At 58.8% G+C, this 57,671-nt stretch carries 54 protein-coding genes and 1 tRNA gene (1 of these 55 running past the window's edge); 15 read left to right on the forward strand and 40 right to left on the reverse strand.

The window, feature by feature from the left end; all coding sequences use genetic code 11:
* Both CORAM0001_RS03995 and CORAM0001_RS04000 read right to left on the reverse strand, forming a co-directional pair.
* Nucleotides 1-549, reverse strand: a 549-nt coding sequence (locus CORAM0001_RS03995) for a putative bifunctional lysylphosphatidylglycerol flippase/synthetase (protein WP_208854629.1), incomplete at its 3' end; no start/stop codon positions are given.
* A gap of 94 nt (nt 550-643) precedes the next feature.
* Nucleotides 644-2,029: an alpha/beta hydrolase gene (locus CORAM0001_RS04000; protein ID WP_005510337.1), complete on the reverse strand. Its 1,386-nt coding sequence runs from the start codon at nt 2,027-2,029 to the stop codon at nt 644-646.
* A gap of 192 nt (nt 2,030-2,221) precedes the next feature.
* Here CORAM0001_RS04000 and CORAM0001_RS04005 point away from each other — a divergent pair, with 192 nt between their 5' ends.
* Nucleotides 2,222-3,436, forward strand: a complete 1,215-nt coding sequence (locus tag CORAM0001_RS04005) for an aminotransferase class I/II-fold pyridoxal phosphate-dependent enzyme (RefSeq protein WP_005510297.1) — start codon at nt 2,222-2,224, stop codon at nt 3,434-3,436.
* On the opposite strand, the gene coaE is transcribed toward CORAM0001_RS04005, so the two are convergent.
* From coaE to polA, 5 genes are all read right to left on the reverse strand, one after another.
* Nucleotides 3,366-4,010 (reverse strand): dephospho-CoA kinase, encoded by a 645-nt coding sequence (coaE, locus tag CORAM0001_RS04010; RefSeq protein ID WP_050773589.1) that lies wholly within the window; start codon nt 4,008-4,010, stop codon nt 3,366-3,368. The genes CORAM0001_RS04005 and coaE overlap by 71 nt on opposite strands.
* 33 nt (nt 4,011-4,043) lie before the next feature.
* A complete protein-coding gene (locus CORAM0001_RS04015; protein ID WP_425265857.1) occupies nt 4,044-5,135 on the reverse strand; it encodes a glutathione S-transferase family protein in 1,092 nt (363 codons plus the stop codon).
* Nucleotides 5,136-5,237: 102 nt separating this feature from the next.
* Nucleotides 5,238-5,438, reverse strand: a complete 201-nt coding sequence (locus CORAM0001_RS04020; RefSeq protein WP_005510377.1) for a hypothetical protein — start codon at nt 5,436-5,438, stop codon at nt 5,238-5,240.
* Nucleotides 5,439-5,509: 71 nt separating this feature from the next.
* Nucleotides 5,510-6,973, reverse strand: a complete 1,464-nt coding sequence (gene rpsA, locus CORAM0001_RS04025) for a 30S ribosomal protein S1 (protein WP_005510285.1) — start codon at nt 6,971-6,973, stop codon at nt 5,510-5,512.
* 283 nt (nt 6,974-7,256) lie between these two features.
* Nucleotides 7,257-9,887, reverse strand: coding sequence for a DNA polymerase I (gene polA / locus CORAM0001_RS04030; protein WP_050773590.1), 2,631 nt, complete (start codon nt 9,885-9,887; stop codon nt 7,257-7,259).
* 459 nt (nt 9,888-10,346) lie between these two features.
* Between polA and CORAM0001_RS04035 the strand changes: the two genes are divergently transcribed.
* From CORAM0001_RS04035 to CORAM0001_RS04045, 3 genes are all read left to right on the forward strand, one after another.
* A complete protein-coding gene (locus CORAM0001_RS04035) occupies nt 10,347-10,937 on the forward strand; it encodes a TetR/AcrR family transcriptional regulator (RefSeq protein WP_005510346.1) in 591 nt (196 codons plus the stop codon).
* Between the two features lie 196 nt (nt 10,938-11,133).
* Nucleotides 11,134-12,111, forward strand: coding sequence for a DUF368 domain-containing protein (locus tag CORAM0001_RS04040; RefSeq protein WP_005510371.1), 978 nt, complete (start codon nt 11,134-11,136; stop codon nt 12,109-12,111).
* A gap of 50 nt (nt 12,112-12,161) precedes the next feature.
* Nucleotides 12,162-12,235, forward strand: a tRNA-Leu gene (locus CORAM0001_RS04045).
* Between the two features lie 734 nt (nt 12,236-12,969).
* On the opposite strand, the gene CORAM0001_RS04050 is transcribed toward CORAM0001_RS04045, so the two are convergent.
* From CORAM0001_RS04050 to CORAM0001_RS04060, 4 genes are all read right to left on the reverse strand, one after another.
* Nucleotides 12,970-13,299, reverse strand: coding sequence for a hypothetical protein (locus CORAM0001_RS04050; protein WP_005510359.1), 330 nt, complete (start codon nt 13,297-13,299; stop codon nt 12,970-12,972).
* A gap of 1 nt (nt 13,300) precedes the next feature.
* Entirely contained in the window at nt 13,301-13,951 is a 651-nt protein-coding gene (locus tag CORAM0001_RS11270; RefSeq protein ID WP_005510325.1) for a hypothetical protein, read from the reverse strand.
* A gap of 366 nt (nt 13,952-14,317) precedes the next feature.
* Nucleotides 14,318-14,548 (reverse strand): hypothetical protein, encoded by a 231-nt coding sequence (locus CORAM0001_RS04055; RefSeq protein WP_141752720.1) that lies wholly within the window; start codon nt 14,546-14,548, stop codon nt 14,318-14,320.
* Between the two features lie 170 nt (nt 14,549-14,718).
* On the reverse strand, nt 14,719-15,492 hold the full coding sequence (locus CORAM0001_RS04060) for an Ltp family lipoprotein (RefSeq protein ID WP_005510407.1): 774 nt from the start codon (nt 15,490-15,492) through the stop codon (nt 14,719-14,721).
* Nucleotides 15,493-15,859: 367 nt separating this feature from the next.
* Between CORAM0001_RS04060 and CORAM0001_RS04065 the strand changes: the two genes are divergently transcribed.
* The 4 genes from CORAM0001_RS04065 to ehuA all read left to right on the forward strand — a co-directional run bounded on the left by CORAM0001_RS04065 (nt 15,860) and on the right by ehuA (nt 19,954).
* Nucleotides 15,860-17,179: an NAD(P)-dependent malic enzyme gene (locus CORAM0001_RS04065; protein ID WP_005510268.1), complete on the forward strand. Its 1,320-nt coding sequence runs from the start codon at nt 15,860-15,862 to the stop codon at nt 17,177-17,179.
* 126 nt (nt 17,180-17,305) lie between these two features.
* Nucleotides 17,306-18,199, forward strand: a complete 894-nt coding sequence (locus CORAM0001_RS04070; RefSeq protein WP_016422930.1) for an ABC transporter substrate-binding protein — start codon at nt 17,306-17,308, stop codon at nt 18,197-18,199.
* Between the two features lie 63 nt (nt 18,200-18,262).
* Entirely contained in the window at nt 18,263-19,180 is a 918-nt protein-coding gene (locus tag CORAM0001_RS04075; RefSeq protein WP_425265858.1) for an amino acid ABC transporter permease, read from the forward strand.
* Complete coding sequence (gene ehuA, locus CORAM0001_RS04080) at nt 19,181-19,954, forward strand: ectoine/hydroxyectoine ABC transporter ATP-binding protein EhuA (RefSeq protein ID WP_005510281.1); 774 nt, start codon at nt 19,181-19,183, stop codon at nt 19,952-19,954.
* Between the two features lie 49 nt (nt 19,955-20,003).
* Here the strand turns inward: ehuA and CORAM0001_RS04085 are convergent, their stop codons facing one another.
* From CORAM0001_RS04085 to CORAM0001_RS04095, 3 genes are all read right to left on the reverse strand, one after another.
* The gene (locus tag CORAM0001_RS04085) at nt 20,004-20,765 is read right to left on the reverse strand and encodes a sulfite exporter TauE/SafE family protein (protein WP_040361150.1); all 762 of its coding nucleotides are present in this window, start codon (nt 20,763-20,765) and stop codon (nt 20,004-20,006) included.
* 87 nt (nt 20,766-20,852) lie between these two features.
* The gene (gdhA, locus tag CORAM0001_RS04090; RefSeq protein ID WP_005510409.1) at nt 20,853-22,196 is read right to left on the reverse strand and encodes an NADP-specific glutamate dehydrogenase; all 1,344 of its coding nucleotides are present in this window, start codon (nt 22,194-22,196) and stop codon (nt 20,853-20,855) included.
* Nucleotides 22,197-22,451: 255 nt separating this feature from the next.
* Complete coding sequence (locus CORAM0001_RS04095) at nt 22,452-22,835, reverse strand: hypothetical protein (RefSeq protein WP_005510400.1); 384 nt, start codon at nt 22,833-22,835, stop codon at nt 22,452-22,454.
* A gap of 112 nt (nt 22,836-22,947) precedes the next feature.
* Between CORAM0001_RS04095 and CORAM0001_RS04100 the strand changes: the two genes are divergently transcribed.
* Together CORAM0001_RS04100 and CORAM0001_RS04105 are read left to right on the forward strand one after the other, a co-directional pair.
* Entirely contained in the window at nt 22,948-24,297 is a 1,350-nt protein-coding gene (locus tag CORAM0001_RS04100) for a DUF4921 family protein (RefSeq protein WP_005510376.1), read from the forward strand.
* Nucleotides 24,298-24,342: 45 nt separating this feature from the next.
* A complete protein-coding gene (locus CORAM0001_RS04105; protein WP_005510422.1) occupies nt 24,343-25,620 on the forward strand; it encodes an amidohydrolase in 1,278 nt (425 codons plus the stop codon).
* Between the two features lie 131 nt (nt 25,621-25,751).
* Here CORAM0001_RS04105 and pyk read toward each other — a convergent pair whose 3' ends face one another.
* From pyk to hisH, 12 genes are all read right to left on the reverse strand, one after another.
* Entirely contained in the window at nt 25,752-27,167 is a 1,416-nt protein-coding gene (pyk, locus tag CORAM0001_RS04110) for a pyruvate kinase (RefSeq protein ID WP_005510390.1), read from the reverse strand.
* 33 nt (nt 27,168-27,200) lie between these two features.
* Nucleotides 27,201-28,124, reverse strand: coding sequence for a prolipoprotein diacylglyceryl transferase (lgt, locus tag CORAM0001_RS04115; RefSeq protein ID WP_050773591.1), 924 nt, complete (start codon nt 28,122-28,124; stop codon nt 27,201-27,203).
* Between the two features lie 7 nt (nt 28,125-28,131).
* Nucleotides 28,132-28,911, reverse strand: coding sequence for a tryptophan synthase subunit alpha (trpA, locus tag CORAM0001_RS04120; protein ID WP_005510360.1), 780 nt, complete (start codon nt 28,909-28,911; stop codon nt 28,132-28,134).
* On the reverse strand, nt 28,912-30,201 hold the full coding sequence (gene trpB / locus CORAM0001_RS04125; protein ID WP_005510336.1) for a tryptophan synthase subunit beta: 1,290 nt from the start codon (nt 30,199-30,201) through the stop codon (nt 28,912-28,914). It lies immediately after the preceding gene.
* Nucleotides 30,202-30,349: 148 nt separating this feature from the next.
* Nucleotides 30,350-31,156 (reverse strand): indole-3-glycerol phosphate synthase TrpC, encoded by an 807-nt coding sequence (gene trpC, locus CORAM0001_RS04130; RefSeq protein WP_005510365.1) that lies wholly within the window; start codon nt 31,154-31,156, stop codon nt 30,350-30,352.
* Between the two features lie 4 nt (nt 31,157-31,160).
* The gene (locus CORAM0001_RS04135) at nt 31,161-31,811 is read right to left on the reverse strand and encodes a TIGR02234 family membrane protein (protein ID WP_005510417.1); all 651 of its coding nucleotides are present in this window, start codon (nt 31,809-31,811) and stop codon (nt 31,161-31,163) included.
* A gap of 7 nt (nt 31,812-31,818) precedes the next feature.
* Nucleotides 31,819-33,363, reverse strand: a complete 1,545-nt coding sequence (locus CORAM0001_RS04140; protein WP_005510423.1) for an anthranilate synthase component I — start codon at nt 33,361-33,363, stop codon at nt 31,819-31,821.
* A gap of 111 nt (nt 33,364-33,474) precedes the next feature.
* Nucleotides 33,475-33,873 carry a phosphoribosyl-AMP cyclohydrolase gene (gene hisI, locus CORAM0001_RS04145; protein WP_005510296.1) on the reverse strand — a complete coding sequence of 133 codons (399 nt, stop codon included), beginning with the start codon at nt 33,871-33,873 and terminating at the stop codon, nt 33,475-33,477.
* Complete coding sequence (gene hisF, locus CORAM0001_RS04150; RefSeq protein ID WP_005510401.1) at nt 33,870-34,646, reverse strand: imidazole glycerol phosphate synthase subunit HisF; 777 nt, start codon at nt 34,644-34,646, stop codon at nt 33,870-33,872. The genes hisI and hisF overlap by 4 nt, the downstream gene beginning before the upstream one ends.
* An 83-nt stretch (nt 34,647-34,729) precedes the next feature.
* Nucleotides 34,730-35,542, reverse strand: coding sequence for an inositol monophosphatase family protein (locus CORAM0001_RS04155; protein ID WP_005510274.1), 813 nt, complete (start codon nt 35,540-35,542; stop codon nt 34,730-34,732).
* Nucleotides 35,543-35,644: 102 nt separating this feature from the next.
* The gene (priA, locus tag CORAM0001_RS04160) at nt 35,645-36,379 is read right to left on the reverse strand and encodes a bifunctional 1-(5-phosphoribosyl)-5-((5-phosphoribosylamino)methylideneamino)imidazole-4-carboxamide isomerase/phosphoribosylanthranilate isomerase PriA (protein ID WP_005510322.1); all 735 of its coding nucleotides are present in this window, start codon (nt 36,377-36,379) and stop codon (nt 35,645-35,647) included.
* A gap of 148 nt (nt 36,380-36,527) precedes the next feature.
* Nucleotides 36,528-37,226 (reverse strand): imidazole glycerol phosphate synthase subunit HisH, encoded by a 699-nt coding sequence (gene hisH, locus CORAM0001_RS04165; RefSeq protein WP_005510338.1) that lies wholly within the window; start codon nt 37,224-37,226, stop codon nt 36,528-36,530.
* Nucleotides 37,227-37,414: 188 nt separating this feature from the next.
* On the opposite strand from hisH, the gene CORAM0001_RS04170 reads away from it, so the two are divergent.
* Nucleotides 37,415-38,038: an arsenate-mycothiol transferase ArsC gene (locus CORAM0001_RS04170; protein WP_005510421.1), complete on the forward strand. Its 624-nt coding sequence runs from the start codon at nt 37,415-37,417 to the stop codon at nt 38,036-38,038.
* A 2-nt stretch (nt 38,039-38,040) separates the two neighbouring features.
* On the opposite strand, the gene CORAM0001_RS04175 is transcribed toward CORAM0001_RS04170, so the two are convergent.
* From CORAM0001_RS04175 to hisD, 4 genes are all read right to left on the reverse strand, one after another.
* Nucleotides 38,041-39,462, reverse strand: coding sequence for an MFS transporter (locus tag CORAM0001_RS04175; protein WP_005510348.1), 1,422 nt, complete (start codon nt 39,460-39,462; stop codon nt 38,041-38,043).
* Nucleotides 39,463-39,746: 284 nt separating this feature from the next.
* A complete protein-coding gene (gene hisB / locus CORAM0001_RS04185; protein ID WP_005510321.1) occupies nt 39,747-40,385 on the reverse strand; it encodes an imidazoleglycerol-phosphate dehydratase HisB in 639 nt (212 codons plus the stop codon).
* Between the two features lie 45 nt (nt 40,386-40,430).
* The gene (locus tag CORAM0001_RS04190) at nt 40,431-41,573 is read right to left on the reverse strand and encodes a histidinol-phosphate transaminase (protein ID WP_005510335.1); all 1,143 of its coding nucleotides are present in this window, start codon (nt 41,571-41,573) and stop codon (nt 40,431-40,433) included.
* A complete protein-coding gene (gene hisD, locus CORAM0001_RS04195) occupies nt 41,573-42,922 on the reverse strand; it encodes a histidinol dehydrogenase (protein WP_005510362.1) in 1,350 nt (449 codons plus the stop codon). The genes CORAM0001_RS04190 and hisD overlap by 1 nt, the downstream gene beginning before the upstream one ends.
* A 296-nt stretch (nt 42,923-43,218) precedes the next feature.
* Here hisD and CORAM0001_RS04200 point away from each other — a divergent pair, with 296 nt between their 5' ends.
* The 3 genes from CORAM0001_RS04200 to CORAM0001_RS04210 are packed head-to-tail and all read left to right on the forward strand — an operon-like array spanning nt 43,219 to nt 47,419.
* Nucleotides 43,219-44,925: a hypothetical protein gene (locus CORAM0001_RS04200; RefSeq protein WP_005510319.1), complete on the forward strand. Its 1,707-nt coding sequence runs from the start codon at nt 43,219-43,221 to the stop codon at nt 44,923-44,925.
* A gap of 41 nt (nt 44,926-44,966) precedes the next feature.
* Nucleotides 44,967-46,793: a hypothetical protein gene (locus CORAM0001_RS04205; RefSeq protein ID WP_244261989.1), complete on the forward strand. Its 1,827-nt coding sequence runs from the start codon at nt 44,967-44,969 to the stop codon at nt 46,791-46,793.
* A gap of 50 nt (nt 46,794-46,843) precedes the next feature.
* Entirely contained in the window at nt 46,844-47,419 is a 576-nt protein-coding gene (locus CORAM0001_RS04210; protein ID WP_005510380.1) for a hypothetical protein, read from the forward strand.
* 37 nt (nt 47,420-47,456) lie between these two features.
* Here the strand turns inward: CORAM0001_RS04210 and nadC are convergent, their stop codons facing one another.
* The 6 genes from nadC to bioB all read right to left on the reverse strand — a co-directional run bounded on the left by nadC (nt 47,457) and on the right by bioB (nt 53,233).
* Nucleotides 47,457-48,338 (reverse strand): carboxylating nicotinate-nucleotide diphosphorylase, encoded by an 882-nt coding sequence (nadC, locus tag CORAM0001_RS04215; protein ID WP_005510295.1) that lies wholly within the window; start codon nt 48,336-48,338, stop codon nt 47,457-47,459.
* Nucleotides 48,339-48,344: 6 nt separating this feature from the next.
* Nucleotides 48,345-49,946 (reverse strand): L-aspartate oxidase, encoded by a 1,602-nt coding sequence (nadB, locus tag CORAM0001_RS04220; protein WP_005510398.1) that lies wholly within the window; start codon nt 49,944-49,946, stop codon nt 48,345-48,347.
* Entirely contained in the window at nt 49,915-50,991 is a 1,077-nt protein-coding gene (gene nadA / locus CORAM0001_RS04225) for a quinolinate synthase NadA (RefSeq protein ID WP_005510420.1), read from the reverse strand. Before nadA ends, nadB begins: the two co-directional genes overlap by 32 nt.
* A gap of 291 nt (nt 50,992-51,282) precedes the next feature.
* The gene (locus CORAM0001_RS04230; protein ID WP_005510394.1) at nt 51,283-51,861 is read right to left on the reverse strand and encodes a hypothetical protein; all 579 of its coding nucleotides are present in this window, start codon (nt 51,859-51,861) and stop codon (nt 51,283-51,285) included.
* 75 nt (nt 51,862-51,936) lie between these two features.
* Complete coding sequence (gene bsaP / locus CORAM0001_RS04235) at nt 51,937-52,239, reverse strand: biotin synthase auxiliary protein BsaP (RefSeq protein WP_005510391.1); 303 nt, start codon at nt 52,237-52,239, stop codon at nt 51,937-51,939.
* Complete coding sequence (gene bioB, locus CORAM0001_RS04240) at nt 52,226-53,233, reverse strand: biotin synthase BioB (protein WP_005510275.1); 1,008 nt, start codon at nt 53,231-53,233, stop codon at nt 52,226-52,228. Before bioB ends, bsaP begins: the two co-directional genes overlap by 14 nt.
* A gap of 191 nt (nt 53,234-53,424) precedes the next feature.
* On the opposite strand from bioB, the gene CORAM0001_RS04245 reads away from it, so the two are divergent.
* The gene (locus tag CORAM0001_RS04245) at nt 53,425-54,093 is read left to right on the forward strand and encodes a TetR family transcriptional regulator (RefSeq protein ID WP_040361158.1); all 669 of its coding nucleotides are present in this window, start codon (nt 53,425-53,427) and stop codon (nt 54,091-54,093) included.
* Between the two features lie 41 nt (nt 54,094-54,134).
* Here CORAM0001_RS04245 and CORAM0001_RS04250 read toward each other — a convergent pair whose 3' ends face one another.
* From CORAM0001_RS04250 to CORAM0001_RS04265, 4 genes are all read right to left on the reverse strand, one after another.
* The gene (locus CORAM0001_RS04250; protein ID WP_005510366.1) at nt 54,135-55,499 is read right to left on the reverse strand and encodes a Na+/H+ antiporter family protein; all 1,365 of its coding nucleotides are present in this window, start codon (nt 55,497-55,499) and stop codon (nt 54,135-54,137) included.
* A gap of 89 nt (nt 55,500-55,588) precedes the next feature.
* Nucleotides 55,589-55,948: a biotin/lipoyl-containing protein gene (locus CORAM0001_RS04255; RefSeq protein WP_005510372.1), complete on the reverse strand. Its 360-nt coding sequence runs from the start codon at nt 55,946-55,948 to the stop codon at nt 55,589-55,591.
* A gap of 71 nt (nt 55,949-56,019) precedes the next feature.
* Nucleotides 56,020-56,325 carry a hypothetical protein gene (locus tag CORAM0001_RS04260; RefSeq protein WP_040361161.1) on the reverse strand — a complete coding sequence of 102 codons (306 nt, stop codon included), beginning with the start codon at nt 56,323-56,325 and terminating at the stop codon, nt 56,020-56,022.
* Nucleotides 56,325-57,671, reverse strand: partial view of an acyl-CoA carboxylase subunit beta gene (locus tag CORAM0001_RS04265; protein ID WP_005510405.1) — the 3' portion only. It continues 267 nt past the right edge of the window; 1,347 of the gene's 1,614 nt are visible here — the last part of the coding sequence; its start codon lies beyond the right edge, outside the window; the stop codon is at nt 56,325-56,327. Before CORAM0001_RS04265 ends, CORAM0001_RS04260 begins: the two co-directional genes overlap by 1 nt.

Below are 57,671 nucleotides of genomic sequence, written 5' to 3' on the forward strand. Positions count from 1 at the left end.
CAATCTGTCCGCCAAGAAAAACAGCGGTAGATACATACATGAGATTATCGCGACGATAATTAACCAGCCATCGAAATGCACTGCGTACGGCAAAGTTATTGCCAACAGTACGAATAATCCAAGTAGGTTGGCAGCCCACACACTGGCCGAAACTCCAATGGACTTATCTCGGTCCGCACTCGCCCAGGTATAGTATTTTGCGCGAATTGTACCTCCGGTGAGACCGCCAAATCCGGCAAAATTATTAAAGGCCTGCGCAATCCAACCGATTTTCAACGCTTCGCGCGGTGACACCTCCACACCGGCGTATTTGGAAGCGACCAAATCGTAGAGCCCCGTCGCGCTGAACGCAATCAGTCCCAATGCCATGATGATTGCATTTACGTGCATCGACGTATCAACAAATATTTCTCGAAGTTGGCTTCCTGAAATAGCGGCAAACTGGTCACGAGCGACAAGCACGATAATGGAGATTATCGCAATATAGAAAACAATCTTCAAGATTTTTCCGTGCGCCCTAAGCCACTGAAATAACGATTGTAGCGCCATATCCTTGAAATCCAATCTTTTATCTCGAAGTTGATCTAAACAGACAGCCCACTTTTAATGGCGTATTGGGAAACATATTTAGTAGTCTTGCGACTTAGTGGCTCGGCGTCCGAATAAGATTCATTTTCGCCGCGAGCCAGGGAAGCTCGTCGTCAAGCGACTTCTCCCACACCTTCCATTCGTGCGTTCCAGAATAGGTGCGCTCCTGTACGTCCATTCCCTGGCTATGCCCGGCTCGGCAGACTTTCCAGAGCCCTTCGATGACGTCTCTAGGTTCCTTATCGCCAATGGAACAAAATGCGGAATACCCGGTGAAATCCTCTCCCGAGGAAAAAATCGAAAGTGGATTGTTTTCCTCAAATGCGGCCTTGTCACCGCCAAATCCCTTGTCGATAGTCGTCTCAAGGTTGTGCAGATTTGGAAACTCCTCACCCGACATGTCCAAAACGGTGCGGTACGGCCCACCTTTACGGCTGAGAACCTGCATTGCGCAGGTACCTCCATTGGACAATCCGCCAACAGCCCACGATTGCGGTCGAGTGTCTACTTGGAAGTGTTCCTCTAGCCACGCCGGTACGTCATGTTCCAGATAGGTTGCGACCGCCCCATTTTCAGTATCGGAGCAGAGCGGGTTCTTGAAGCTCGAAGAAAGCTGATCAGCAATCGCCACAATCGGCGCCAATCCATTGTGTTGCTCAGCAAAGCGGTCCATAGTGTTTTTTAGGTCACCGTTTACCAACCAATCCTTAGGCGTACCCGGCTGTCCTGGCATTAGCACAAGCACAGGCAGCAGCGGACGCGGTCGAGTAAAATATGCCGGAGGAAGGTAGACGATGGAGGGTCGCGGAGAGAAATTAGTAGCAGGGATATCGGCTTGAACGAGAACGCTACTATCAGTACCTATATTTTCGGCTTGACGTGGCCGCCACCGTTGTTCCAAGGATGTTTGTTTTGCCGACTCACTGTCACCGGGACGATAAACATCCGCGACCGGCGCGAGCCCATCTACCTCGCCAAAAGCCTGCACTTTGCCTGGTCCGCGTAGCACCTGGGCCAAGTTTGCATACGTGCCATAGTGAATATTGGGAACGGCATAGGCGCCGAGTACTGATAATGAGCAGACGAGAAGACCCGCAATGATGCGCCTAGGCTTCTTGGAAAACGCAATTACAACTAGAGCAACGATGCCGGACAAGCCAGATGCGAATGGTCCGAAAACTTCAATACCGATGTAGTCCGGGATCGGTCGCCACACCTTATTAAGCACATACCAGCCGATGGTGCTCACCACAGAGACAGCCGCTACAATCGCGCAAACTTGAATTAGTCCCGATTTTCTAGAGCTGTTCCCCTTTGCAACCAGCCAAAGGAGAAACCCGAGAGTCAGCAGCATTAGTATAACTGCGATAATTTCTGGAACTCTGCCACGCAGCTGTACCAATTTGGCAGCCTCAAGGGCGTACCACGACCAATCTTGCATGCGGTAAAGACTATTTTTTAAAAGGAAGAGAATGCACAGAATATCTGAAGCTCTTATCTAGAATTGTCGCTTCGATTTGTAGCGCTCAGAGATGGCACGCCAAAGCTGGTGTACACAGCTTCGCGGACTGACGACCATCACATCCTGCAGCTTCATGCTTCGAACTCATGAGATTCCGCCTACAGTAAAACCATGACCGTTTCCCGCTTGCGCCCCTTCGGCGAGACCATCTTCGCCACCATGTCCCGCCTCGCCACTGAGCACGAGGCAATCAATCTTGGGCAGGGCTTTCCCGATTGGGATGGGCCGGAGGAGGTGCTCGCTGAGGCGCAGCATCAGATTGCCAGCGGAAATAACCAGTACGGCCCCGGTCGCGGCATGAAGGTGCTCCGCGATGCCATCGTCGCCGATCGCGCCCGCCGCACGGGGCAGGTCTACGATGCCGACGCCGAATGCCTCGTCACGGTCGGTGCCACGGAGGCGATTGCCGCCACCGCCGTGGGGCATCTCGAACCCGGCAGTCACGTCATCGTCATCGAGCCGTACTACGACTCGTACAAAGCCGCCATCGCACTGGCTAACTGCACATATACCGCGGTGTCGCTCATCCCCGCAGCCTTCGGCACGGCGCGCTCCTGGTCGTTCGACCGCAGCGCGCTTGCCGATGCCGTCACCGCTAAAACGGCCATGATCATCATCAATTCGCCGCACAACCCCACCGGCACCGTCCTCACGGACGAGGACTTGCAGGCCATCGCCGATGTCGCCATCGCAAACGATCTACTCGTGCTTGCCGACGAAGTCTACGAACGCCTGTACTTCACCGGATTGTCACACTCTTCCATCAGCGCTCTGCCTGGCATGCGTGAGCGCACCATTGTCGTGTCCAGCGCCGCAAAAACCTTTAACGTCACCGGCTGGAAGATTGGCTGGGCGCTCGCTCCGGCTAACCTACTCGATGGCGTGGTCAAGGCCAAGCAGTTCTTGAGCTATGTCGGCGCCACTCCCCTTCAGCCCGCAGTCGCCCGTGGCCTGCAGGAATGTGCCCCATGGGTGGACGAGCTGGCGGGTCAGCTCGAGGGCTACATGCGGCTCCTCGCCGATGGGTTGGAGGGCCTTGGCGCCGACGTCTTCACGCCGCAGGCAGGGTATTTCGTCGTCGCCGATGTCTCGAGCTGGGGGCTTGGCGACGCCCTGGAGACCTGCACCCGGCTGGTCAAGGAATGCCGCGTCGCAGCCATCCCCGTCACCGCTTTTGTCGATGATCCGAAGTCAGAAAAATACCGCTACCTGGTGCGATTCGCTTTCTGCAAGCGCGCCGAGGTGATTGAGGAGGCTATCGCGCGACTGCGGGATTATCTTGCTGATCGGCCTGCAGCTGACGAATCTGATTCAGCGGCTGAATAATCCGCTCCCAAATCCGGTCGACCTGGTGCACGAGGTCCTCCTCGGTACCTGAGTTTTCCAGAACCACGTCGGCGAACTGCAGGCGCTTGTCATCGCTGATTTGCTTAGCGATGCGCTGCTTCGCATCCTCTCGGTCTACACCGCGGCTTTCCACCAGACGGTCGAGACGGACCTCCACCGGGGTATGCACAACCACGACGAGGTCCTGTGCTTCAGACTGCCCCATTTCAATCAACAGCGGAGAGTCAAACACGATGATGGCGTCACCTGCCGCGTTGAACTGCTCTTCGGTGCGCTGCTCAATACACGGGTGGGTGATGGAGTTCAGCAGCTCCGTCTTCTCCGCGGATACGAAGGCCCGCTTCGCAAGTTCGCCGCGGTTGAGGGAGCCGTCGTCAAGCAAAATGCCCTCGCCGAAGGCTTCGGCGAGTTCTGCTAGTGCCGGTTCCCCGGGCTCGACGACGTCGCGAGCAATCTGATCAGCGTCGATGATGACGGCACCGAGCTCGGCAAACCTACGGGCGACCGTAGATTTCCCACTGCCCATGCCACCGGTTAGTCCTACTTTGAGCATGTCTCTAAGGGTACGTGGACACGCTCCCGCACGTTAGTGCTTTACGACGAGATTCTCAATGCGGTGGCTCTCTTCAACGGGATCTGGGTTTACTGGGGCCGGGGCGGTGCCGGCACCGAATGGGCTGCCGTCAAGGGCCTCACGGCCGTGCGGCTGGAGCAGGTCGGAGAGCTCCGGGCCCCTCGGGACAATACCTAAAGGATTGAGATCGCGGTGAACCTCGTAGTAGTGGCGCTTGATATCGACGAAGTCAGTGGTGTCACCAAAGCCCGGAGTCTGGAAGAGATCACGCAGGTAGTTGTATAGAACCGGCATCTCGGAAACCTTGCTCCGGTTGCACTTGAAGTGGCCGTGGTAGACGGCATCGAAGCGGATGAGGGTTGTGTAAAGGCGAATGTCGGCCTCGGTGATGTGGTCGCCCATGAGGTAACGGCGGGTCTCCAAGCGCTCAGAAACCTTGTCTAGGGCACTGAACAGCCGGTCGTAAGCCTTGTCGTAAGAGTCCTGCGAACCCGCGAAGCCGCAGCGGTAGACACCGTTATTGATCTCGGTGTAGATGAACTGCATAAGCTCATCCATTTCCGCACGCAGCTCCTCCGGGTAGAGATCCGGGGCGCCGTCACGGTGAAACTCGGTCCACTCGGTAATGAAGTCCAAGGTGATTCGGGGGAAGTCATTGGTCACAACCTCGCCCGAGTCGATCTCGACGATGGCCGGAACAGTAATACCGCGCTGGTAGTCCGGGAAACGCTTGAGGAATGCCTCCTGCAGGCGCTCGTAGCCGAGTACTTCGTCGCGACCACCTGGCCCTTTGTCGAATGTCCAGGAGCGGGCATCGTGCACTGGCCCTGGAATTCCGACTGAAATTGCATCTTCCAAGCCGAGCAACCTGCGAACGATAAGTGTGCGATGCGCCCACGGGCAGGCGCGAGCTGCGATGAGGCGGTAGCGACCAGCTTCGACTGGCCACGTCTTAATCCCCTCGCCTACGTCGCGACCGGTCTTAACAATGCGGTCGTTGATATAGCGGGTGTCGCGATTAAAGTCCTTACCCTCCTGGGAGTACACCCCACCGGCGGAGTGTGCGGAGTCCTCTACCTGGTTAGCTTCATTATTTGTTGTCATGCCACCAATCATATGGGTAGAGAGACAAGCTGCCAACGGCGGTCAGGACAACCAGAGCCACCAAAATCGACAGGGCCAGGGACACCAGGGCCATTAGGACCATTAGGACGGCTTGCGCTTCGCCAGCTGCCGGTTAATGTGCAGCAAGCCACTTCTGGTGAAGCGCAAGCCCGCCTTAGGCTGCAGCGGTGCCGCCTTCATAGTCCGAGGCCCCAGCACCAGGACCAAAGATGCAGCAAGCACCCAAGCCGCCGCCATAAAAACAAGGCCGAGCAGGTGCCCGTCGTAACGCAAAGAAGGCACGAAAAACCCCGGCGCGGAAAACCTCGCCGGGGCCATTTCTGAAAGGGAGTATAAGCCCTTAGCGGTCTAGCTTAGTTGCCAGCCAGCTTCTCGCGCAGAGCAGCGAGCTGCTCGTCGGAAGCCAGGGTGCCGCCAGCGTTGTCTGCAGCCGGTGCGGCCGGAGCAGCCGGAGCTGCCTCGCCGGACTCGGAGGAGTAGTTCGAAGCGGTCTCTGCAGCCTCGGCAGCTGCAGCGCGGTGACGCTCGATCTGGGCAGCGTGCAGCTGGTGGTGACGCTCTGCCTCTGCGTAGCGAGCCTCCCACTCTGCGCGCTGGGTCTCGAAGCCCTCCATCCACTCGTTGGTCTCCGGGTCGAAGCCCTCCGGGAAGATGTAGTTGCCCTGCTCGTCGTAGGAGTCGCCCATGCCGTACTTGGTCGGGTCGAACTCTTCGGTGAAGTCCTCGTCAGCCTGCTTGAGGGACAGGGAGATGCGACGACGCTCGAGGTCGATGTCGATGACCTTGACCATGACCTGCTCGTCGACCGAGACAATCTGGTCCGGAACGTCGATGTGGCGGGAAGCCAGCTCGGAGATGTGAACCAGGCCCTCGATGCCCTCTTCGACGCGAACGAACGCACCGAACGGAACCAGCTTGGTGACCTTGCCCGGAACAATCTGGCCGATTGCGTGAGTGCGGGCGAAGACGCGCCACGGGTCTTCCTGGGTAGCCTTCAGGGACAGGGAAACGCGCTCGCGGTTCAGGTCGACCTCGAGAACCTCGACGGTGACCTCGTCGCCAACCTGGACAACCTCAGACGGGTGGTCGATGTGCTTCCAGGACAGCTCGGAAACGTGAACCAGGCCGTCAACACCGCCGAGATCGACGAATGCGCCGAAGTTGACGATGGAGGAAACGACACCCTTGCGGACCTGGCCCTTCTGCAGCTGGTGCAGGAACTCAGAGCGGACCTCAGACTGGGTCTGCTCGAGCCATGCACGGCGGGACAGAACGACGTTGTTGCGGTTCTTGTCGAGCTCGATGATCTTGGCCTCGATCTCCTGGCCGATGTACGGCTGGAGGTCGCGGACACGACGCATCTCGACGAGGGAAGCCGGCAGGAAGCCGCGCAGGCCGATGTCGAGAATCAGGCCACCCTTGACGACCTCGATGACGGTACCGGTAACCGGCTCGTCGTTCTCCTTGAGCTGCTCGATGGTGCCCCAAGCACGCTCGTACTGAGCGCGCTTCTTGGACAGGATGAGGCGGCCTTCCTTGTCTTCCTTGGTCAGGACCAGCGCGTCGATCTCATCGCCAACTTCGACCACTTCGTCAGGGTCGACATCGTGCTTGATGGACAGTTCGCGGGAAGGAATGACACCTTCAGTCTTGTAGCCGATGTCGAGAAGAACCTCGTCGCGGTCAACCTTAACGACGGTGCCCTCAACGATGTCACCATCGTTGAAGTACTTCATCGTCGAGTCGACAGCGGCCAGGAAATCCTCAGCGGTGCCAATGTCGTTGATGGCAACCTGAGGGACGTTAGAAGTGGACATATAAGATGTGCTCCGAAGCGGATAGAAATCGAAAAACGGACAATTTCGGCCTTGCCCCCCCAAAGAAACTCCTGGTGAACCGGGCCAAATCCGCTTTCGGCGAATCTCGCCATTGGCAATTAGTTAACCCGATGTCCATGAAGCTCGAGGCGGCAAAGTCGGCACGCTAATGCATACTTAGCGAACAATACCGATTTGAGCTGCGGCATTCAAGTTCGCAACACACCCTCGGCGAGTCCGCAAAAAGTCCGCCGGCCGCGACCACTACCCAGCCTTCGCACCACTAATGCGCAGCAGTATCCCAGTTCACACCAGCACCGATGGAAACATCCAAAGGCACCAACAATTCAGCCGCCGAGTCCATCTCACGATGCAGCAGCTCCTTAATGGCCGCCTCTTCCCCATCTGCAACTTCAACAACCAGTTCGTCATGAACCTGCAGGAGGACACGTGAGCGCAACCCGCCCCGTCGTAAAGCATCGTCGACCCGGAGCATCGCAATCTTAATAATGTCTGCCGCCGACCCTTGGATCGGCGAGTTCAATGCCGCGCGTTCCGCGTTATCGCGAGCGATGCGGTTGTCGGCATTGAGCTCCGGCAAGTAGCGACGACGATCGAACATCGTGGCGGTAAAGCCATCCTTGCGCGCCTGCTCAACAACCTTGTGCAGGTAATCGCGCACGCCGCCGAATCGCTCGAAGTAGTCCTCCATTAGCTTCTTCGCCTCGCGCTGCGGAATGTCGAGCTGCTGAGCCAGACCAAAGGCACTCAGACCATAAGCCAGTCCGTAGCTCATCGCTTTGACACGACGACGAAGCTCAGGCGTAACCTCATCAATGCCGACGCCGAATACCTTCGAACCGACGTAGTTGTGCAGGTCCTCGCCCTGCCGGTAGGCCTCAATCAGCCCCGGATCTTGCGACAGGTGCGCCATCACGCGCATCTCAATCTGCGAGTAGTCGGCGGTAATTAGCTGCGCATAGCCCTCGCCGACCACGAACGCCTCACGAATCCGTCGGCCGAACTCCGTGCGCACCGGGATGTTCTGCAGATTCGGCTCCGTCGACGACAGACGCCCCGTCGCCGCGACCGTCTGATTAAAAGTCGTATGAATACGGCCATCATCGGCGACGGCCTTAATCAGCCCCTCCACGGTCGACTTCATCTTCTGCGACTCACGGAATTTCAGCAGGTAATCCAGGAACGGATGCGGGTTGACCTTTGCCAGTCCCTCAATTTCCTTCGCCGCCGTGGAATAGCCCGTCTTCGTCTTCTTCGTCTTGGGCATTCCCAGCTGGTCAAACAGCACTTCTTGCAACTGCTTCGGCGATCCGAGATTCAGCTCAGGCTTATCGACGAGGTTGCGAGCCGCACTCTCCGCGTCATCGGTAGCCGCCTGCGCCTGCTTGCGGAGCTCCTCGAGAGCATCGACATCCACAGCAATACCGGCACGTTCCATCCGGCCAAGCACTGGAGCGAGCGGAACTTCCAGGTCGGCATACACACTATAGAGCCCGGCTTCGTCGAGTTCGACAGCCAATCGCTCAGCCAGGTCGATGACGGCGGCGACATGGGAAGCGTCTTCGGCCGGGCCGTCGAGCAGGGTCATCTGGCCATCGGCCTGCGAGAGAGTCTGGCCCAGGTGCCGCTGGACAACGTTGTCCAAGCTGTAGCTGCGCTGGCTTGGGCGCAGCAGATACGCGGCCAAGAAGGTGTCGTGGATGACCCCTACCAGCTCGAAGTCGTAGTTCCAGAGCACATGCATGGCCGATTTAGAGTCATGCACCAACTTCGGGTGGTCGCCAGCGAGCCACTCACGCAGTGCGTCGGCATCTTCGGCGGAAAGCTCGCCCAAGTCGAGAGAAACGGCCTGACCGGAGGTCTTGCCCTTCTCATCGGCGGAGCCAATCATCAGGGTGTGCTCCCCGACCTGCAACGCGGCCGGCTCGTGCAGTTCACCGAGCCAGGCAGCCAGGGCGCCGTCGTCAAGCGAAACAGCCTCGAGCTCTGTCGCGCTTTCGCTGGTGGAAGCGGTGACGCCCGCGCCTTCGATGGAAAGGATGCGGAACACGCGTTCGCGGAGATTATCGCCGAATTCGAGGCGGTCGAAGAAATCGATGATTCCCTGGGCGTCGGCGGGACGGAGCTCGAGCTCGTTCGGACCATACGGCAAGGGCAGGTCCTTGACCATTTCGGTGATGTCACGATTCAGCTGGACGTTTGCGACGCGCTCGCGGAAGTTATCGCCGACTTTGCCGCGGATTTCGTCAGCGTGGTCGATGAGGTTTGCCAGTGTGCCGTACTGAACAATCCACTTCGTCGCGGTCTTCTCCCCGACACCCGGAATGCCCGGGAGATTGTCGGAGGGGTCGCCGCGAAGAGCCGCGAAGTCCGGGTACTGAGTCGGCGTCAGACCGTACTTCTTCTCGATAGCAGCAGGCGTGAAGCGATGCAGCGTGGTGACACCGCGCATTGGATAAAGCACCGTCGTGGTGTCATTGACCAACTGAAACGAGTCACGGTCACCGGTGACGATGAGCGTTTCGAAGCCCTCAGGCTTGGCCTGGGTAGCCAACGTCGCGATAATGTCGTCGGCCTCGTAGTTGTCCTTCTCCAGCGTGACGATGCCCATCTCTTTCAGCACCTGCTGAATAAGCGGCACCTGACCACGGAATTCCTCAGGAGTCTTCTCACGCTGGGCCTTATACTCCGGGAAGATCTCGTTGCGGAAGGTCTCGCGGGCGACGTCGAAGGCGACCGCCACGTGCGTGGGCTTTTCCTCGCTGAGGATATTGGACAGCATAGAAAGGAAGCCGTACACCGCGTTCGTTGTCTGACCACCGGTGGTTGAGAAATTATCCACCGGAAGGGCAAAGAACGCGCGGAAGGCCATGGAATGACCGTCGATAAGCATGAGGGTCTTCTTCATGACATCCCAGTGTAGGAAAATATTGAGCAGCGTAGGAAAACTGAGATACGCGCTGAGGAATCGCGAGCTGCGGAGGATGAGCTGTTGGCCGGTCAGCTTCAGTGAACAATAATTACGGTAATCAGGCTGTATTTTGAAACGGGTTCAGCAGCCCCTTAGTCCACCTGAACAGTGATTCGCAAGATTGAACCTCCCGAGCATCGCTTGGCACTTGGTTGCAGTTTCCGAAATGCTGTAATCCAACTTTAATATTCGCCTTATTTTCCTGGAGTTTTTCCCTGTTTTCCAGCGATTGTTCAACAACATGCACGGAACCCACCTCAAATGAGGCACCTAGGAATTACCCCCTCTTTGAGGTGGCCGCGAAAACATATCGCCACGTCCTGCGCATGCGCCTGAAATCAATTGGCGTAGTTACGCTTTCATGGCTTTAGACTCTTCAGCATGAGTGAGTTCGATTCGACCGATTTCCAACGGAGTGCCCAGTCCACCCGCGAGCGCATCATCGCGGCTGCAGCTCGGCACTTCGCGCGCAAGCCTTTGCGAAGCGTGCCGCTGAAGGAAATTGCCAGCGATGCGGGCGTTAGCGCGCCGCTCATCATCAAGTACTTCGGCTCCAAAGAAGGCCTCCTGGCTGAACTGATTGACTTCAGCCAGTTCAAAGGCACGTTCAGCCGAGCTCCCTTCAATGAACTTGGCCAGCGGATGGCCAGCGCTATTTTGACTGGTCAAGGAATGGCCGGACAGTCCATGATCCCGCTGATTGTCGGATCCCTCGACTCCGAGGAAACTGCAAAAGTCATCGCCGAGCGTTTCAATGAAGCTGTTGCAGATGATTTGATTCGCCGCGCCGAAGAGGACGGACCGGAAGACGTTAGCCACGATGCTGCTGTGCACCGCAGCCAGATGGCTATTTCCCTCTGCGTCGGATACCTAGTTCTTTCTGATACTGGCCTGATCGATGAGGCGAACGCGCCGAGGATTTCGGTGGAGGCCCTGGGCAGTTGCCTGCAGCAGATTATCGAACACGGCTAATGACCGAGCACGGCTAAGGAACCAGCTCCACTGCCCACCGCCCACTGCCACCGCCATCTCCTATGTAACTCACTGAATCAGCAGCGCCGCCCCAGGCGCTGCTTTTTTATTTTGTGTCCTTAATCGCACCCCGAAGCCACTAATACACACACGGAAATACGCTTCTTCTCAGGTGGAAGACATACAATGGCCTGCGATGTCTACTGAAAATACGAGCGCTCCTGGCGCAGAGTCGACCACGCTGCCGACCACGAGCCCCTACTCTGAAATCCCGAAGCCGACCCCGCTGGGTGTCATCGCCAACGCAGTTCGCGGTGGCCTCATTGGTCTCGCCGAGACGATTCCGGGGGTCTCCGGCGGCACGCTTGCGCTAATCACGGGCATCTACGGACGCCTGATTGAATCGGCAAAGCGCATCACTGACCTGCCGCGGGCAATGTCGAAGGGCACCTTCAAGGAGGATCTGCGCAGAATCGACTGGTGGCTGCTCATTCCGGCGGCTATCGGCATGGTGGCCGTGGTCTTCTCCATGGCAGGCGTCATGGAGAGCTTCGTCACCAACCAGCCAGTCGCTTCCCGAGCACTGTTCATGGGCATGATCGCCGCCTCGATTACCATGCCGCTGAACGAGCTACAGCCAGGCGCTCTGCGTCAGCCGGGCATGCGCGGCAAGGCCATCGCTGTCTTCCTGTTTTTCAGCATCGCCCTGTTCGCGCTCACTTCCCTGCCACAGGCCGCGCCGACGCAGCCGCCTCTCTGGCTCGTACTCATCGCCGCCTCGATTGCCGTGTGCGCGCTGGTTCTGCCGGGCGTTTCCGGTTCCTTCTTCCTACTGGTCATTGGCCTCTACGCACCGACCATGGGCGCAATTCACGACCGCGACTTCGCCTACATCGGCACCTTCTTCGTCGGCGCACTGATCGGCATCGTCCTGTTCATCCGCCTCCTCGAATGGCTGCTGAGTACGCACCAGGCGCTCACGTTGGTCGCCATGTCCGGCCTCATGCTCGGTTCGCTGCGCGCTCTCTGGCCGTGGCAGACCGAAAACAACGAGCTCCAGGGCATTGGCTCCGACTGGGGACTCGCCCTCGGACTGTTCATTCTCGGCGCCGCAATCGTCAGCGTCGTCGCTTATGCGCAGCGCCGTTTTTCTATTTTGGGGTCGATGGACTAAACTAGTCAAAGTCGCTTCGATAGAGCGTTTTCGCTTATCGACGGCTTTGCGCCCCTGTAGCCCAATTGGCAGAGGCAACGGATTCAAAACCCGTCCAGTGTGAGTTCGAGTCTCACCGGGGGCACGATTTGAAAACCCGCTTTCACCTGGCTTTTAGCCTGGTGGGGGCGGGTTTTTGGTTGTCTGAGTATTCACTATCTTTCACTCTTTTTCACGCACTTTCACGGGTATTTTGCACCAAAAATGAGCCACGAACGCACCACGCAATTGCACCGTAAAGGAGCAGGATTTCCAATCCCAAGAGTTCGGCTGTGGAATCACACTTTTCGAAAACAGTATCGTTGCCCAGCCCTCCTTGTAGGAATGAAAGACGCCCCGCCAGCGAGCTGTTCGGAATTTCCGAACAGCTCAAACCAGCGGGGCAAAGATTCTTGATTTATGTCTCGGTCGGTGGATTCCGGGCTGTCGGTAGCGCCTGCGAATCTCCCAATCCATCGCTGTCTCGCCAGCAAGGTGACGCTCGACAACTTCCTTTTTGATCTCGAACGAGTACTGCTGCTTTGTCGGTTTCTCCAGGGGACATAGCCTGCCACGCAGCACAAACCGACGGTAGAGACTCTGCACGGCGTGTCTGGAGACCCCGAGGGAATTGGCAGCTGTTTGCACCCCATGCCCTGCTCGAAACACTCCACTAACTGTTCACGCTGCTGCTCACTTAGCGAACTTCGTGCTCTCAAAGAAAACTACTCCCCACTAGTCGGTAACTGATTTCTCAGTCCAACTAATGGGGAGCAGTTCACCAAATGTGACGGGGTTGATGATTGGAGTTAGTGATTACTGCGGTGAAGACTGCCCAGACTAGGTAAAGGTCTTAGCTGTTTCTACCAAATGCCACTTCCCTGTGTCATCACTAAGGTGCAACTCCGGTTTAATCCACTCCTTTTCGTTCAGTTTATAAAGCTCCTCATCTAAGAAGAGACCAAAATCTACACCATCAAAGCTACTTGTAATATAGTCCATTTTTTGCCAACCAGGTTCATTGATTCGCACAGGAATCTGCCACTGCAAATCCCGGCCCCGGTATCGAATCAAAACAGCATCGCCGTCAGATCCGATAAAAGCAGCATGGTCAGCATCGACATGGGGATCTGCCTCAAGAGCACCGATAAATTTTTGTGCAAACCCCATACTATTTACACCTCGACGTATTGGTGGGGTAGGCAGTAATAACGTGGTGGCCATGTTCGGCGACAAAGATTGATGGTTCAAGTGTCTTTACAATTATCCCTCGGATCTTATCAACTAAGTAAATTTGAGCGGACGCGCAAAACTTACCATCACGATTCTGACTTGAAGGTTCAACTCTCTTTGACCACGTAGTGTTCTCCAGTGCAGCATCAATCGCAATCCGGATTAGTGAATCCCCGTCCTTTCCTTCAATGTCTGCGAGCGTTGACCATTCAGGATGATTCTGTCGAATGTGCTTTAATCCGTGATGAGCATCTCCACAGCGCAACGTGATTTCATTTGCGTGCATGAAGTCTTGCGGCGTTCCTAAATCAACATACTTCCAGCTTGCTACCGTTTTGAATGTGTCGGTTGCTGGACCACACGCTGCAAATGGAGGAAGCCCCGAATCGGGGTTCCACGACATGGGTACAGAGTTCAACGGATTCTCGTTGGGAATATCTGGCTTAATTCGCCATTCGAGAACCCCTTGCTTAGCGAGTTCTTCAATACTTTCAGCATGTGCAGGTGAGGGTAACTGCACCAGACATAGAGATGCTACCCCAATCCCGGCCAACAACCTGTTGACAAGACTTTGAATCTTCTTCTGCATAAAGAACCCCTTTGGACAACCTATAGACAATCCAGGTACACAATTAAGTTAACGCATTAAAACACTATGTTTCCAGCCATTCGACTGCCGGGGTAGCCGGATGGCTACCCTATTATTTGCAGCCTGCCCAGTCGTCAGCAGGTCCGGCCGAATCTGACATGGTCGGCACGTTGATATCATTTGTGCACGTAACCTTCACCAAACGGAACGTGGTCATCACCGCCTGCTTAATTTCTTCAGGATGTGCTGGTGGTACGGGCAAGACGACTTCGTCCCTCACAAAGATTGGTGGCGACACCCTCACAATTATCGTGATACCCATTTGCCGATGGTATTGATTCTTTGGATCAATATGCAGGAACTAACCTACAAAGCAATCTCTACAGCATTGGATGCAAACCGAATTATCTCTTTTAATTCGCGATGTGACTTTTCGATAATCCTTTCATCTATTGCCACAAAGTACGTAGGGCTACCCTCTGGCTCGCCTTCAGCAGCACCAATCATCCACGAGTCATTAGAGAAATATGCGTAATCAGCAATCTGATCCACATTTTTCCCGGCACGATCTGCACCGTGCCGAAGTTGTGCTGCCAACAGTCGCTCAACTGCCAGGTCACGCTTAAAACAGCCAAGTCAGTTTCCGCTTCACCAGCAGCCGTTCAGTGTGCAGCAAATGCATTCTGGTGAAGCGGAAGCCGTCCTTTTGCAGCATGCGTCCAACTGGGCTCTGGCCAATTGGCATCATCAACAAACGAAGCCCGCTGCTACAGGTTATCCACCGCGTACTGAGCTTCCTCCGGAGTGAACTGCTCGCCGTATTCCGACGTCAGCTGCTCGTAAATCGCATCCGGGGACATTGCCATCGAGTTCTGGTAGATTCGCGCCTTTTCCAGTGCGTTCTTATTCCAGTCCGCTTCGAGGTTTTCCATTGCATACTGGGCAGCCTCCGGTGAGAACTTCTCGCCATACTCCGAGGTCAGCTGGTCATAGATACCGGCCTTCGACATGTGCATACGATTTGCGTAAATCTCTGCCTTGCGGAGAGCATTCTTGTGCTCGGTCGGAACTTTCTCATCCTGCTTTTCCTGCTTCTCTGTACCGTCCCGCTCATCGACAGCTACCCCAGGGTCCTCAGCGAAATCGGCATTCTCAACAGAGCCAGAATCAGCCACAACTGCAGTATCCGAACCAAAGAGAGATGCAGCTTCAGAATCGCCGCCCGAATCGGCATCGCCTCCACCGGTCAAGCTGGCCGCCACAGCGAGGACCACAACAGCACCCGCGGCGATACCGCCCCATTTGAAGCAGCCACCCTTCTTCTTTTCTTTCGGCGCCGGAGGCACCTGCCCAGTTGCCGACTGACCCTGCGGGTAGGACTGTTGACCGAGCGGATCCTGCGGGTTGTGTTGGTAAGACTGCTGCCCCAGCGAGTCCTGCGAATTCTGGGACCCATACGACCCCTCGGAGACATACGCCCCCTCGGGGCCATACGGGTTCTGTGGGCTCTGCGGGTTCTGGGGGAAAGTGGAATCGGACATCGTAAGAAGCCTCCTGTGTAGAAGTTGCAATGAACCAACAGCTCTCTGTCGTCAGTTGGAACTATCTCAGCAACCCCGGATTCGATTGTCCGCACTACACAAATATTTTCGATTACCAGCCTCAATCCCCGCAGACCCCCACAAAGATTTTATTTTCCACCCCACCGTCCATATAATGAGATACCAATCCCGTATAGCAAGACTGGTTTAGTTTCTACGCACACCACTACGTATCATCTGCCAGCCTTTGCTCCCGGCTTTGCGCACTGCCCACCAGCAGCTCTCGCCGCGGTCGAGTTTTCTCAAAGTACAAAGTACTCAGTACTCAACACGGTACTCAGTACTCAACACGTTTTGGACTGTCATCATGCCTGCTGCGAATTCTTCTTCTAGCTCCTCCGACCACACTGCGAACGCGAACTCCGCTAAGACGCCGCTTCACGCAGTACCGGAGGACACCGCCCCCACAGATCCGTCGACCATCACCGATGGGGAAATCTTCGAGGCGCACCGAGGCGGCAAGCTCCGCTCCCACTCGACCATGAAGCTCGAGACGATTCGCGACCTCTCCATCGGCTACACCCCAGGTGTTGCCCGCGTCTGTGAGGCAATCCACGAGGATCCGGCTCTGGCTCGCACCTACACCTGGACCGGCCAGAACGTCGCAGTAATCTCCGACGGCACCGCAGTGCTTGGCCTTGGCGACATCGGCCCCAAGGCCGCACTGCCGGTGATGGAAGGAAAGGCCCAGCTCTTCGAGCAGTTCGCCGGTATCTCCGCTGTGCCAATCGTCCTGGATACCCTCGACACGGAGGAAATCATCAAGACGGTCAAGGCGCTGGCACCGTCGTTTGGCGGCGTGAATCTCGAAGACATCTCCGCGCCTCGCTGCTTCGAGATTGAGCAGCGTCTCGACCAAGAGCTCGACATCCCCATCTTCCACGACGACCAGCACGGCACCGCCATCGTCATCGCCGCCGGCCTAATCAACGCCTGCAAGCTGACAGGCCGCAGCTTCCAGGATCTCCGCGTAGTCATCTCCGGCGCTGGTGCTGCTGGTGTCGCTGCGACGAAGATGCTGCTGTCCGCTGGCGTGTCCGACATCGTCGTCGTCGATTCGCGCGGCATCATCCACCCAGACCGCGAACCACTGAGCGACATCAAGCAGTGGGTTGCAGGCATGACTAATCCGCGCGGCATCACCGGCTCAATCAACGATGCGCTTGTCGACGCTAACGTGTTCATCGGCGTCTCTGCCGGCCGTATCGGCGAGGATGCGATTAGCCAGATGGCCGCCGACCCGATTCTGTTCTCGCTGGCCAACCCGATTCCGGAAATCCCCATGGAAATCGCTCGCAAGTACGGCGCAGTGGTAGCCACCGGCCGCTCGGATCACCCGAACCAGATTAATAATGTGCTGGCCTTCCCAGGCCTGTTCCGTGGCGCGCTTGAGGCGGGCGCCAAGCGCATCACCGAGGCCATGAAGCTGGCTGCTACTCAGGCCATTGCAAATGTTGGCGTAGAAGACCTGAGTGCCGACCGCATTATTCCGTCGGCGCTGGACCCGCGCGTCATGCCGGCCGTGGCGAAGGCTGTCCGCGATGCTGCGTTGAGCGACCCGGCTTCCGGCGCGGTCGGGGCGCAGGACGTCACTGGCAATGGCTTTGCCGCAGCTGAAGCAAACTAAATAACCGGCGCTGACTATCCCTCGGGAAGCCTGACAAGTGTGAGGTTTTCCTGCGCCAGCCTAAGACGCAGCTGAATAGGGGTACCGAATTTAAGGTATTCCTGTGCCTGGGTAACATATTCAGATATGAAAAGACCCATCGCATTGGCGGCTGCCACGCTGACTGCGACCTTGTTCTTAGGGCTTACAGGCTGCGTCACCAATGACGAAAGCGGTAACCCCGAGGGCTGGTCGGAGATTAAGCCAGCAGCGGTCCCCGAACTGGCGAAGCAGGTCCCAGCAGATCTTCGTAAGCGCGAAGTATTGCGCATCGGCACCAACCCAACATTCGCCCCGGCAGAGTTTAAGGATTCCGCCGGTTCCATCATCGGTTTCGACATTGACCTCATGCGGGCCATGGCCAGCGTCTTGGATTTGCGGCTGGAAATCCAAGAACAGGATTTCGCACTGATTCTGCCGGCCCTGTCGGCCGGCGCAGTTGATGTTGGCGCCTCCGGCTTCACCTCAAACGAGGAGCGCCGCAAAACCTACGACTTCGTCGACTACCTGGATACCGGTCTGCAGTGGGCACGTCGCCCCGGCAGCGACGCCAGCTCCGACAACTACTGTGGCAAAACAGTCGCCGTTCAGCGCAATACCGTCGCTGACATGGAGGACCTGCCGGTAAAGAATCAGGATTGTCTGGATCGCGGTTTGCCACCAATTAACAAGTTGGCCTACCAGGATGCTGGTACCGCAGCTACCACCGTGGTGCTGGGGCGTGCTGACGCGCTGGCAGCTGACTCACCAGTCAGCGCCTACGCGGTCAACCGCTCTGAGGGCAAACTCGAACTTGCCGGAGATATCTACGATGGTGCCCCGTTCGGCTTCGCTATTCCGAAGGATTCAGAACTCGGCCCAGTACTGCAGCAGGCGCTGCAGTACCTCATCGACAACGGCCAGTACAAGCAAATCCTGACCACATGGGGTTTGGAAGACGGTGCTTTGGAACGCGCCACTATTAACGGAGAGGAACTTTAAGTGAGCGACTCATCTGCGTCTGGCGCCCGCTACGAGGCCACACAGGCGGAACTCAACGAAGAAATTAAGGCCAAACCACTGCCGCACCCGGGTCGCTGGATTACCGCAGCCATCCTGCTGCTGCTCTTCCTGTGGTTCGTTATCGGCGCCGCCCGCAACGAGGCCTACCACTGGGATGTTTATTTCCAGTACCTGTTCGACACCCGAATCGCCGCTGCCGCTGGCTGGACCATTGCACTGACGGTCTTGGCCATGATCATCGGTATCGTCGGTGGTGCCATCGTCGCCGTGCTCCGCATGTCGGAAAACCCTGTGCTGTCCACGGTTTCTTGGTTCTATCTGTGGGTCTTCCGAGGAACCCCGGTCTACGTGCAGTTGGTCTTCTGGGGTCTACTCGGCACCATTTATTCAACAATTAACCTGGGCGTGACCGAGGTTGATCTCAGCACTGTCCTGTCCAATACCTTTGTGTTGGCGTTCGTCGGTCTCGGCCTGAACGAATCCGCATACATGGCTGAAATTGTCCGTGCCGGTATCCAGGCTGTCCCGGAGGGCCAGACCGAAGCGTCGAAGGCACTGGGTATGAGCTGGTGGCAGACTGTCCGCCGCACCATCTTGCCGCAGGCTATGCGCATCATCATCCCGCCGACGGGCAACGAGTTCATCTCCCTGCTGAAGACCACTTCGCTGGTCATCGCAGTGCCGTTTTCGCTGGAGCTCTACGGCCGCTCCACGGACATCGCCAATGCGCTGTTCCTGCCGGTGCCGATGCTGCTTGTCGCCGCCACCTGGTACTTGGTGATCACATCGATTCTGATGGTCGGACAGTTCTACCTTGAGCGCTACTTCGCCCGCGGCGCTACCCGTCAGCTCACCGCCCGCCAGCTGGCCGCGCTTGCCGACGCCGAAGGTGTGCCGCTTGCAAATGCTCGTGTTGTCGATAAGGACGAAGAGCACTTCTACCGAGAGGATCCGCAGTAAATGACTACCAAAGATTTGATGGTTGAGGCGCAAAAGGTTCGGAAGAACTTCGGCCGTCTCGAGGTCCTCAAGGGCATCGACATGGAGGTTCCACGCGGTACAGTTACCTGCCTCATTGGTCCTTCGGGCTCCGGTAAGTCCACGCTGCTGCGCTGCATCAACCACCTGGAGAAGGTCAATGCAGGCCGTCTCTACGTCGACGGTTCCCTGATTGGCTACCGCGAAAAGAACGGCAGCCTCTACGAAATCTCCGCCGCAGAAGCGGCGCGTCAGCGTCGCGATATCGGCATGGTGTTCCAGAACTTCAACCTGTTCCCGCACCGCACGGTGCTGGGAAATATCACTGAGGCACCAGTGCTGGTAAAGGGTGTCTCTCAGGAGCAGGCTGAAAAACGTGCCATGGAGCTGCTGGAGACTGTTGGTCTGGCGCACAAGGCCGATGCCTACCCTGTTCAGCTCTCGGGCGGCCAGCAGCAGCGTGTTGCCATTGCGCGAGCACTGGCCATGGAGCCGAAGCTAATGCTCTTCGATGAGCCGACTTCCGCTCTTGACCCGGAGCTCGTCGGTGAGGTTCTCAACGTCATGCGTGGTCTGGCCGATAAGGGCATGACCATGGTCGTCGTGACGCACGAGATGGGCTTTGCCCGCGAAGTTGCCGACCAGGTTGTGTTCATGGCCGACGGCGTGGTCGTGGAAAAGGGCACCCCAGATGAGGTACTGGGCAACCCGAAGCACGAGCGCACCCGCAACTTCCTGTCTTCGCTGTTGAAGTAATAGCTACTGAAGTAACAGCAAGGAGAGGCTGACAGGCGGAACAGCAAGCCTACGCGCTAAAAGTTGCGGAGATACCGCGAATCAGGGTTACTGCCGCACCGGTGGTAGCCAGGATGACCGCGAGCTTTCGGGCTTGCACAATGGGCACTCGTCGAGAAATGCGAGTGCCCAAAAATATACCTACAACCAGGGCGGCCAAGCACAGCGGCCAGAGGATAACCGGTGTGGTGGCGAAGACCGAGACGTCAGCGCTGAGCTCCTTGAACAGTAGAGATAGCGCGCCGGAAACAAAGAAGAGCGGTTGCAGGGTGGCCGCAAATGTCTGCGCTGGCCAACGGGAAGCCTGTGCGTAAACGGTAATGGCAGGTCCCGCGATGCCGGCCAGGGTATTCATAAAACCGCCGGCCACGCCTGAGGCAACGGCGTACTGTGGACCGTCGACACGCATGCGCTGTGGCATAAACGATGTCACCAGCAGCGCGAGTAGCACGAGCCCGCCGACCAACACCTGGAGCGGCCCGCTGGGCGTGTTGTGAACCACCCAAGCGCCGGGGAGCGCTCCTAAGGCCATCACCGGACCAATCAGCCAGAACTTCTTCCAATCGACGTTTTCTCGCACCGAAATGGTCTGCATGACCGCATTGACGGTGGCAAGCACGTTGATAATCAAAATTCCTGCTACGGGGCCTGCAATCAGTGAGAGGACCGGCCCTCCCAGCAGTCCGAGTCCCATACCGGCTATTCGCTGCATCAGGGCCCCGATGAAAATCGTTGCCACGATAAAGACAAAAGCCCACACTGATAACTCCATGGGAGGGAGTTTACAGCGTGGGCTTTTGGGCTATTCGACGGGCGGGGTCGCCGGGGGAATCCGTCGTAAAGCGGAAACGTTAGCAGACTAGATGACGCCCTGAGCCAGCATTGCGTTAGCGACCTTCTTGAAGCCTGCGATGTTGGCACCGAGCACGTAGTCGCCCTCGTGATCGTACTCAGCGGCGGTGGTCTCGCAGTTCTTGAAGATGTTGGTCATGATGCGCTTCAGGCGCTCATCGGTGTAGGAGAAGGACCAGGAATCGCGGGTAGCGTTCTGCTGCATCTCCAGAGCGGAGGTAGCAACACCGCCAGCGTTGGCAGCCTTGCCCGGTGCGAAGTGGACACCGTTGGCCTTGAAGACCTCGATAGCCTCCGGAGTGGACGGCATGTTTGCGCCCTCGGCAACGAAGCGACAGCCGTTTTCGACCAGCAGCTTGGCGGACTCGCCACTCAGCTCGTTCTGAGTTGCACACGGAAGTGCGACATCGGCCTTGAGCTCCCAGATGTTGCCACCCTCGTGGAACTCAGCGCCCTCAGTCTCAGCGACGTACTCGGAGACGCGAGCACGACGAACTTCCTTGATTTCCTTCAGCAGCTCGACGTCGACGCCGTTCGGAGTGGAGACGTAACCGGAGGAGTCAGAGAAACCGACGACGGTAGCGCCGAGCTCCTGAGCCTTCTTAATGGCGTAGATGGCGACGTTACCGGAACCGGAAACGATGACCTTGGCACCGTTGATGTCAGCACCGTTGGCCTTCATCATCTCTTCAGTGAAGTAGACACAGCCGTAACCGGTGGCCTCGGTACGAACCAGGGAACCGCCCCAGGTCAGGCCCTTACCGGTGAGAACGCCGGACTCGTGCTGGTTCGCCATACGGCGGTACTGACCGAACAGGTAGCCGATCTCTCGGCCACCGACGCCGATATCACCGGCCGGGACGTCACGGTACTCACCGATGTGGCGGTGCAGCTCGGTCATGAACGACTGGCAGAAGCGCATGATTTCCAGCTCGGACTTGCCCTTCGGGTCAAAGTCGGAGCCGCCCTTGCCGCCACCGATTGGCAGGCCGGTCAGGGAGTTCTTGAAGATCTGCTCGAAGCCCAGGAACTTAATGATGCCAAGGTTCACGCTCGGGTGGAAGCGCAGACCGCCCTTGTACGGGCCCAGCACAGAGTTGAACTGAACACGGAAGCCACGGTTGACCTGGACCTTCCCCTGGTCGTCGACCCACGGCACGCGGAAAATAATCTGACGCTCCGGTTCACACAGACGCTGAACCAAGCCGTAGTCACCGTAGTGTGGGTCCTTTTCCAGAACGACCTTCAGCGACTCCAGAACTTCTGCCACTGCCTGGTGGAACTCCGGTTCACCGGCGTTTCGGGTAAGAATCTGGTCATAGAGTCCCGAAACCTTCTGCTCGATATTCAAAATAAACCTCTCTGCGTAACCATTATGGCGCCCACGAAGAACAACCAGTCCGCGGTTGTAAACCACTTCCCGATTGCCGTATCTCGGTGGCACAGGTTATGTGCACAAGGACTGGGCAACTGTTGATATTGAAGCGGACATAATTATACAACGGCATATTGCTGGGAAAACTCGTAGTGTTTCGCACTACACCCGCTCTCCGAGCCAAGCACCGCCACTGTGACCGGTTACACTTTTCACCGATTAGGTAGGAAATTACCTAAATACGGCAACATTCCAGGGATATGTCGCAACAGATTCGAGCATTTCGTCGAACTCACGCAGCACCGGGTCCGGGGGCAATTCTGCACGCGGAGTCAGTAGCTCAGAGAGGTCCATAGCGAGTTCATTGAGAGAACCACCGTGCTGATCGAAGCTCAAGAGATAACGGAATACCTTCCTCTCCCCCAACGGCTCCTTCGGGTTCTCACGCTCCCACTGCTCCACCAACTGCGCGTCAGTATCCGCCGACGCCACCGAAACATCCACATCACTAATTCGCCCGGCGCGGTCAAACTCACTCAACTTGGTATGAAATGCCTCGGCCAGCGCCTCCGATTCGGTCGGCTTCACCAGGCAGTGAAAAACAATCTTCGACATAACTTCACAGGCTAAGCCACGCGAGACGGCCAGACAATAGCACCCCGTCGTCAAGCGCCTGTCCCCTGCACTGCCGCGCGCCGACCGCCAGCAAAGACGTAGTGTTGGACTTATGCAGGCTTTCAGCAATCCTCTCATCACGCTTGCCGACGGCACGGTGAAGCAAGTCAATCCTTTTTCCGGCACCCAGGTGTGGACAGTCCCAGGTCGTGGCAATCGGCCATTGGGAATTAAGCACACGGATCCGCAGCCTCTGAGCGAGGAGGATTTTGGATCCCGCGACTCCTTCGGCTGGAACAACCTGCTGCAAACCCCACCGGAGAAGGCCCGTGTTGTCCTCGACGAATCGGTATTCGGCGGATATAGCACGGTGACCGGAGTACTGCCCGACCAGCTCTTCGACACCACTGCGGAGTTCCGCCGCGTGCCCAACCTGTTCGAGATCGTCTCCTATGACTATTGGTCGGAAAACTACGGCTTCGAGCCCGACCGCGAAACCCAGCAACGCATGGAGGCCTACCTCGACGACCCGAAGGGCCGCGAGCACGTTCTCAACATCATTCGCACGCGCTACCGCGCCGCTGGACGCAGCGAAGAAGAAATCAGCGCGCTTTCCGACGAGGAATTGCTGCGCCGCGCCCCAAGCTATTTCGCCGGCGGCCACGATGTGATTGTTGCCCGTCGCCACTTTGTCGACGGCGCTACTCACGATAACCAGCTGGCTTCTTCTGGCACATTGAGCGTTGCCGAGCACCGCGCACTTATCGCGTTTACCGTCGAGTCGATTGCTGACCTGTACCGACGTAACCGCTACGTGCGCTATGTGGCCGCTTTCCAAAACTGGCTGAAGCCCGCAGGCGCAAGCTTCGATCACTTGCACAAGCAGCTTGTGGCCATAGATGAGCACGGCGAGCAGCTCAAGCGCGAAGTACAGGCGGTGCGCAAGAACCCGAATATCTACAACGAATATGCAGTGGACTATGCGGCCCGCCACAACCTGGTTATCGCGGAAAACGAGCACGCGGTGGCTTTCGCAGGATTCGGACACCGCTACCCGACGCTGGAGATCTTCTCGAAGTCGGATGTCTGTGAACCGTGGCTGCAAACCCGGGCTGAGATCGACGCAATGTCGGACCTGATTCACGCCTGTCATGCCGCTGCCGGCCCCACCATTCCGTGTAACGAGGAATGGCACCACCGCCCTGTCGACTTGGATGCCCGCATGCCGTGGCGCGTAATGATTAAGTGGCGCACCTCAAACTTGGCCGGCTTTGAAGGTGGCACCAAGATTTACCTGAACACCATCTCCCCATGGGATCTGCGCGACCGCGTTGTCCCGGAGATGTACCGTTTACGGGAGACTGGAAAAATCTCGGACAGCATTCACATTGCGACCGAGTGCCAGTGCCAGCCAAACTCGCTGAAGTACAACCCGCTCGTCGAAGACAGGTCGCGGCTGTAGTTCTCTGGCACAGAGTAGAGATAGAAGTTAGGAGTCTTAATCCAGGTGAGCAACAATGAAGCACGACTGAGCCGCATTCGCGACCTCATCGCCACCCATCGAGTGCCATTGGACAGGCAGTGGGAAATCTACCGCTACCTGCACCAGCATCCGGAGCTATCTCAGGCGGAGGAGAAAACTGCCGCGTATCTGGCCGGTGCTCTTCGCGACATGGGCACTTACACAGTGCATGAGGGAATCGGTGGTCACGGCCTCGTTGGTGTCATGGAAAACGGCCCCGGCCCTACCGTGCTATTCCGCGCTGATATCGATGCGCTTCCGGTTTTCGAGGAAACAGGTGTGGACTTCGCTTCCTCTGCCACCGGTACCGCCCGCGATGGTTCTGCCACCGCCGTCATGCACGCCTGCGGCCATGACATGCACATGACGGCCGGTCTTGGTCTGGCTAGCCTGATGGCAGCAACTAAGTCTGAATGGTCGGGTACTTTCATTGCCCTGTTTCAGCCCGCCGAGGAACTGGCCTGTGGTGCACAGGCCATGATTGACGACGGCCTGGCAGACCTCATCCCCACCCCCGACGTGTGCTTCGGCCAGCACATTGTTCCCGGCCCCGCAGGTCAGGTAATGACCATGCCCGGCCCGGCACTTGCTGGCTGTGACACCATCAGCATCACGCTGACAGGTCGCTCCGCACATGGATCTATGCCTCACAACGCCATTGACCCGACGTACTTGGCTGCCGCAATCGTTCTGCGCTTGCAAGGAATTGTGGGGCGCGAGATTCCTCCCCACGAGTTTGGTGTTTTGTCCGTCGGCACGCTGCAGTCCGGCAATTCGAATAACACAATCCCCGGCCAGGCCAAGATTGTGCTGAACATTCGCTACTACTCCAACGATGTGCGCGCAAAGCTCATTGCAGGCATTGAGCGCGTTGTTCGTGGCGAGTGCCTTGCTTCCGGCACTGAGGTTGAGCCCGTGATTGAGTACTCCGATCACGGCGAAGTCACTGACAATGATCCGGAGGCGTTTGCCACGATTCGCCCGGTCATGGACGCTGTGCTCGGCGACGATTCCACCGACGCTGTGCTGTGGACCGCATCGGAGGACTTCTCAGACCTGCCGCGTGGCCTGAACTGCCCATATGTCTACTGGACAGTTGGCGCCACACCTCGGGATACGTGGGCAGACGCCGTTGCTGCCGACCGCGTGGTCGAAGACGTGCCGTCGAACCACATGCCGACATTCCTGCCGGACTTCGAGCCGACGGCGAAGTCCGCTACGTCCGCCGCCGCTGCCGCCGTGCTGTCCTACTTGGCAAAGTAAGGATTGTTTGCCGGCCGCTTGCCGGCATTGCCCCTCTCCAAGCCCCACCAAAAAGCCCAGGCTGGAAACCCCAAGCAAAAAGCCGGTAAGCCCTAAAAGGGTTTACCGGCTTTTTCAAACGTGCCAGAGAGCTAGCGAGCGTCCTCGCCAATGACGTGGACGTGAATCATGTTGGTATTGCCCTCATTTCCTGGAGGGGTACCAGCGACAACGACCAGGGTGTCACCAGCGTTGTAGTTTTCCATGGTTAAGAGCTGCTCATCGATGACCTGCATGATCTCATCGGTGCTGTTAACTTCGCGCACCAAGAAGGTCTCCGCACCCCAGGTCAGCGCAAGCTGCGAACGAACCTGCTGATTCGGAGTGAATACCAGCAGCGGCAGGCGAGAGTGCAAACGTGCCACACGGCGAGCGGTATCACCCGAGGTGGTGAAAGCAACCATAGCGCGGGCATTCAAGCGCTCACCGATATCGCGAGCTGCGTAGGAAATCACACCACGCTTCGTGCGAGGCATGTGGGTCAGCGCAGGAACTTCGCCCTCGCGCTCAGCGGCGGTGACGATGCGAGCCATGGTCTTAACCGTGGCCTGCGGGTACTTACCAATCGAGGTCTCACCCGAGAGCATCACGGCATCTGCGCCATCGAGCACAGCGTTGGCCACGTCGGAGGCCTCCGCACGAGTCGGGCGCGAGTTCGAAATCATGGAGTCGAGCATCTGGGTGGCCACGATGACCGGCTTGGCGTTCTCTCGGGCAATCTGAATAGCGCGCTTCTGAACCAGCGGAACATCTTCCAGCGGCACCTCAACACCGAGATCACCACGGGCAACCATCACGGCATCGAAGGCCAGGATGATGGCCTCGAGAGACTCGACTGCCTCTGGCTTCTCCAGCTTGGCGATAATCGGGACACGACGGCCAACCTCATCCATGACCGCATGGACCAGTTCGACGTCGGAAGGCGAACGGACGAAGGACAGCGCAATGAAGTCGACTCCCAGCTTCAGAGCGAAGCGCAGGTCGGCGATATCCTTCTCCGACAGAGCCGGTACCGAGATGTTCATCCCCGGCAGGGAAACACCCTTGTTGTTCGAGACCGGACCGCCCTCGATGACGCGGCACACCACATCATTGCCATCTACCTCGATGCACTCCAGGCCCACCTTGCCATCGTCGACAAGCAGGCGATCTCCCGGACGGGCATCGTCAGCGAGATTCTTGTATGTGGTGGAGACTCGGTCGTGCGTGCCTTCGACATCGTCGACGGTGATGCGCACAATCTCGCCGTCAGCCCAATACGTCGAGCCTTCCTTAAAACGACCGAGGCGAATCTTTGGTCCCTGCAAATCGGCGAGAATACCGACGGCATGTCCCGTAGCGTCGGATGCTTCACGCACCCAGCGGTAGTTCTGAGCGTGGTCCTCATGCTCACCGTGAGAGAAATTCAGACGGGCAACATCCATGCCGGCGTTGACCAACCCGGTAATCCCCTCCAGCGAAGCAACTGCTGGACCGAGGGTACATACAATCTTCGTTCGTCTAAGCACGGCCTCCAGCCTAGTCCCTTAACGGGCTGTGCGTCAGTTGGAAACACTGTGCGCTTCAGCCGCCTCGCGCTCTCCCCTGACTTCAGCTGCGGTTTCACGGCTCTTAGCCCGTAGAATCCACAAAGCAATTACAGCGCAGGAAAAGACCACGAGCGACGTGATGTTATTAATACGCACACCGAATATCAGCGTTGCGTCATCGACGCGCATGAGTTCAATGAAGAAACGCCCCAAAGTGTAGGCCGCGACATAGAGCGCAAAGACGCGTCCGCCGCCCATCTTGAACTTTCGGTCCGCCCAGACAATGACCAAACAGGCGAGGACGTTCCACACCATCTCGTAGAGAAACGTTGGATGCACCACGGCCAGCACTTCGCCTGTCGACGTTCCGGTAACAGGGGCAACCCGGCCAAACTCATCAACTCGTTGGTAAATTTCCAGGCCCCACGGAAGTGACGTTGGGCCACCGTAGAGTTCCTGGTTGAACCAATTGCCCAGACGCCCAATGGCCTGTCCAAGGATGATTGCGGGTGCAGCCGCGTCAAGAACTGGCGCAAACGGCACCTTCCGCCACTTAGCGACCGCCCACGCGGCCAGCACCCCCAGCGCCACCGCTCCCCAGATGCCGAGGCCACCATTGGTGATTTTCAGTGCATCGACGGGATTGGCGCCGGGGCCGAAGTACTTTTCCCAGTCGGTGGCGACGTGGTAGAGACGGCCGCCGATAATGCCCGCAGGAATAACCGCAATAGCAATGTCGAGGACCAGCTCCGGGTCTCCACCCCTGGCCGCGTAGCGGCGCTGCATCCAGTAAATGCCGACGAGTACGCCAACCAAGATGGAAATCGCGTAACCGCGCAGTGGTAGCGGCCCTAACTGCCACACCCCCTGCGGCGGAGAGGGAATGTTGGCCAGATACGTGGTTGCAGTCTCAGCGAGAACAAGGGTGGAACTCATAAATGCGCTAGCTCTCTCCTCGTACGCCCGCGGCGAGTTCACGGGCGAGCGTTACCAGGTCATCGGTGCTCTTCATCGCGGCCTTGATCAGTGCCGAGCCAACGATTACGCCATCTGCAAACTCGGCAATCTCCGCGGCCTGTTCTCCATTGGAGACACCCAAACCGACGCACACCGGTGTATCGGTGACCTCGCGCGTGCGGGCAACCAACTTGCCTGCGGCCGAGTCGACGCTGGCCTGGGCACCTGTGACACCCATGTGGCTGGTGGCGTAGACGAAGCCGGTCGACGCAGTGGCAGTTAGCTGCAGACGCTCGTTGGTCGATGACGGGGCCACCAGCATGATGTTGGACAGACCATTGGCCTCAGCTGCACGCTGCCATTGGCCGGCCTCCTCCGGGATGAGATCCGGGATAATGGTGCCACGACCACCAGCGGCGGCCAAGTCCTCGGCGAAACGCTCCGGTCCATACTGGAGAATCGGATTCCAGTAGCTCATGACCACACAGGTACCGCCGTGCTCGGTGACTTCGCGGACCACACGCATAATCTCACGGGTGCGGAAGCCCGCATCCAGAGCCACGTTGGCGGCATCCTGAATGGTTGGGCCATCCATCATCGGGTCGGAGAAAGGCAGGCCAACCTCGATGATGTCGGCGCCAGCGTCGACAATCGCCTTGATGTTCTCAATCGACTTATCGGTGGTCGGGAAACCCGCTGGGTAATAGCCGATAAATGCTGCGCGGTTGTCCTCACGGACCTTGTCAAAGACGTCACTCAGACTCATTTAGGACTCCTCCATCAGATCAAACCACTTAGCAGCGGTGTCGACATCCTTGTCACCGCGACCGGAAACATTGACAATAATCAGCGGCTTACGGCCCAGCTCTTCATTCAGATCACCGCTGATGAGTCGGGCGGCAGCCACCGCGTGTGCGGACTCGATAGCGGGCAAGATGCCCTCCATCCGAGTCAGATCCTGGAATGCCTGCATCGCCTGGGTATCGGTCACCGGCAGGTAGGACGCGCGATCAATATCAGCCAGGTAAGAGTGCTCCGGACCCACGCCCGGGTAATCCAGACCGGCGGAAATCGAGTGGGACTCCGTAATCTGGCCATCCTCGTTCTGCATCAGGGCGGCGAAGGAGCCCTGGAACACACCCGGATTACCGGCGGCCGAAATCGGTGCTGCATGGCGACCGGTCTCAACACCATCACCGCCAGCTTCAGCGCCAATCAGGCGAACCGATTCATCATCGATGAAGTGGTGGAACGCGCCGATTGCATTAGAACCGCCGCCAACACAGGCCACGACAGCGTCGGGAAGCGAGCCGGTCTCCGCGAGAATCTGCTGGCGTGCCTCGGCGCTGATGATGCGCTGGAAGTCGCGCACCATTGTTGGGAACGGGTGCGGGCCGGCTGCAGTGCCGAAGCAGTAGTAGGTGTCATCGGCGTGTGAAACCCAAAAACGCATGGCCTCATTGATCGCGTCCTTGAGAGTCTTCGAGCCAATCTCGACCTCAATAACCTCGGCACCAAGCAGTCGCATGCGGGCGATATTGAGGCGCTGGCGGATTGCGTCGACCTTGCCCATGTAAATACGGCAGTTAAGGCCGAGCAGCGCACAGGCAGTCGCGGTTGCGACACCGTGCTGGCCGGCCCCGGTCTCGGCAATGATGTTCTTTTTGCCCATGCGCTTAGCAAGCAGAACCTGACCCAAGACGTTATTAATCTTGTGGCTACCGGTGTGGTTCAAATCCTCGCGCTTGAGCCAGACGTCAGCGCCGATATCAGCAGAGAACTTCTCCGCGTAGTACAGCGGGGAGGGACGTCCGACATAAGTACGCTGAAGCCGGTCGAGCTCATCGAGAAAATCCTGATCAACGCGAGCCTTCGCGTAGCCATCGGTGACCTCACCGATAACGGCCATCAGCGCCTCCGGCACAAACTGGCCGCCCCACTTACCCCAGTGCCCAATGGCATCTGACTCGTGGTTCGTTGTCTCCGCGATAACCTCACCCATCGTGGGCAGGCGGTCACCGCGGGCATCATGATTCTTGAAATCTTGGTCACTCACAGTTATCTATTGTGGACTATCCCCACGCGTTGCGGGGACATAAGGCCTAAGAAACTGTGGCGTGCCAGCACAACAGATGTGGCTGGAAACCAAAAGAGGCGAAATTCACGGTGCGAGAAAGCTGCTACATCGCAACCGCGGGCTATCACTACTCGCTGCGGAGTGTCGGGTGGACACCGGCGGCAACGAGACGTCGGCAAGCCTCACCCGGCTTGCCCGCGGTAACCAGGCCCTCGCCCACCAGCACCGCGTCGGCGCCGTGGGAGGCGTAGTAGCGCAGTTCCTCCGGCCCCTTGACACCGGACTCTGCCACCTTCACAACATGATCCGGCAACATCGGCGCAAGGCGTTCGTACACGGAGAGGTCCACGTCGAGCGTCTTTAGATTGCGGGCGTTGATGCCGAGGATCTTGGCACCAGCGGCCTCAGCACGCTCAACCTCTTCTGCGGTGTGCGCCTCAACCAGAGCGTTCATGCCGAGCGACTCGGTGCGATCCAGCAGGGATTCCAGCGTCGGCTGATCCAAAGCGGAGCACATCAGCAGCACCAGGTCGGCACCGTGTGCGCGGGCCTCATGGACCTGGTACGGAGTGACGATGAAGTCCTTGCGCAGCACCGGAATGTTCACCGCGCGGCGCACGGCATCGAGGTCGGCGAGCGAACCGCGGAAGCGGCGCTCCTCAGTCAGACAGGAAATGACAGCCGCGCCACCCTGCTCGTACTCTGCCGCCAAAACGTCCGGTGAAGGGATGTCAGCCAGCTCTCCCTTCGACGGAGAGGCACGCTTGACCTCTGCAATCACCTGCACCCCGGGCTTAGCCAGTGCCGCCACGGCATCAATTGGCGAAGGCGCCTTCAGCGAGAGTTCCTTAATCTCACCGTAGGAAATCTTGGCTTCCCGAACAGCGAGATCTTCCCGCACGCCCTCAATAATCTTGTCCAGAACGTTGGCCACAGCCTTACTCCTTATCCAGATCCGTAGGATCTACACCCGCATCCAAAGCATCCCACAGAACTCGACCCGACTGCGGGTCTTCCTCCAGATCCTCAGCGATACGCTGACGGCGTACCTCCGGGGTCTCATACGCGCTGGACTTCTGCTTCTTCACAGTACCCGGTCGACGCACCAACAATACCGCCCCGACCAGCGCCAATGCGCAGCACAGCAAGGCCAGGGCTGGCCCCATCGCGTGCACTTCAATCGCTGAGATCTGCGCCCAGTCTGCCACAGTCACCGCATCACTGGCGCGCTGTGTGGCGCTTCCCGACGTCAACAAATCCAGTGCCCGCTGGGAATCCACGCCCTCTTCTCCCCTGGCAAGCAGAGTCATCGGAGTCCACGACGCCGCAATTGCGAGCAGCGCCGCGAGACCACCGACAATCCGGCGCCCCATTGACCCCAAAATGGTGGTGGCAAACAGTGCAGCCACCATTGCCAGCGCAATCGACGTCAACTCTGGAGCCCAGACTGCGCCCACCAGATCTGTGGTCGCCGGACCGGACTTGTCATCAACAGTATCGACCGTCAGCCACGCACTTCGGCTGCACAACCACATTCCCGCTGCGGCCACACCAATGAGGCCACCGGAGAGCATCGTTGTCGACTTCATCGAAAACCTAGCTCCTTTCCGCTGGGACTAGTGTCTCAGCTGCCGCGACAGCTCGCAGCACAGCCGCGGCCTTGTTGCGGGTCTCTTCATCCTCGGCAACTGGGTCAGAATCACTGACAATTCCGCCGCCGGCCTGAACATAGACCGTATCGCCCTTCTTCACGCCCGTGCGGATGGCAATTGCCTGATCTGTATTGCCCCGGAAGTCAAAGTATCCAACAGTGCCGCCATAAACACCTCGACGCGTGTCTTCGAACTTGTCGATAATGCTCAGCGCAGATGGCTTCGGCGCACCCGACAGCGTTCCCGCTGGGAAGGTTGCCGCGAAAGCGTCGACGGCCGTGGCATCGCTGGAAAGCTCGCCAGTGACCGTAGAGACCAGATGCATTACGTGACTGTAGCGCTCAATATGACGGAAGTCGTGCACAACAACACTGCCTGGGCGGCAGACACGTCCGAGATCATTGCGGCCAAGGTCGACGAGCATCAGATGCTCACTATTTTCCTTCTCGTCTGCCAGCAAATCAGCTTCCAGCGCATTGTCCTGCTCCACCGTGGCACCGCGCGGACGTGTGCCCGCGATGGGGTTGGTGATGACCTCACTGCCCTGAACTGCCACGAGTGATTCCGGGGAGGAACCGACAATTTGGAAAGCGGTATCGGAGAAGTCCTTGGTTGGCACGTTGACCAGGAACATGTATGGCGATGGATTGGAAACCCGCAGGATGCGGTAGATATCAAAAGCGGAGGCCTGCGTGTCCATCTCGAACCGCTGCGAGAGCACAATCTGGAACGCATCGCCAGCGCGGATGTGATCCTTGCAACGCTCAATACGATCCATGTGGTCCTCGGCGGCGCGCTGGCGCCGAATCACCGGCTCTGGGAAGCTAACTTCCGCCGGACGCAAATCAGAGGGCTCCGACAACCGCTCCACCATCGCATTGACACGGTCACAGGCGGTGTCATACGCCTGGTCAATCCGCTCATCCGAGCCGTCCCAGTTGACAGCATTGGAAATCAGCCACAGCACACCCTCGTGATGGTCAAAAGCAGCCAGATCCTCCACCAGCAGCTGCATGAGCTCAGGAATCTGCAAATCATTGTCAGTGGTATCCGGCAGGTGTGGCTCGATGTAGCGGACAATGTCATGCCCGAAGTAGCCGACGAGACCAGAGGTGAGCTTGGGCACCGAGGCATCGTCGGCAAGCGGGAGTTCCGTGTGCAGCAGCTCCAGCGTGCGTCGCAGAGCGTCTAAGGGATTTCCGCCCTCTGGCGCACCCGACGGCGCATTGCCAATCCAGGTCGCTTCCCCTGCATCATCCACCGTCAGCGCAGCGCGACTACCACAACCGATAAACGACCAGCGCGACCACGACTGCCCCACATCGGAGGACTCCAGCAAAAAAGTGCCGGGACGATCAGCCGCGAGCTTGCGGTATGCCGACAGCGCCGTCTCGCCGTCCGCCAACACCTTACGAACGACGGGCACTACCCGATGGTGTGCAGCCAGTTCACGAAAGCGCTCGCGCGTGGTCATGGTGATACGAGTCATAGCCGCTATTGTGCCACGCACCCCGGATTGCACATCACTTAACCCCGGGCTTCACCGTAGGTGGGCGCGCTTGACGACGAAATCCCCACCTCGGCAGCCGGGGTTGACTGCCTAGTCCTCGAACACGGGATGCACGTCAAAGCAGCTGTGCGAGCCAGTGTGGCATGCCGCGCCGTCCTGCACTACCTGCATCAGCACGGTATCGCCATCACAGTCCAACGCCAGCGATGTCACGGTCTGGAAATGGCCACTGGTCAGCCCCTTAATCCAGTACTCCGACCGGGACCGTGACCAGTAGGTGCCGCGCTTGGTAGCGATGGTGTATGCCAGTGCGTGGGAATCCATCCACGCCATCATGAGCACGCGGCCAGTGGATTCCTCCTGCACAATGGCCGGAATCAAGCCGTCAGCGTTGAACTTGGCGATGTTCGCGATATCTGCTGGGAGCGTGTACTCACGCGGATCGTCTCCGGCGCCGTGAGCTGCAGCGCCCGGGGCTAGACCAGTCACTGGCGCACCTCAATTCCCTCGCGAGCCATCTCTTCCTTAACCTCAGCAATGCTGACCTCGCCAAAGTGGAAAATGGATGCGGCCAACACCGCGTTGGCACCGGCGCGCACTGCCGGCGGGAAGTGCTCCGCTTTACCCGCACCGCCAGAGGCGATCACCGGGACGTCGACGGCAGCGCGGACTTTCTCCAGCAGCTCCAGGTCGAATCCGTCCTTGGTGCCGTCGCCGTCCATGGAGTTCAGCAGGATCTCGCCGACCCCGAGCTCTTCGCCGCGGCGTGCCCACTCGACGGCATCGATCCCAGCCGAGCGTGAACCACCGTGCGTCGTCACCTCAAAGCCCGATGGCTGCGGCGTGCCCCCCTCGGGAACGCGACGCGCATCCACCGACAGGACGACACACTGCGCGCCGAAACGACGCGACAGCTCGCTGAGCAGTTCCGGGCGTGCGATCGCAGCGGTATTGACACTGACCTTGTCGGCTCCGGCACGGAGCAGCTGATCGACATCCTCGACGCTGCGCACGCCACCGCCGACCGTCAGCGGAATGAAGACCTCACTTGCGGTGCGGCGCACCACGTCGAGCATGGTGCCACGGCCATCCTTGGAAGCGGTGACATCCAAGAAGGTCAGCTCATCAGCGCCCTCCTCGCCATAGCGGCGAGCCAGCTCCACCGGATCGCCGGCATCGCGGAGATTCTCAAAGTTAACCCCCTTGACGACCCGCCCATTGTTGACATCCAGGCAGGGAATCACGCGTACTGCCAGAGACATAGTTTTTAAGTTCTCCTCGTGTTAGCTCAAAGTTGTGGCTCGACGATTTGCGCAACCACCCAGCTCGGGGCGTCGCCCACGTTTTAGCTCCGGAAAGTCTCCGGACGACCCAATTGGTCAATAATCGACCGCAGCGTGGCATGAACATCTCGAGTTCCCGCCAGCACGCCTACGGAATCATGCCGCCAGGGATTGCCCGCCAAGTCTGTGACCACGCCACCAGCTTCGGAAATCTGCAGTACACCGGCTGCGTTATCCCACACATGCGGTGAGAAAGTCACGGTGCCACCGAATGCCCCCATAGCGGTGGAGCCCAAGTCCACGCCGACAGAGCCAGTAATTCGAATCGTCGGATAGCGTTCGCCCACCTTTGACAGCAGCAGTTGGCGCCACTTTCGTGGGAGTGTGCCGTCGGTACTCGCGATGACGGACCCGAAGGCAATCGAAACCGGGCGGCCGGCCTCGGCGTCGATGTTGACGCGACGGCCGTTGACAAATGTGCCGCCACCTTTAGCTGCGGTAATACGACGGCGCAGCAGAGGCATGGAGGTAATGCCAACCACCGGCTCCCCCTCATGCATGAGCGTGAGCAGCATGGCACACAGTGGAAAGCCGTTGGAATAGTTCGTGGTGCCGTCAATCGGATCGATGACCCAGGCGGTATGTTCCTCAGGGACTTTGCCACCGAATTCCTCGCCGTAGACGGGCAGGCCAGAATACTGCGTGAGGAGCTGGCGCAGACGACGCTCAATTTCCAGGTCGGTCTCCGTCGCGAAATCTCCGCGCGGCTTCATGACAACCGGGTCCGCGCCCACCTGCTGTGTGAACAGGCCTTCAACCTCATCGAGCGCCGCCTCAGCGATAGCGAGCATCGCCCGCGGTTCCAGGGCATCCATACTTTCTAAGTCCTTCATCCGCCGTCTCAGCCGGGGTGCCGTTCGCTCGTTAACGCTTTCGCTTGACGACGTCTCCCCGGCCCGGCCACGAAAGTGTTCTCTTTAGCCGCGAGCTATTGCCAGGGCCTCTTCCAAAGTGAAACGCCCTGCGTAGAGCGCCTTACCCACAATTGCGGAGTCAACGCCCTCATCGACCAGTGTGGCAATAGCTGCAATGTCGTCCAGACTGCTGACACCGCCGGATGCGACGATCGGAGCATCGGTAGCAGCAGCGACCTCGCGCAGCAGTTCCACATTCGGCCCCTGCAGGGTGCCGTCCTTGGAGACGTCAGTCACCACGAAACGGGATGCACCCTGAGCATCCAGGCGCTCCAGCACCTCCCAGAGGTCGCCACCGTCGGAGACCCAGCCACGGCCGCGCAGGCGCCACTGCCCCTCGTCGTTAAGAACGTCCAGTCCAATGGCCACACGATCGCCGTAGTTGGCGATAACCTCGCGACACCACTCCGGGTTCTCCAGTGCGGCGGTGCCAATATTGACGCGGGCACAACCGGTGGCCAGCGCAGCTTCGAGCGAAGCGTTGTCACGGATACCGCCGGAGAGCTCTACCTTCACGTCGAGCTTGCCCACAACGTCGGCAAGCAGGTCGTAGTTCGAACCGCGACCGAACGCGGCGTCGAGGTCGACCAGGTGGATCCACTCAGCGCCTGCGTTCTGCCAATTCATGGCAGCTTCCAGCGGTGCACCGTAGGAAGTCTCGGTTCCAGCAGCACCCTGAACAAGGCGCACAGCCTGGCCATCGGCTACGTCTACAGCGGGCAGCAGGGTCAAACTCATGGGGGCTCTACTCTCTTCGACTTTTGGGCGTGGTGGCGGTTGTCGCCACGACGCTTGTTGCTAGTTATCTCAGTATAGGTGGTCTAGGTGGCGGAATTCCGTCACCTACCAGGTAGTGCAGTTAGGGCAGATACTACCGATTGGGCAACTACAGCGTGTCCACCCAGTTCTGCAGCAGCTTCAACCCTGCTTCGCCAGACTTCTCAGGGTGGAACTGTGTGGCCCACAACGGACCGTTTTCCACGGCGGCGATAAACCGATCGGATTCGTGGGCAGACCACGTCACCAGCGGCGGAGCGATGCGAGAATCAGCGTCAAGGTCCCACTTGCGCACACCGTAGGAGTGGACGAAGTAAAAACGCTGATCTTCCAGCCCCTTAAACATCTTTGAGCCTTCCGGAACTTCAACCGTGTTCCAGCCCATGTGCGGCAGAATCGACGCCTCGAGACGCTCGACAGTACCGGGCCATTCCCCACAACCCGGGGTGCCGGTGACAGCTGCAGATGCGTCGGTCTCCGCTGCATGGATGCCGTCGGCGTACTCGACGCCGCGGTCAAAGAGCACCTGCATACCAACGCAAATTCCCATCACGGGTCGACCACCTGCGAGTCGAGAGCCAATCAGGCGCGGTCCTTGCACTCGATGCAAACCCTCCATGCATGCGGCATAGGCACCGACGCCGGGAACGAGCAGACCATCGGCCTCCATCACGGTCTTCGGATCGGCGGTCACAATAACCTCGGCGCCCGTGGTGGCCACAGCGCGCTCAGCTGAGCGCAAATTACCGGAGCCGTAATCAAGGATGGCAACGGTTGAGGTCTTCGTCGAAGGTGAGACTTGTTCCATAGTTGGACATTTTAAGGCGCTGGGAATCGATGTTTGCCACTTACCCCAAGAAAACTGCCTGGACAGGCAAAAACGCTGGTATACAACTACCGGCCACTTTGGTAAACTCAAGGTTAACAACAGGTTAACTAAGTTATTGATTTATCCCTAATACCCCTGATTACTTTTCACAGAGAGGCTCCGACGCTATGACTACCGCATCCGTTCTTAGTAAATCATTTGCCATTGTCCGCGAGGACCTTCACCGGCTCTACGGTGCAGCCTGCGATGCTGCGACTATCGATTCCATCCTCGACGATGTCATTGCAGAGCTGTCCAGCTCTGCGAAGGTGACTAACTTCCTCCCCGTCCTCGCCGAACGCGAGGCCACCGAGCGTATCAAGGCCGCGAGCGGATGCAAGGACTGCGCCCCGCGCCAAGAGATTCTCTTTGCCGATAGCCGCGGTTCCGGCCGTAGCCAGATTGCCACTGCCCTGGCCTACCACCTGGTTGGTGACGAAGTCTTTATCCGCACTATCGGCCTCAACCCAGAGGATGGCCTGAATCCGCGCATCGTCGCGGCTCTTCACGACCGTGGCGTGGACACCTCACGCCTCACCCAAAAGGCGATTACTCCCCGCGTTTCCCACCGCGCCGACGTTGTCGTACTCATGGGCATCGACGAGACACCATCAGTCCCCGGCGACCGCTACGTGGAATGGAATGTCGCGGATCCGGACAATCTCGCAGACGACGAGCTCCAGTCGCTTATCGACGATATCGAAACCCGCCTGCGGGCTCTCTTCACCGAGATGGACGTCGCCGTCGCGTAAACCTACTTCTTCTTGCGGTCCCGAACCGTCAATCGCGTCACCGCATTCTTAGCCGGACGGGCTACACGCACGGCCGCCTCCGGCGTATGGCGCTTGACCGCGTCACCCAGACGACGCAGCGTTGCGCGGGTGTTCTGGTACTCGGCAACGCGGTGCTTCCCGATGATTCGGTCGAGCACCGCACCAATGAGGCCAACTGCCAGCAGAGCTGCCGCAAAGGCAAAGACAGCCGGGTACGGACGGAGTGCGGCCGCAGCTACGGCTCCCAGAACGAACGAGCCAATACCTGTGCCCGAGTCAAAGGACATGTTCCAGAAGGCACTGGCCTCAGCAGTACGGTCACGCGGCAGGCGGGCAAACATCAACAGTAGAGCCTCATTTTGCACAATGCCGAAGCCCGCGCCGTAGAAAATGGCCGCAACCAGCAGCAGCCAGGCCGACAAATCAAAGAGAACCACACCGGACATCATCAGCAGGCCAATAAAACCACTGACCAACGCCGGAATCAGCAGAATTCCAGCCTCAGACTTACGGTCGGCGTAGATTCCTGCGAAGTAACGGAACACCATCTGCGCGCCACCGAGAACCGACAGCGACAGGCCGGCCACAACCGCACCGGAGACCGCATCAACCTCACGAGCCGCCGGAGCGAGGAACGAGGAAATGCCACCGAACCCCATGGCGATTGTGCTGATTGCAAGGGCAGGAATGGCCACCAGCTTCCAGGTAGCAACATGCTCAACTGGGCTCGGCTGCGTTGCTGCAGATCCGGGCACAGGATCGCCGACGTCTTCCTTGCCGCCCTTGCCTTCCTTCGGCGCTGGCTTAATCTTCGGGATAAAGAGTGCCATCAACGAACCGACAAGCGAGATGACGGCGCCCAAGACATAAACAGGGGTGTAAGAACCCGTCTTGTCCGCAATGATTAGTCCTAGTGGCAAGAAAATGAGCTCAGATAAACCAACTGCCACACCGAGAACGCCAGAGGCCTTACCCAGAAATTTCATTGGCACTAGCTCGGCAATCAATGCGGACTCGGCGACAGTCAACGCACCGAAGCCCATACCGCGGAGAACCGCAATGATGAGCACCAAAGCAGCATCGGTGCCAAAGATGTGCAGAATCGTCGGCAAGCCCAGAAACAGACCTGAAATCAGCATGGTCATGCCGTAGCCAAGACGGCGACACATACGTGGAGTCTGCGTCTGTGTGAGAACGGTAGCGGCCATAAAAACACCGGTGTAGGCACCGGCGAGCGAGGTTCCACCGCCATCGTCAAGAATTGCCTGCGGAATGACAGGCATGAGGAGTGACCAGCCACCGAAGGCGGCCATCACGGCGACTAGCGTAGGTACTAGTCCGGGCGCTTTCCACATGCTGTCCAGTTCGTCCAACTGCCTGCGGTCCATCACCCGGGACGCCATTTACTCCATCACTCCTATCAACCACAAAATTGCGCCGGCGAGCGCGATCACAGATAAGAGACCAAGGACAATTGTTCCGACCCTCGATCCGGATTTATAGAGTGACCATGTTCCGCCCACCAGCAGACCAGCGACAATGAACAAAAAATAAGTGCTCAGCGTCGATGCGGTAGACACCTGCGCTAAAAGCACGTCTACAGACGTTGTTACCATCGATTCCCCTAAAATGCCAGCTAAGGCAGATTTTCCGGTTTCCTACAGTGGCCGTCTACTTCAGCTGCGACCTACAGAGTGCCCTTGGTCGACGGCACACCGTGGACGCGCGGGTCGTCCTCGACGGCAGCACGCAGGGCACGGGCCACAGCCTTGTACTCAGCCTCGGTGATGTGGTGCGGATCGCGCCCGTAGAGACAGCGAACATGCAGCGCAATACGGGCATTTAGGGCGAAGGACTCAAAGAAATGCTCGTTGATAACCGTTGCGTAGTGACCACCAATGACGGCAGTCAACATCTGCTCTGGTTCGCCAGTGCCAACGAAGTACGGGCGACCAGACACATCAACCACTGCGTGTGCCAGCGTTTCATCCATCGGGATATAGCAGTCACCAAAGCGACGAATACCAGACTTGTCCCCCAACGCCTGGGCGAAGGCCTGCCCCATCACAATGCCGGTATCCTCCACCGTGTGGTGCGCATCGACCTCGGTGTCGCCGTTGGCGTGCACAGTCAGGTCGAAGCTGCCGTGGGAGCCGAAAGCGGTCAACATGTGGTCGAAGAACGGCAGACCGGTCGAAATATCGGTCTTGCCGGTGCCATCGAGATTCACCGAGCAGACGATGCTCGATTCGCGGGTGGCGCGCTCGACACGGCCAACGCGCTCAGTGCGCTCTGCCTCCAGATGGTCCTTATCACTGAAGTGCATAAGTCAGATCTCTCCTTGTAGTGGGATGTACCGGCAGCATTTCGCTTAAGCCAGCGCGGTCGCTGCCAATTTCTTGGCCGCCGCCAGCAGCGCATCATTTTCTCTGGGCAGACCAATAGTGGCACGGAGACGACCGGGCACGCCAACATCGCGGATGAGTACTCCCTCATCCAAGAAGCTCTGCCATGCCGTCGCGGCATCGGCGAAACGACCGAAGAAGACGAAGTTGGAGTACGAGTCAATCACGTCGTAGCCATAGCTGTTCAGGGCGGCTACGACGCGGTCACGCTCGTCGGCAAGCTTTGCGACGGTCGACAGCGTCGCATCCGAGTGGCGGAGTGCAACCGTGGCTGCGGCCTGCGTCAACGTCGACAGGTGGTATGGCAGACGCACGAGCATCACAGCATCAATAAATGCTGGGTTAGCAACGAAGTAGCCGAGGCGGCCTCCGGCGAAGTCGAAAGCCTTGCTCATCGTACGGGAGACAACCAGCTTCGACGGGAACTCAGCCAGCAGCGTTGTCGCCGACGGCTCCTCAGTGAACTCGGCGTAGGCCTCATCGACAATGACGATGCCCGGCGCGGCTTCAATAATGCGGCGCAGGTCAGCGAGCGTGGTCAGGTTGCCAGTCGGGTTGTTCGGAGTCGTGATGAAGATGACGTCAGGACGGTGCTCGGCAATGGCCGCGAGCGCACTATCCATGTCGATGTCGAAGGTCTCCGGGTCGCGGTCGATGCCGATGAACTCCGTCTGCGTGCCGGACGAGAGGATCGGGTGCATCGAGTAGCTGGGCACAAAGCCCATTGCGCTGCGCCCCGGCCCGCCAAATGCCTGCAGCAGCTGCTGGAGAATCTCATTGGAGCCGTTGGCGGCCCATACCTGGTCGACGGTGATGTCCACGCCGGTCTGGCGGGTGACATAGTCGGCGAGTGCGCTGCGCAGTGCTACTGCGTCACGGTCCGGGTAGCGGTTGAGGTCAGAGGCGACCTTCTCCACTTGCGCCACCAGGTCGGCGATGAGGTCATCGGATGGCGGGTACGGGTTTTCGTTGGTGTTCAGGCGAACATCGACGTCGAGCTGCGGAGCACCGTAGGCTTCCTCGCCGCGCAGTTCGTCGCGCAGTGGCAAATCTGCCAGCGCCAACTTGGCCACCGACGGCTGTGGCTGATTCTCAGGCTGGTTGCTCATTAGTTGTTCCCCTTTTCTGCGCCATTGATCTCAGAGCCGAGAAGCGTCTCAAAGCGGGCACGGATGGCCTCGCCGTGCGCTGGCAGTCGTTCTTCGTTGGCCAGGACTACCACGCTGTCGGCAACTTCCTTCAACGCGGCCTCGTTGTAGTCAATCATGTGGACCGACTTGAGGAAGGTGTGCGTTGACAGGCCCGAGGCGTGGCGGGCGGTGCCGGAGGTCGGCAACACGTGGTTAGAGCCGGCCGAGTAATCGCCCAGTGGCACCGGCGAGAAGCGACCGATGAAGATTGCGCCAGCGTTCGTAATACGTTCGGCATCGGCCTGCGCGTTTTCGGTGTGGATCTCCAGGTGCTCAGCGGCGTAGGCATCTGCAACCTGGATGCCGATATTCATGTCGTCGACAAGCACGATGCCAGACTGATCGCCGGTGAGCGCCTCGCGAACGCGGTCGGCGTTCATGGTGACCTCGTAGCGGTTTTCGACCTCGCGGTCGACGGTGGCGGCGAAATCGGCGTCGTCAGTGATAAGCACGCTGGCGGCCATGACGTCGTGCTCAGCCTGGGAAATCAGGTCGTAGGCGACGGAGACAGGATCAGCGGTGTTATCTGCGAGAATGGCAATTTCGGTCGGGCCAGCTTCGGCGTCGATACCGACGACCGAGCGGCACAGGCGTTTGGCGGCGGTAACGAAGATGTTGCCCGGACCGGTGACCATGTCGACCGGCTCGAGGCTCTCGTTTTCATCGCCGTATGCGAGCAGTGCGACAGCCTGTGCACCACCGACGGCCCACACCTCGGTCACGCCAAGCAGCTTGCAGGCAGCCAGGATGGTCGGGTGCGGCCAGCCGTCGTTGTCGGCCTGCGGCGGAGAGGCGACGACGAGGGACTCCACACCAGCTTCCTGAGCTGGGATGACGTTCATCAATACGGACGACGGGTAGACGGCGTTGCCCCCGGGGACGTAAAGACCGACGCGCGAAACCGGAATCCACTTCTCGCGGACAATGCCGCCGGGCAGAAGTTCAACAGTCTTATCATTCGGCTTCTGAGCAGCGTGGAACGCGCGCACGCGCCCGATGGACTCCTGCAGAGCAGAGCGGACATCGTCTTCCAGCGCAGCTTCCGCGGCATCGATAACCTCAGCTGGAACGCGCATGGATACCGGACGAATACGGTCGAACTTCTCGGAGTACTCCATCGCCGCTTCCACACCACGGGCTGCCACGTCATCGACAACGGGCTTGACCGTGGGAATCATCGAATCAACGTCTGCCGCACCACGCGGCAACACTCGACGCAGAGTGGCGGTGGTGGGAGTCTGACCGCGAAGATCAATAGTGGACAACATAATTAATTAGTAACCGCCTATTCGCACGATGGATTCATACGTGAGCACTTCAGAGTGACAAAGAAATGACAACAAAGTATTGAAAATCTGGGTCAAAGCCAAAGACTTTATCCACGGTTTTCGCTACTATTCGCCCTTAAAGGCACCCTTGAGTATGAACTAAGCATATCTTTCTCACGTTAGGTTCATACCGATTGCCCCATTTAACCCCTCATACTGTGGCGCAAGTTAGCTCCGCCACAGTGACCCATTACAGTGTTAAGGAAAGTAGTAACCAGTCGTAGAAAGGTCAGCTGTTGAACCAGGAAGGAAACAGCCCGGATTTGCCGGAGCTCGTCGCAGCCTATGCAGACGCGACCGCAGCCGACAATTCCCTGGCCACGCGCCAACTGGAATCAGTTTTCGCGCATCATTTCTACAACCCACAGCTCTTTTCTGACCCGGAAGCCCACGGCGTTACCGAACACGTCGGCGCGTTTTACCGCATAGTCCGCGAGGTCACCGAATCGCTCGGCATGATGACGGCTGCGCACGATGCCGCCCTGAACTGGATGGTATGGGCATCCGATAACGACAACGTCCCGGAGTACTGGCGCGCCCGGGCACGGCTAGCGGCGGATGAAGCCCGCCGCTACACCACCTTTATCGCCGATGGCCCCACCTCTGCTGCCGCAGAGACCGAAATCCCACTCATCGCACGCATGAGCAGGGAGATCACCTCGTACCGGGCACTCGTGCTTGCCGACGATCTGGATGCCCCAACCAGCAGTCACAGCGCGGTGACCACGGATTCGGATGGGCCGCGGCCGCAGGAATCGTCGGCAAGCGAAGAAGCGGAGGAGCCCTTTAGCCCACGCCAGTGGAAGAAGCGGGCGGCACTGACTGACGCGCTGATTCGGATTGCAAGCGCCCTGCGAAAGGTCAACCGCGAGGACTTGGCACGGGAGCTGCACGAGATGATTCGTGCACTGCCAAATGAGGATAAGTTTGAGTCGATTGCGCTGGCGAAGACTCTGACGGAGGCATCACTGCTGCACCGAGCCGGGAAAGTCGTCGACGCAGCGCGACTTTGCGCCTCACAGCTCAATGCAATCGGTAACCGCTCCGTAATCGCGGGCCTTGAGCTGAGGCAGAATTTGGCACGGTACTCGATAGAGACCGGTAATAGCGATACCGCGTTCCGAATGCTGTCAAACAACGTGGCAGTCGCGGACCAGCACAGACTGGACACTGACTATATTCTCGCGGTTCGTGAGATGGCAGACATCAACTTCGAGGTGGCACATGACAAGCCCGATGCCGCGGAGATGCTGAAGCTAACTCAGCGCGCCCAGGATGTGTCGGCAGACTACCCCAACTGTGAAGTCACCATGGAAATCGCGCTGCTGAAGGCAACGGCACTGTACGAACTCGGAGATTTCCGTCATGCCGGCCAGGAAGCAGAGTCGGTTGCAAAGTGGTCTGAGCCTACCCAGGATGCCGCACGTACTGATTTTTCCTGTGCCATTGCGGCGGAATCGGCAGTCCAAGAGGGAAATACTGAGCATGCCGCAGTACTCTTCGACGCACTGGCCGATATTCGTGCCGGATACTCGTCCCCGATTTCGCCTGCGGAAACTCTGATGGATGCCGCACTATCACTCAGTAACGTGGGCGCCACAAGTGAGCTGACCGACCACCTGATGGAACGCTCACGTGGCTACGTGGTTGGGTCCTGGGAATCGGCCAAGTGGCACGAAGCACAGGCGCTGTTGTGCTGGTCTGTGTGGGACAACGACGGCGTGTACAAGTACGCCGACGAAGCTGCCGAGCTTTTCTTAGAAGCCCACGCCCCTGCCGACGCCGCCCGCACGCTGACCATCGCGGTGCGTGCTGCTGCTAGTGATAACAATGAGGATCGCGCCCGCCGGTTCGCGGTTCGTATCGGCGACCTAGTCGGCCCGGATCACCCAGTGCGCGATGAAGTTCGTGGACTAATGCGTAGCTTTTCAAACCCGGATTAACAGCGCACCCGACTGCACAGGTCTGAAAAACAAAGCAGTTTTTGCATCTTCCCGATGCCACGGGCGAAGATAGTCCAATGGTCTGGTGGGAAGAAGAAAACTCTGAGTCTGGAATTCAAGTTGGCGATTGGGATACCGGCATCGCGGCCGACTACGCGTCAGGGAATTCAGAAAACGCATCAGCAACGGAGAACTCGTCCGAACCCCTGGACTTTCCTCCCCTGCCCAATCCGCTAAAGGCATTACCGGACTCACTTCCGGAGCTGCTGGTTATTTCCCGCAGGGCCGGTGCCACGCTCGACCACGTCACCAGTTGGCGCGCTGTCACCAAGTTCGCCCACACGCACTGGTTAGCCGACGCGCCTACCAACTCCCCCGATGTCGTTGGCGAATTCCACGCACTCAGGCACGCAGTCGCCGACCAACTGGAATTAGTAGAAGAAGCCGCTGCTGCACGCGCCGAGTGGCTGCGCTGGGCAACTGAGGCCAACATCCGCCCCGCGATCTTGCACGCACGCTCCTACGGAGCATTCGCCGAGGCAGAGGCCTTCATCGACGCCAACCCAGGTGATGCCATCACCGGCCGGCGCCCCGAGGACTCCGAAATCCCCGAGCTGATCAGTCTTACTAAGGACATCGTCGCCACCACTCCACAGCCCGGCGAGGCCTATTACTACCTGGTCAGCGCGGCTGTTGCCGGCGCCGCAGCATCGCTGGCGCGCCGGGCGGAAATCGCCGGTCAACTCTCTGAATGGTCCGCACGCTGGGCACCAAAGCGAAGCAGTTTCGACGACCGCAAGCTGTTGGAGGCGCAGCTCGCACACAGCCGTGGTGAGCTGCGCAGGGCCGCCCGCATCGCAGCCAGCGTCGCGGCAGCCCCTCAGTCGGAACCCGTCACCACGACGATTGAAGCACGCCAATTCCTGGCTTTCCTCTCTCTGGAAGCTGGTGAGGAAGCGGAGGCAATCCGCCAGCTACGCCCAATCGTGCAGGCTGGTCTCGATGCAGGACTCACAGTCGCGGTGCTTCGCAGCGTGCGTCTGCTCTGTGCGCTTCTCAACGCCCACGGCGATTTCGCGGAATCCGCCGACATTGCCCGCCGCGCGCTCGCCAGCGCCGAGGGCATGCCGGTCAACCCCATCACCATGGATATCCAGCTCGTTTTGGCCCGCAGTCTCCTCGATGCCGACGAGGTTGACGAGGCGCTGCGCTTTGCCGAACCAGTTGCGCACTGGTCAGCATTTACCGCCGATGAAGAACGCACCGACGCGGCATTTTCTATTGCCTCCACAGCCGCGGGTCTCGGCAATAATCCCCGCCAGGCGGCAAAGCTGCTCATCGAACACGGCGAGCACCTTGAACGCAACGGCGATACCAAGGGTGCTGCCAAGGCCTACCGCCAGGCTGCGCGTTCCATCATTCATGTCATTGATCTGGTCATTTCCGAAGAGGGCTCCGAATTCACCGCCGAGATCGCCTCCGAGGACGCTTCCGCCGCCATCGACCACACACTCAACGAGGCTGAGGACCTTCTGCTGCGTTCTCAGAAGCTCATCTCCGACGACTGGTCACTCGCCGACTGGCACGACGATGCGGCCTACGTCTTCTACTCCGCTGGCCGCGACACTTTGGCCATCAACCATGTGGAAGCCGCCGCGAAGGGCTACCTGCAGTCCGGCGATGGCGAGGAAGCCGCCCGCGCGCTGCTGGCGGGGGTTCGCTACCGTCTCGACGCGGGTGATTCCGACGGTGCCGCCGCCTATGCTCGGCGCGTCGAAGAGCTTCTGCCCCGCGACGTGTGGGAAGGCCATCCTGTTCTCGATGCCCTTGACGTCATCATCATTCAGTCGCTTGACGACGAGTACTAGTGCCCCGCCCACTTCGGTGCTGGCGGTGGCACAAAGTAGAGTGTTAGGTCATGACTACTTCTGGTGATTCCGCGACTTCTAGCCCGCAGCAGCTTTTCGACGCCGCCACGGCATTGGCTGAGGAAAACAACCTCTGGGAAGCAGCCCTGACTCTGATGCAGGGGTTCGAGGAGCTCGGCGACAAGGCTGATGCCCCGCAGACCGACAGTCTGGGGCGCCCCATCCGTGGCTCTGCACCAAAGCTGATGGACAAGGCCGCGGACTGGTTGGATCTGTTGGATAACCTGGAGAAAGACGGCTTCAAGCCGACCGCGGACACCCCACCGCGCCACCTGCGCTGGGCGATGTGGCACACCTTGAACGGCCAGGCAGAGATTCGTCGAGGACATCAGGGGCGCGCCATTGATCACCTGGAGTTGGCGGCGGGACTTTTCCAGTCCGATAACCTCAATATCCAGGCCGTGCCTCTGCTTGCACAAATTGCACAGTGCCACCTGCATTTGGGCGATGTCGCTGCTGCGGAGAAGGCGCTTTACCGCGCACAGGAAACCTGTGATGAGCAATCGCGGGAGCGCTGGGGGTCGGCACTAAGCGAGATTGGGGCAGAGATCGCCCGTCGCCTGTAGGCGAAGCTGCGAAGCGATACCGGGGGGCCTGATTCAGCTACTGTTTGTCGAAGTCGAGTCCGACATCGAACACCTTGGCCGAGTGGGTTAGCGCGCCCACAGCCAGGTAATCGACACCACAGGACGCGAACTCACGAGCCACATCGATGGTCAGTCCACCAGAGGACTCAAGCTGCGTGGCCGGAGAAATCTGCGAGCGGCGCTGCACCGCGATCTGGGTCTCCCAGACCTCGAAGTTGTCCAGCATGACGATGTCCGGCTTCATCGGCAGGATTTCATCGAGCTGTGCGAGGGTATCGACTTCCACCTCGCACGGCAGCTCCGGATACTGAGCCCGCACCCTCTTCAACGCACCGGACACGGAACCGACAGCCACCACGTGGTTGTCCTTAATCAGTGCCTCATCGCCCAAAGCGTAGCGGTGGTTAATTCCGCCACCGCAGGTCACCGCATACTTTTCCAGGTTGCGCAGACCCGGCAGCGTCTTTCGGGAATCGCGCACCCGCGCACCGGTGCCAATAATCGCGTCAGCCCACTGGCGCGTCGCAGTAGCTACACCACTGGCGTGCGTGAGGATATTCAGCATTGTCCGCTCAGCAGTCAGCAACCCCCGAGTCGGCGCAGAAATCGTTGCCAGCACTGTGCCAGGACGCACCAGGGTGCCATCTTCAACGTGCTTTTCGACGGTGAACTCGCCCGAGATGACCTCCTGCAGCGTCCACTCCACCGCATCGATAGCCGCGATAACGCCCTCTTGCCTGGCCACCAGGCGGGCGCGTGCCTGCGCAGATGCCGAGACTGTCGACAGCGAGGTCACATCCGGCCCGAAGCTCATGTCTTCCTGCAGTGCCGTCCGAATGAGGCCACGGGTGATGTTTTCGTTCAGCACCCCGTGCAGAGTGTCCTTCTCAAGAGTCATGGCTAGCTAATCCCCGTCCTTTTCAAACCAAGTGTGGCACCCCAAAGTATATGGTCGTGCCAATGCCGCTTCGACGACTTTCCTTGCGGCCACTACCTGAACCGATTGCGGGAGCCGATCGATAACCGCCAACGCCTGCCGCAAACTCTGCTCATTACGCGTTACACCAGCACCTTCCTGCATCGCCGTCTGCAATTGGAAAAGCTGGCGCGGTTCCAGTTCTGGCCGTGGCTGCGGCAGGCCTTCAACCGCCGCTGAGAATTCCTCGTCCCCGACCGGCACAGCGTGTGTTTCAGCGACTTTTTCGGCCACCCGCTTGCCGACGACCAGTCCCTCCAGCAACGAATTGGAGGCCAACCTGTTGGCACCGTGGAGTCCCGTCGCGGAGCATTCGCCGGCCGCAAAGAGACCCGGCACGCTAGTTGCACCGAATGGGTCGACGGCAATACCACCACAGGTGTAGTGGACCGCCGGGGCCACGGGAATGAGGTCCTTGGTCGGATTAATCTCCGCTGCGGTCAGGCCCGCTGTAATCGTCGGAAAGCGGGCGGCGAAGTTGTCGATGTGACGTGCGTCGAGGAAGACGTGGTCCTCGCCGAGCTCGCGCATGCGAGTCGCGATGGCGCGCGAGACGATATCGCGCGGAGCCAGGTCCCCGCGAGGGTCAACGCCGGCGGTCACACTGTTGCCCCGAGAGTCGACGAGAATGGCTCCTTCACCACGGACAGCTTCGCTGATGAGATGGCGTCGGCCGGTGCCGTCTGATGCCGAGCGCTCGTCATAGAGCACCGTCGGGTGGAACTGGATAAACTCCATGTCCCGAATCTCCGCGCCAGCATCGGAGGCCATACCGATAGCCTCGCCGCGGGCACCCGAGGGGGCCGTAGTCGCGCGGTAAATATGCCCCACGCCACCGGTAGCCAGCAGAGTTGCGCTAGCGCGAATAGCGCCGCCACCACGGGGATCCGCTACCAGCGCCCCAAGCACGCGGCCGTCTTTGCCAACGATGAGCTGGCGCGCTGTGGCGTTCTGCAGTACTCGCACACCGGTAACTGAAGCTTCTAGGGCACGTTCGATTTCAGCACCAGTAGCGTCACCACCGGCATGGATAATGCGCCGCGCGTGGTGTCCGCCCTCTTTAGTGCGGGAATATACGGCCGGGTTATCCGGCGCCGGGTCGAATGTCGCGCCTAGCCCAATCAGCCACTCGGTCGCCGCAGCGCCGGCACGGATGATGGAAGCAACGGCCCCTTCATCGCAGTGCCCGGCACCGGCATCGAGGGTGTCCGCGATGTGGGAATCGGTGGTGTCGTCGAACCCATTGGCCACATGGCCGCTGGGGTCGTCGTCAAGCCCGACGACCGCGAGCCCGCCCTGGGCGAGATTCGTGGCGGCATCGGCGAAACGAAGCTGTTTACGGGCGCCGACGCGCCACTCAACGCTGTCAATGACCAGCACGTCGAGGCCGAGCTCAAGGGCCCGACGCGCAGCACTGAGACCTGCGACTCCCCCGCCGATGACGAGGAAGTCACACGTCAGTGTCCAACTGTCGAATGATGGGCGCAGACCAAACGTGTTACTCGCCCCCGCCTGGGTTACCGATGGCAATCATACGCTCGACCGAAGCGCGCGCCCTGTCGGCGACATCCGGCTCGACATCGACTTCATCGGCGCCTTCAACGAGGCAGCGCAGCAGAGCCGCCGGAGTGATGAGCTTCATGTACGAGCAGGAAGCGCGGTCGTTGACCGGCTCAAAGTCGACATCCGGCGCGGCCTTGCGCAGCTGGTGGAGCATGCCCACCTCAGTGGCCACGAGCACCTTGCCGTTGGGCTTGTTCTCCTTCAGCTTCTGCGCCTCGGTCAGCATCTCGCCGGTGGAGAGCATCTGCACGCGCTCCGGCTCAATGGTGCCTTCACCCGCGAGGTAAATCGCAGAGTTCGCGCAACCGCACTCCGGGTGAATGAACAACTGCGAATCGGCGTTCTCCTCCGCGCGGTGTGCGAGTTCCTCACCGTTGATATTGGCGTGGACGTGGCACTCACCAGCCCATACCTTGATGTTGTCGCGGCCGGTCTCACGGCGGACGTGTGCGCCGAGGAACTGATCCGGGTTGAACAGGATCTCCTGGTCTTCCGGGATGGACTTGACCACGTCAACGGCGTTGGAGGAAGTACAGCAGATGTCGGTCAGGGCCTTCACGTCTGCCGTGGTGTTAACGTAGCTGACCACCAGTGCGCCGGGATTCTCTGCCTTCCACTCGGCCAGCTCGTCCGCAGTGATGGAGTCCGCCAGAGAGCAGCCGGCGCGCTCGTCCGGAATAAGGACGGTCTTCTCAGGGCTCAGAATTTTGGCAGTTTCCGCCATGAAGTGGACACCACAGAAGACGATGACGTCGGCATCGGTTTCCGCAGCGATGCGGGAAAGCCCGAGGGAATCGCCGGTGTAGTCGGCAATATCCTGAATCTCCGGCAGCTGGTAGTTGTGCGCAAGAATCACGGCATTGCGTTCGCGGGCGAGACGCTTAATCTCCTGGGCCCAGCGCTCATCTGCAGTTACGCCACCGTAGCGGCCATCTTTATCGACTACCGATTCGTACAGATCCGATTCAAGGCGCGGCAGGCTGGAAGCATTGGCCGCAAGGCTGGTATTCACGGAAAACTACGTCCTTACTTCAATGGGCAGTGGCTACGACCGGAGAAAACGCCGTCACCGTTACCGGCAACGATCCCCGGAGGCATTCGCAGCGGACTCAAACGGGCAAGTGCAAGAGACCTAAGCTCGCCACACAATATCGAAAAAGCCCCTAAATCGGGGCGAATACTGACATCGAGAACGAACCTATTTCCCAAAATTGTAAGGCTTGTATAAGCCTATTTCCCAATAACTACCCCTGTTCAGTAGGAAATAGTGCTTTACGACGGCCCCGCGCAGAACCTCGCTGTCTCACTTAGTGACCGAATCTGCGTCCGTAACACTGTCCGCAGCGCTCTCGCTGCCTTCCGTGAAGTCCGTTCGGAACAGCACCCGGGACCACAGTGCGAGCATGGCAACCAGTGGCGCGACCAGCAGTGCTACATAGGTTTTAAAGTCCGGAATCACCGAGAGCTCATCGCCCGGCTGCATTCCCGCCAGATCCGGCTGGAGCAATGCCGCAACCGACTGACCGACGAGGTACGTCACTGCTGCGCTCATCAACGCGGAGAAACCTGCCCAGCCAATTGCTGTGAGCATCTGCACAGGGGTCGTGATGGCACGGTTTCGGAACGTAGTAATTCCCAGCACCAGGCCACTGATGGCAGTGACAGCAACAAACCAGAGCAGCCCGATAAAACCAGCGTCAACGGTTTCCTGAATAATCGCTAGTTGGTTATCTGGGAGCATTTGCACTTGCTGCTTGGGGCGCAGGAATGCCCAGGCCACTCCGGCTATCGTTCCCGTTACAACGGAGAAGAGAACAATACCCGAGGCCATTGCCACGCTCTGCTTTTCAACGTGTGGAACTCGGGTATTTTTCATAGTCATAGTTGACTAACTTACCTCACGGCGCACGTCCAGTACTAGCGTGCCTGACCGGCGCACTAGCACAATCAGCGCCTTTTATCGCTGCTCCAACATTACGGAGTCCACTTCGCCGTGGCGCGAGCACTTTGCAGTCCAGCCGTCCGGACGCACCTGCACCACCATCCGGCGCCCACAGAGCTGGCAGAATCGAGGCGCCTCCAGTCCAGCTTTTGCACCATAGGAGCGTTCGCGCACTTCACCAGCTTCAAGGTCGGCGCCGGTAAAAGGATCGAACTTGGGCTCGTCTCCCAGCACCATGGCCTGGAGCAGCTCTGTGGAGTCGACTTTCTTATTCCGCGTCGCGCGCGGGCTGGATGTCCGAGGCTTAGACAGTTGCATTGAGGGCCTTAATTGGAAGTCGTACCTTGCCAAGCATGTCCAGATCCTGCTCCGCCGGACGGCCCAGCGTGGTCAGGTAATTACCGACAATGACAGCGTTGATACCGCCAAGCAGTCCCTTTTCTGCGCCCAGGTCGCCCAGGGTGAGCTCACGACCACCAGCAAAACGCAGGATGGTCTTCGGCAGTGCCAAACGGAAAGCACCGATGGCGCGCAGTGCGTCCTTGGCCGGCATCGGCTCGCGGCCGGCGAACGGAGTGCCCGGGCGCGGGTCGAGGAAGTTCATCGGCACCTCGGTCGGGTTGAGGGCTGCCAGATCCTGAGCGAATTCAGCACGCTGCTCAAGGGTCTCCCCCATACCCAGGATGCCGCCACAGCAGACCTCCATACCGGCTTCGCCGACCATGCGCAGGGTGTCATGACGCTCTTCCCAAGTGTGGGTGGTCACGACCTGCGGGAAGTAGCTCTTAGCGGTCTCAAGGTTGTGGTTGTAGCGGTGAATACCGGCCTTGGCCAGGCGATCCACCTGCTCCTGCGTCAGAATGCCCATCGAGGCAGCCACATTAATGTCGACCTCTGCCTGAATGGCGGCGACGGCCTGTTCCATCTGGCTAAGCAGTCGCTCGTCCGGCCCCTTTACTGCAGCAACGATGCAGAACTCAGTCGCACCCGACTTTGCGGTCTGCTTGGCGGCGTCCACCAGCGCCGGAATATCCAGCCATGCCGAACGCACCGGCGACTCGAACAGACCCGACTGCGAACAGAAGTGGCAGTCCTCTGGGCAGCCACCGGTCTTCAGCGAAATAATGCCTTCAACCTCGACCTCCTCGCCGCACCACTTCAAGCGCACCTCGTGAGCCAGCGCCAGCAAATCCTCGATGCTGTCATCGTCGAGGTTGAGAACTGCCAGGGTCTCCTCATAGTTCAGCCCCTCACCGCAGACGAGCACCTTTTCTCGGGCGAGTTCCAAAATGTCCTGCTGCTGTTGAGTCATGGGGGCGACGCTCCTTGAGGCTGGGAATAAAACTTGAACAGTGTTTTGAAAGTTGTTCAATTATCAAACTTAATACCGCGTCTCCAGAATGTCGAACAGGGTTCAATTACCGTCGTGTCGCGGATTTACGCTCCCCATTTCAGTCTTGGGACATCTTCCAGATGATTCTTCTTTCGTCTACGGTAGGCAGTGTGCAATTGACCAAGGACATCATTGTCGACGCAGCTCTTACCATTCTCAACGAGTACGGACTCGGCGATCTCACGATCCGCCGCCTGACTCGCCACTTGGGTACCGCCGCTGGCGCAATGTACTGGCACTACCCTTCTAAGCAGGCACTGCTCGGCGCCGTCGCTGACCGCATCTTGGCTCCCTGCACAGAGTTTTCCGCCACCGGCGATTGGCGTGCCGACATCGAAGCCGTCGCCGAGCTGCTCTACTCCTGCCTCACCGCCCACCGGGATGGCGCCGAGGTCGTCTCGGCCGCACTCGCTACGGGCACCGCCACGATTCGCCCCGAACAACTGCTTGCCGACGTCCTGGAGAATGCACCCGAAACCTCCATCAGCACCACATCAGCGGCTGATACCGCGTCCGTCCTCGTGTACTTCATCCTCGGTGCGACGGTCGACCAGCAGACTGCCATCGCGCTTAATCTAAACCGCGCCAAGGGCGTTTCCAGCAAGGGCGACACCAGTGCCGAGAACGCCGCTGATAAGGATGTTAAGGTCGAGACTTCCTCTGAAGATGCGGCTGCACAGGCAAAAGAGCTCGGCCGCCAGCGCATTGCACTGGGAACCGAGCTCTTTATCGCCGGAATTTCAGGGGTCGCGGGACCTACGGGAATCGCAGGTCACTAAGCCCCGCTGAAGCAATCACGCTCACGGTCAAGCCCCCGGCGCTAAAGCACCAGAGCCGCTACCCAACCAGCTGCGAGCAGCGGCAGGTTGAAATGCAGGAAGGTCGGAATAACCGAATCGCGAATGTGGTCGTGCTGCCCATCGGCATTGAGACCCATCGTCGGGCCGAGCGTTGAGTCCGATGCCGGCGAACCAGCATCGCCCAGAGCACCTGCAGTACCAATGATGGCGACGGTAGCCATCGGCGAAAAGCCCAGCGACAGACACAGCGGCACGTAGATGATGGAGATAATCGGCAGTGTCGAGAAGGACGAACCAATACCCATCGTGACCACCAGACCAACGACCAGCATGGCGAATGCAGCAGCAGGCTTGTTGCCCGCAAACAGCTCTGCGGTGGCGGTCACCAGCGGTTCGACCTGACCGGACTCCGACATCACCGAGGCGAAGCCCTGTGCGGAAATCATGATGAAACCAATCAGGGCCATCATCTTCATACCGGCGGTGAACACGTCGTCCGCCTCACGCCAGCGCACGGCACCGGTGAGCATGAAGATTGCCAGACCGGTGAGTGCACCAATCAGCAATGGATCGGCATCGGTCTCCATAGAGTTCATTACAATCTGGACGACGAAGGTCACCACAATTGCAACGAGAGCAACGATAACTCGGTATTTCGACACCGGTTCGTCAGACTGGGATTCCGCGTGTGAGGACTGGACAATCGGCCGATCTTCGTAATGCCGTGGCTTCCGGTAGGAGAAAAATACGGCAATGGCCAGACCGGCCAACATACCGAGAGCCGGAATGCCCATCGTCATCATGATGTTGATATTGGAAACATCAAGACCAGCATTCTCGATGTTCCCCAGCAGAATGTCGTTCAGGAAGATAGAACCGAATCCAACCGGAACCCACATGTAGGTGGTGATCAAACCGAAGGTCATCACACTGGTAATCATTCGGCGGTCGATGTTGAGACGGTTAAATACCGGCAACAGCGGCGGAATAATCAGCGGGATAAACGCAATGTGAACCGGGATGAGGTTCTGCGACATAATCGCCATGGCCAAAATGCCGGCGACCATACCCCACTTGGTCCATGCCTCTGCCTTAGATTTAGCGCCTTCATCCTCCGTACCGATCTTGGCAATCAGCCAATCGGCCAGCAATTTGGGCAGCCCGGAGGATGCCACCGCCATGGCAAAGGCGCCCAGCATGGCATAGCTCAGGGCAATCTTCGCACCACCAGAGAGGCCTTCCTGGAAGGCAACCATTGTGGCATCGAGCCCCATACCGGCGGAAAGACCACCAACCAAGGCGCCAATAAACAGCGCTAGCACAACGTGTACCCGGCAGACCGCCAGGATTAGCATCACCAAAACGGCGAGAAGAACGGCATTCATAAGGAAAATATTAAGGCAACCTTAAGTATTTCCAGCAACCGGGGCTAGAAAGATTTCACCCCAAAATCTTTACACCCCGGCTAATGCGGCTAATCAATCGAGACAAGTCCCTGGCCGCCCTGCACTGCGTCGCCGACTTCAACATGAATAGAGCCGACGGTGCCTGCAGCCGGGGCCGTAATCTCGGTTTCCATCTTCATTGCCTCGAGAATGAGCAGCACCTCCCCAGCCTCAATCTTCTGGCCTTCCTCGACCAGAATCTTACTGACCGAACCTGCCAGTGGCGCCACCACCGAATTGGCGGAGACACCCGAGACACTAGCAGTGGCCGGCTCAACGGAAGCGCTCGACTGTCCACCCAACACGATGGGCGAAAGGCGCTTGGGCTCCTCAACTACTTCGACGTCGACATCGTAGGCAATGCCGCCGACAGTCACTTTCAATTTCATGGCTCAACAATCCTCACGTAGCAAAAGTCAATGAATCGGACTCAAATAAGTCGGTTATCGAAAATTTCCAACTAACGCAGGTTGCGCTGCTGCTGGATCTGACGTCCCTGCGCAGCCCACGTCTTGTGGCGGTTGTATCGAATTGCCTTCACCTTGCCGCGATTGCCTAGGTACGCAGACACCGCTGCCGAAATGGCGATGACAGTGTCCTCGGGGATATCTGCGTCCACGCGTTTGCGCAGTTCAGCCAACTCGCTTTCTGCCTGATGCAGGCGTGCCGTGGCCTTCTGCAAGCTTGTCGAGGTCGCATCCAACCGGTCGGCCAGTTCAGCGACGAGCGCTCGCAGCTCCTTAATCTCACCGATGCCGTCAGACATTACTGTGGCCCCAATCCGTGCTTCTTGGCCGGGCGAACCTCGCGCTTGTTACGCAGAACCGACAGTGCGTCAGCCACACGCAGGCGGGTTTCCGCCGGGTCAATCACGTCGTCGACCAGTCCTCGCGAGGCGGCGACATACGGCGTCGAGAAGCGTGTCTTGTATTCGGCGATACGCTCGTCGCGCACGCGCGCCTGCTCTTCCTCGTCGCCCGCGGCGGCAATTTCCTTTCGGAAGACCACGTTGACCGCGCCCTCTGCGCCCATCACTGCAATTTCCGCGGTCGGCCATGCGAATACGTAGTCCGCGCCGAGGTCCTTCGAGCACATCGCCAGGTACGCACCGCCGTAGGCCTTACGCATGACGACGGTCACCTTGGGCACAGACGCTGCGGAGTATGCGTAGAGCATCTTTGCGCCGTGGCGGATGATGCCGCCGTGTTCCTGGGTGACGCCCGGCATGAAGCCAGGAACGTCAACCAGGGTGACCAGCGGGATATTAAAGGCATTGCAGAAGCGGATGAACTTGGCACCCTTGTCCGAGGAATTGATGTCCAGCACACCGGACATCACGTTCGGCTGGTTGGCGACAAAGCCCACGGTACGGCCCAAAACTCGACCAAAGCCGACAACCAGGTTGGTGGCAAAACCCGCCTGGCACTCGAGGAAGTCGCCATTGTCCGCAATACGGATGATGACCTCGCGGACGTCGTAGCCCTTCTTGCCATCGACGGGGACGATGTCGCGGAGCTCTGGATCCGGCTCGGCGTCGAATACCGGATCGACAACCGGTGGCTCTTCTGTGTTGTTCTGTGGCAGGAAGCTTAAGAGCTTCTGCGCAATCAGGATGGCCTGCTCGTCATCATCGGCGACGAAGTCGATATTGCCGGCCTTGCCCATGTGCGCATCAGCACCACCCAGCTGCTCAGGGGTGACTTCCTCACCTGTGACCGACTTGATAACGCCCGGTCCGGTGATAAACATTTGCGCGTTGCGGGTCTGAATGATGAAGTCGGTCAACGCCGGCGAGTAGGCAGCACCACCGGCGCACGGGCCCGCAATGATGGACACCTGCGGCACCAGACCAGACAGCCACACGTTGTTGTAGAAGACCTGACCATAGCCCGACAGAGAGTCAATACCCTCTTGAATCCGGGCACCGCCGGAGTCGTTGATGAACACGAACGGAGTGCCATTGTCGGCAGCGGCACGCATGGTGGCCGCAACCTTGCGGGACTGTGTTTCACCGGCGGAGCCACCCATGACAGTGAAGTCCTGGGAGGCGACGTGCACTGCGCGGCCGAGAACCGCGGCAGTGCCGGTGACCACGCCGTCAGCAGGCGCGTC

The sequence above is a fragment of the Corynebacterium amycolatum SK46 genome, from assembly GCF_000173655.1.
GTDB lineage: Bacteria > Actinomycetota > Actinomycetes > Mycobacteriales > Mycobacteriaceae > Corynebacterium > Corynebacterium amycolatum_A.

Bases quoted from the DNA above. Each gene is read 5' to 3' on its own strand.
- CORAM0001_RS04210 (WP_005510380.1), top strand. From the start codon at position 46,844: ATGACTACTTCTGGTGATTCCGCGACTTCTAGCCCGCAGCAGCTTTTC.
- bioB (WP_005510275.1), bottom strand. From the start codon at position 53,233: ATGACTCAACAGCAGCAGGACATTTTGGAACTCGCCCGAGAAAAGGTG.
- hisF (WP_005510401.1), bottom strand. From the start codon at position 34,646: ATGTCTCTGGCAGTACGCGTGATTCCCTGCCTGGATGTCAACAATGGG.
- coaE (WP_050773589.1), bottom strand. From the start codon at position 4,010: ATGCTCAAAGTAGGACTAACCGGTGGCATGGGCAGTGGGAAATCTACG.
- CORAM0001_RS04085 (WP_040361150.1), bottom strand. From the start codon at position 20,765: ATGGAGTTATCAGTGTGGGCTTTTGTCTTTATCGTGGCAACGATTTTC.
- CORAM0001_RS04170 (WP_005510421.1), top strand. From the start codon at position 37,415: ATGACTACCGCATCCGTTCTTAGTAAATCATTTGCCATTGTCCGCGAG.
- ehuA (WP_005510281.1), top strand. From the start codon at position 19,181: ATGACTACCAAAGATTTGATGGTTGAGGCGCAAAAGGTTCGGAAGAAC.
- CORAM0001_RS04135 (WP_005510417.1), bottom strand. From the start codon at position 31,811: ATGAAGTCGACAACGATGCTCTCCGGTGGCCTCATTGGTGTGGCCGCA.
- trpA (WP_005510360.1), bottom strand. From the start codon at position 28,911: ATGAGTCTGAGTGACGTCTTTGACAAGGTCCGTGAGGACAACCGCGCA.
- CORAM0001_RS04005 (WP_005510297.1), top strand. From the start codon at position 2,222: ATGACCGTTTCCCGCTTGCGCCCCTTCGGCGAGACCATCTTCGCCACC.
- nadC (WP_005510295.1), bottom strand. From the start codon at position 48,338: ATGACTCTTGAGAAGGACACTCTGCACGGGGTGCTGAACGAAAACATC.
- CORAM0001_RS11270 (WP_005510325.1), bottom strand. From the start codon at position 13,951: ATGCAGAAGAAGATTCAAAGTCTTGTCAACAGGTTGTTGGCCGGGATT.
- bsaP (WP_005510391.1), bottom strand. From the start codon at position 52,239: ATGCAACTGTCTAAGCCTCGGACATCCAGCCCGCGCGCGACGCGGAAT.
- CORAM0001_RS04070 (WP_016422930.1), top strand. From the start codon at position 17,306: ATGAAAAGACCCATCGCATTGGCGGCTGCCACGCTGACTGCGACCTTG.
- CORAM0001_RS04190 (WP_005510335.1), bottom strand. From the start codon at position 41,573: ATGAGCAACCAGCCTGAGAATCAGCCACAGCCGTCGGTGGCCAAGTTG.
- CORAM0001_RS04100 (WP_005510376.1), top strand. From the start codon at position 22,948: ATGCAGGCTTTCAGCAATCCTCTCATCACGCTTGCCGACGGCACGGTG.
- priA (WP_005510322.1), bottom strand. From the start codon at position 36,379: ATGAGTTTGACCCTGCTGCCCGCTGTAGACGTAGCCGATGGCCAGGCT.
- CORAM0001_RS04015 (WP_425265857.1), bottom strand. From the start codon at position 5,135: ATGACAACAAATAATGAAGCTAACCAGGTAGAGGACTCCGCACACTCC.
- CORAM0001_RS04155 (WP_005510274.1), bottom strand. From the start codon at position 35,542: ATGGATGCCCTGGAACCGCGGGCGATGCTCGCTATCGCTGAGGCGGCG.
- CORAM0001_RS04230 (WP_005510394.1), bottom strand. From the start codon at position 51,861: ATGACTATGAAAAATACCCGAGTTCCACACGTTGAAAAGCAGAGCGTG.
- hisD (WP_005510362.1), bottom strand. From the start codon at position 42,922: ATGTTGTCCACTATTGATCTTCGCGGTCAGACTCCCACCACCGCCACT.
- CORAM0001_RS04060 (WP_005510407.1), bottom strand. From the start codon at position 15,492: ATGTCCGATTCCACTTTCCCCCAGAACCCGCAGAGCCCACAGAACCCG.
- CORAM0001_RS04065 (WP_005510268.1), top strand. From the start codon at position 15,860: ATGCCTGCTGCGAATTCTTCTTCTAGCTCCTCCGACCACACTGCGAAC.
- CORAM0001_RS04095 (WP_005510400.1), bottom strand. From the start codon at position 22,835: ATGTCGAAGATTGTTTTTCACTGCCTGGTGAAGCCGACCGAATCGGAG.
- lgt (WP_050773591.1), bottom strand. From the start codon at position 28,124: ATGAGTTCCACCCTTGTTCTCGCTGAGACTGCAACCACGTATCTGGCC.
- CORAM0001_RS04175 (WP_005510348.1), bottom strand. From the start codon at position 39,462: ATGGCGTCCCGGGTGATGGACCGCAGGCAGTTGGACGAACTGGACAGC.
- CORAM0001_RS04050 (WP_005510359.1), bottom strand. From the start codon at position 13,299: ATGGGGTTTGCACAAAAATTTATCGGTGCTCTTGAGGCAGATCCCCAT.
- CORAM0001_RS04000 (WP_005510337.1), bottom strand. From the start codon at position 2,029: ATGCAAGATTGGTCGTGGTACGCCCTTGAGGCTGCCAAATTGGTACAG.
- CORAM0001_RS04035 (WP_005510346.1), top strand. From the start codon at position 10,347: ATGAGTGAGTTCGATTCGACCGATTTCCAACGGAGTGCCCAGTCCACC.
- CORAM0001_RS04250 (WP_005510366.1), bottom strand. From the start codon at position 55,499: ATGAATGCCGTTCTTCTCGCCGTTTTGGTGATGCTAATCCTGGCGGTC.
- polA (WP_050773590.1), bottom strand. From the start codon at position 9,887: ATGCTTATCGACGGTCATTCCATGGCCTTCCGCGCGTTCTTTGCCCTT.
- CORAM0001_RS04260 (WP_040361161.1), bottom strand. From the start codon at position 56,325: ATGTCTGACGGCATCGGTGAGATTAAGGAGCTGCGAGCGCTCGTCGCT.
- CORAM0001_RS04140 (WP_005510423.1), bottom strand. From the start codon at position 33,363: ATGACTCGTATCACCATGACCACGCGCGAGCGCTTTCGTGAACTGGCT.
- hisB (WP_005510321.1), bottom strand. From the start codon at position 40,385: ATGCACTTCAGTGATAAGGACCATCTGGAGGCAGAGCGCACTGAGCGC.
- hisH (WP_005510338.1), bottom strand. From the start codon at position 37,226: ATGGAACAAGTCTCACCTTCGACGAAGACCTCAACCGTTGCCATCCTT.
- rpsA (WP_005510285.1), bottom strand. From the start codon at position 6,973: ATGTCCACTTCTAACGTCCCTCAGGTTGCCATCAACGACATTGGCACC.
- CORAM0001_RS04040 (WP_005510371.1), top strand. From the start codon at position 11,134: ATGTCTACTGAAAATACGAGCGCTCCTGGCGCAGAGTCGACCACGCTG.
- CORAM0001_RS04255 (WP_005510372.1), bottom strand. From the start codon at position 55,948: ATGAAATTGAAAGTGACTGTCGGCGGCATTGCCTACGATGTCGACGTC.